Source organism: Brevibacillus sp. (assembly GCF_003521185.1).
GTDB classification, from domain to species: Bacteria; Bacillota; Bacilli; order Brevibacillales; family Brevibacillaceae; genus Brevibacillus; species Brevibacillus parabrevis.
In genome coordinates, this window is sequence record NZ_DOTK01000034.1 from 55,679 (window position 1) to 112,761 (window position 57,083).

Genomic DNA, 57,083 nt, shown 5'->3' on the forward strand with positions numbered 1-57,083 from the left:
GTCTGGGGCCGCATTTATGCCGAGTGGTTTCTCTCTTCCGGCTACGAGCTGGCGGAAGGTCCCGAACTGCTGTGGAATGCCGACAAGGATACGACTTCGCCGACATTTCGCAGCGAGATTTGGATTCCTGTTGTCAAAAAATAACATCCTCGTATCAGATTCGCACACGCTTGCCGAAACACCTGCTGGCGTGTGCGTTTCTTTTGCAGAAATAATTACCAATGTTTTTTTCGGCGGGTCAGGTATAAAAACGAACATACGTTTGCTATAATAAGAACATAAGTTCTTGTTTAGGGGATGATGGTGATGCCCAATGCGAACAAACCGTGCGTCTTCTTGATCGACATGGAGAGCTTTTACGCCAGTATTGAAAAAGGGGCCAATCCGGCCTTGCGCAATCAGCCGATTGTGGTCGCAGGAGATCCGCAGCGGCGAAGCGGAGTAGTGCTGGCAGCCTGTCCGATTGCGAAGTCGTACGGCGTGATTACGGCAGAAGCACTGTGGCAGGCGCAGCAAAAATGCCGCAAGCTCGTAGTCGTGCGTCCGCGCATGGAGATGTACCTCCGGATTTCCATGCACATTACCGCGATATTCGAATCGTTTACCGACAAGGTGGAGCCGTATTCGGTTGATGAGCAGTTTCTCGATGTGACCGGGAGCCTTCACTTGTTCGGCGACCCGTTGCAGCTGGCAGCGCAGATTCAAAAACGGGTCTGGGCGGATACGGGCATCCGCTGCCGGGTAGGAATCGGGGAGAACAAGGTACTCGCGAAAATGGCCTGTGACAACTTCGCCAAAAAGCGGAAGGACGGCATCTTTTGGCTGAAACGCGAGGAGCTGGAAGAGACGCTCTGGAAGCTTCCGGTAGAGAAAATGTTCGGCGTAGGCTCGCGGATGAAGCGGCATTTTCATCGGATGGGCATTTACCAGATCGGTCAGCTCGCGAAGCTCTCGCCAGATGTGCTTACCCGCCACTGGGGAGTGAACGGCGAAGTGCTGTGGCGTACGGCGCATGGCCTCGACGACTCGCCTGTCTCCCTCGATGTGTACGGCACGCAAAAAGGGATCGGCCATCATATGACGCTGCCGCGCGATTATCATACGGCCAAAGACATCAAGGTCGTGCTGCTGGAGCTGTGCGAAGAAGTATGCAGGCGGGCCCGCAAAAAGGAGTTGATGGGTTCCGTCGTGTCGGTTGGCTGTCGCGGGGCGAACTTGTCGGCAGGAGAAGGCTTTGTCCGACAGATGAAGCTGGCAGAAGCGACGAATGATGCCATGGAGCTGTACGAGGCAGCCTGCCGGTTGTTTGATCGCCATTGGCAGCAGACGCCTGTGCGCAGTATCGGGATCAACCTGGAGCAGCTGATTTCCGATCATGCCGTGCAGCTAAATTTGTTCACAGACAACCACAAACGCCGTTCGCTCGCCCGGACGATCGACGAGATTCGGACACGGTTTGGCCCAGATGCGATTTTGCGGGCAGCCTCTGTCACGGAGGCTGGTCAGGCGAAAGAACGCGCGCGCAAGATCGGGGGGCACTACAAGTGACGACTCCGCTGGCAACAGAAGAAGAGTACGAGCTTGTCCGGCAGTACATTTTGTTCGGCATTTTGTTTCAGGCTGTCATGGTCGATTGGAGCCGACTTCAGCTTGTGCCGTTAAAGCTCTCTTACCAGGCCATGATCGATGGGGCTTTTCAGGAGCTGTCGCGCTGGGCTGAGCGGCAGCAGCAGCAAATGCGCCGCCTTTTGCAGCAGCGCGACTGCACAGTAGTCCGCGCCAGGCGCGAGGGGCACGTGTACATGGTGCACTACCAGCAGCGCGGATATGTACGGGAAGCCCGGTACACCATTGAAATTTTGCAGGCAGAGTGTCAGGAGCTGATCGATTGGTGGATGCGAAATCAGCAGCGAGGAGAGAAGAGAGCATGAGAGAAAAGCGCGTATCCAAAAAAGAGAATGTGTTTGTAGCCAGCCGATTTGTCCTCCCGGAACATCGGGAAATGTATTTGCGCGCCAAGGAAGAGGAGCAGAAGTACGTGCCGCCCGAGCTTGACCAGGAGCAGCTGGGAGCGATGAGCGAGCTGATCTGGCAAGGATTTCAGGCGAACAACCTCTTGAAGCTGACATACTTTGACGGACGCGAGCCGCGGCACTTGTCTGCCCACGTCATACATATCGATCAGGCGGCCCGGCGATTGAAGCTCAAGACAGGCGACGGGTTTCACTGGTTGTCTTTTGCGTGTTTGCTGCAAGTAGAACTGGCTTCGGGTTTTTGAGCGGGAAATGCAGGAAGAACAGGGGCACGAGGATTCAGAAAATGGACAAAAATAGGCCCCTTTTTGCAAAGCAAGTGGCAAAAAACAGCGTGCCGCGCTGAAACGATGTGTGTAAAGAAGCAGTGAGATTCCTGAAACGAAAAGCGGTCAAAAACAACCGTTTTTCGTCTTTTTTTGGCTTAAACGCTTTTTGCCAGAACAGGATGTTTCCCTGTATTGTTAGGATATCATTTGAAGCAGATAACTGCTGGATAGAACAAAGGAGATTTTACATGCTAGCACAAGAAATGGGTGTCATGTTCACCAAGCACGCCGATCAAATTACTTCCAAGCGTTGGGGGGAATTTATTCAGCAATTGGAGGAAAAAGGCTTGTATGTGCTCATCGAGACGGACACGATCGGACGAGTAATGAGCCCTTTGGGCGGATTGATGCCCATGCCCTGCAAGAGCGAGACGCTCCACATTGTGACAGCAGAAGAGCTGGAGCAACGCGGTCTGCCGCTCGGTCACCACATCGTGACGAAACCAAAAGAAAAAGCAACCACTGCCTAAGCGCAATCGAACGGACAAAACCTTTTCAGCCTTGGAAACAAGAGGCAGAAAAGGTTTTTTTGTGTGATTATCAATTGATAATGAAAATCAAAATCAATATAATAAAGAAAAATGTGGCAGGCAATGCGTACCAATCGTTTGACATAGAAGAGGGGCAAAAAGGGATGAGGAACATGCATATTCAAGCGGAGTTTTCCGAGTTTACCGAGTACAATCAAGTGATCACGGACCAGCTGGAATGGGCCCGCTCAGAGGAAATCGACGGGATGGAGCGGTTGCACGATCTGCCGCCGCACTATGGGGAAGGGTACCATCGGCATGTGGCGGTGCGCGAGGGACTGAGGCTCGATTACAGCAACATGTATTTGCACCAAACTTTTTCGATGGAGACGAAAATGAAGTACCCTCATCTGGAGCTGGCTTTCAATATCGAGAGCGGAGCGAACTGGACCGTGAATGGCGGGCAGCAGGAGTTTTGCTCACAGACAGGAAGCGCTCAGCTGATTTACATGAACGATCTGACGTGCCATGCCCAGATGCCGAAGCATGAGCGAATTTCCCATCTGGAGCTGAGCTTTGACTACAGGCTGTGGAGCCAACTGCTGGAAGCGATGAACGCGTGCCCCGAGCAGTCGTTTGCGAGGCTGGAAACGACGATCACCCCTGGGATGACGCACATTATCGAGCAGGTGATCAGCAATCCGTATCGGGGAACGATCAAGAAGCTGTTTATAGAAGGCAAGGCCATGGAGCTGTTGGCGCTGTTTCTGCAGGAGGCGGAGCTGGAAAAGGAACAGCGGATTTCGCTGAAGGCAGATGACGTCAAAAGCATCCACGAAGCGAAAAACATCCTGCTAAAGACGCTGGATCATCCGCCAAGCCTGATACATCTGGCGAGAAAAGTCGGGATCAACGACTACAAGCTGAAAATCGGGTTCAAGGAAGTGTTCGGAACGACGGTGTTCGGCTTCGTGCGGCAGCAGCGGCTGGAAAAAGCCAAGCTTTTGCTGGAGAGAGAGCGGGTTAGCGTCAGCGAGGCGGCATTGCTCGTAGGCTACAGCAACTTCAGCCACTTTGCCTCGCTGTTCCGCAAAACGTACGGGGTGAATCCTAGCTTGTACGGCAAGCGGCTGGAAAAACCGTAAAAGCAACAAAACAGTCACAACCGTTTTGTTGACCGCAAGCGGCCACATCCCATTTCATGAAAAACGGCGAGACATTTTTCATCGCAAAAAAGACGTTCAATCGCGAGCGTCTTTTTTTGTTGCGGGCATTTTCTCCCTCTAGGGGCAGTCTCTCTCCGCGAAATGGCGGTAAAGAGGCTGCCCCTCGCTCTATGATAAAGAAGGAACAGCAAAAGAGAGAAGCAGACACAGGAGAGGTGAAAAAATGAAAGCAGGCTTGGAGAACGCTGGCCGAGTACAACGGGCTTGGAGAACGAAAGACTTGCTGATGGCCGGGCTTTTGGGAGTGGTTTTTGCCATCGTCATTATCGGGGTCAATTACGTGTATATGCTGGCCACTTCGCTTACGGGTCCGATTTATTCCCGTGTCCTTATCGGTTTTTACATGATGCCGGGCTTTATGGCGCTCTATCTTATCCGCAAACCGGGAGCAGGCGTGCTGGCTGAACTGGTAACGGGTCTGGTAATGATTCCGTTCACCTCCTACGGCTGGATGATGCTGATCGGGCAAGCGATCAACGGATTGTATTGCGAGCTGCCTTATGCCGTTGCACGCTATCGGACGTACAGCGGACGGTTTATGTTGACAGCCGCCGCCGTAACAGGCGCGCTGGCAGTCCTGAGCGAGTACCCGCTGACAGGCTATGCGAACCTGTCATTTGGATCACAGGTCGGCTTGTTCGCGGTGACGGCTGTCAGTTGCGCCTTGGTTGCATGGCTCTCCCGCGCTTTGTGCCATTCGCTGATGCAGGCAGGCTTGCTGACGGACTATCGTGCGAGCCTCGCGAACAAAGCAGGGCGATAGCTGATGGATAACGGTGTTTTGGATGTGCGGAATGTCTGTTTCGGCTACGATGCCGCCGAACAGCCTGTCCTGACTAACGTGACATTCCGTGTACAAACAGGCGAGCTGCTGCTCATCATGGGGGCATCAGGGGCGGGCAAAAGCACGCTCGCCCTCACCTTGAACGGATTAATCCCGCACGCCGTCCAGGGGAGCTATGAGGGCGATGTGCGGATAGCAGGGCGAAGCACGAGCGAGGCAACCGTAGGGGAACTGGCGATGCATGTCGGGATGGTGTTTCAAGACCCGGAAGCGCAACTGGTTGCTTTTACGGTGGAGGATGAGGTCGCTTTCGGTCTGGAAAATCTTTGTCTGGACCGCGAAGAGATGGAGCGGCGCATCACGCAATCGCTGGCAGAAGTAGGACTTTCTGATCAGCGCAAAAAGGCAGTGGAGCACCTGTCCGGCGGGCAAAAGCAGCGGCTCGCGATTGCCTCTGTGCTGGCGATGCAGCCGCAAGTGATCGTGCTGGATGAACCGACAGCGCTGCTCGATCCGGCAGGCCGCGCAGAAGTGTTCGCCGTCATTGAGCGATTGAAGCAAGGCGGGCGACAGGCGCTCGTTCTCGTGGAGCACCATCTGGACGAATGCATCGGATTGGCCGATCGTGTGCTTGTGCTCGGCAAGACAGGAGAGGTAAGCGCCGAAGGGGAAGCGCGACGCGTCTTTTCCGAAAGCTATGAGCGGCTCTGCGAAGAGGGCGTCTTTTTGCCGGAGACGGTGCGGCTCAGCAAAGAGTTGGGGCTGTCGCCCGTCGCGCTCTGTGCGGATGAAGTGGCGGAACAGATCGGAAAAAGGCTGGGCAACGGCTTTGCTTTTGGCAGCCTGATCCAAGAGAAAAGCTGGTCGGAGGGCGCTCGGCCCGCTGTGTGCGCTGAGCAAACGGCAGACGCTGGACGCTCCGCATCGCCCGAAGACGAAGCAGGCGTCCCGCTGCTTGCGATCAGGGAAGGAATGCTGTCCCTCGCCGCTTCGGGCGTGCTGCAAAAATCAGTGGGAGCGCTGACCATCTCCAGTGGCGAGCTGTTGGCCATCGCGGGAGCAAACGGCGCCGGGAAGACGACGTTGGCTTTGCACTTGATGGGGCTGTTGCCCGCCCACAAAGGAGCGCTCTTTTTGTCCGGCAAAGACATGACAGGGCTATCGATGGCCGAACTGGTGCGAAACATCGGGTTTGTTTTTCAAAACCCCGAGCATCAGTTTGTGGCGGAGACAGCAGAAAGGGAGCTTGTCGTCGGCATGCCGGAACGGGATGAAGAGCAAGCCCGTGTGCAGGCCCAGTCTCTGTTGCAGCGGTTTGGTCTTGCCTCTGCTGCCGGGCGCAGTCCGTACCAGTTGAGCCAGGGAGAGAAGCGGCGGCTCAGTGTTGCGACGATGCTGACAGAGGAGCGCAAAGTGCTGATCCTCGATGAGCCGACTTTTGGCCAGGATCAAAAAAATGCCAGAGAGATCATGCAGATGCTGCAAAGCCTGCAACGCGAAGGAGTGGCGATTGTCTTGATCACGCACGCGCTCTGGCTGCTTGCGGAGTATGCCGATCGGGTAGCTGTGCTGGCAAAAGGGAAGCTCGTCTTCCACGGCACGGCAGACCGTTTGTTTTCGCAGCCGGAGCTTTTGAAACAGGCGAGCTTGCGTCTGCCACCAGCAGCAGAAATGGCGCAAAAGCTGTCCGTGTACGATCCGAGCTTGGCCGGGATTGCGACTTACGAAAATGTGCGAGCAGGCTGCCTGCGATTGCTGGGCGAGCGGACGGGGGTGGAGGCGTAAAAGATGAGCGAGAATCAGTGTGTCCCGGGAGCTTCCGCTTCGTATTTGCATCGTCTCAATCCACTGTCCAAGCTGGTAGCGACGCTGCCTGTGACTGTTTTTTTAACGCTGGTGACAAATGTGTGGACGCCCGTCGCCTTTATCGTGGCAAGCGCCTTGCTGACGGTTTGGCTCGGGCGCGTCCAGCTGTTTTCCTACATGAAAAAAATCGTCGTGCTGCTCCCGTTTCTGATCGGTTTTCTCCTCACGTATCCATTCATGATCGACAGCGCAGCCGGGGGCAACCAGCCAGGCTCGCAGGCAGGCTTGTTGCTCGGATTGACTACGGGACTTCGGCTGCTTTCGCTGTATGCAGTCATGCTATTGTTTGCACTGACGACCGAGACGCCTGATTTCGTGCGGGCGCTGGTGCAAAATTGGCGAGTGAATGACCGGATCGGATACGCCGTGCTGGCGATTTTGCGGTTTGTGCCGGATATGCAGCGGCAGCATCGGACGATTCGCTGGGCGCGTCAAGTGAGAGGCTTGAATGAAAAAGCGAGAAAAAGTCGGTTGTCTTACGGGGAGAGAGTGAGAGGGACGACGCTTCCGCTGTTGGTCACGGCGATCCGGCAGGCAGAGCGGATGGCTTTGTCTATGGATGCGCGCGGGTTTGCAGTCCATCCGCGGCGCACTTACTATCGGGCAAGCGTGTTCCAGCGGGAAGACTGGCAGTTTGTCCTGCTGTTCTGGCTTTTGTCGGGGCTGTTGGTTGCAGGCTTGGCTTTTGCTGGTTTGCTTGGGGAAATCTCGTTTCTCAAAATGTTTGCCTAACGCTTGGTGGTCTAGAAAGCATGGAAAGGGAGGGAAGAGGAATGAGCGAGAAAAAAGGCGTGCTCCGACTGCTGGAGATTGCGGATGAGAAGCGGAGCTTGCTGATCGTTTCGGCCATTTTGTCGTCGTTGAGCGCCATCTGCATGCTTGTGCCTTACGCATCTGTCTATTTTATTTTGCAGGAGCTGCTGCTGCATGCCTCGTCTGTGGCCGATGCAGACGGGGCGTACATGATTCGCTGGGGCGTGATTGCCCTGTTCGGACTGGTGGGAAGCCTCATTCTGATGTACGCGGGAGGGATGGTATCGCACATTGCCGCTTTTCGGATTTTGTACGGCTTGCGTGTGAAGCTGGCTTCCCATATCGGCCGTTTGCCGCTTGGCTGGCTGAGTGGCACGTCGACGGGGGCAGTCAAGAAAACGCTGGAGCAAAACGTGGAAAAAGTCGAGACGTTCATCGCCCACCAATTGCCCGATTTGGTTCAGGTGGTCGTGACGATTGTCGTCATGGTCGGCGTCATGTTTTACTTGAACGTGTGGCTGGCGCTCGCCTGCGTAGTGCCGATCGTGCTGGCTCTTTTGGTGCAGGTGCTGTCGTTTCAAGGGACGCGGACGAAAGAGAACATCAAAAAATATTACGACTCGCTGGAGCGGATGAACGGTTCCGCCGTGCAGTACGTACGCGGCATGCCCGCGATCAAAGTATTTGGGCAAACCGTCCACTCTTTTCGCCAGTTTTACGCGGACATGATTTCGTACCGCGATTATTGTGTCAAGCATACGCGTGATTTTCAAAATGGATATTTGACGTTCAAGGTCATTTTAGGCTCGTTCGTCGCTTTCATCCTCCCTGTGGGGGTTTTTCTGTTGAGCAGCGATCCGCACAATGTGGCGTTCGCGTCTGTCCTGCTGTTTTTCCTCGTGATGGCGCCGGGGGTGTCCGCCCCGATGTTCAAAATTATGTTTTTGACTTCGACGCTGCGCGACATTGGAGAAGGGGTAGAGCGGATGGATCGGATTTTTGCCGAACAGCCTGTTGCCGAGCCGCTCGCTTCCAAACAGCCGCAGCATTTTGACGTCGCGTTTGACGACGTTTCGTTCGCCTATGCAAGCGCAACCGCAACAGAAGGCACAGAGGGCGCACAGGCACAGCAAGGAAAAGAAGCCCTTTCGCATGTGTCTTTTCTGGCGCGGCACGGGCAGGTGACCGCACTCGTCGGCCCGTCGGGAGCAGGCAAGTCGACGGTAGCCAATCTCATTCCCCGCTTCTGGGATGTGCAGGAAGGCGCCATTCGCATTGGCGACATGGACATTCGCGATCTGTCCAGCACCGATTTGATGAACACAGTGGCCTTTGTGTTCCAGGAGACGTTTTTGTTCTATGACACGGTGTACAACAACATCGCGGTAGGATTGCCCGATGCTGCGCCCGAAGCGGTCTATGCGGCAGCGAAGGCCGCGCAGTGCCACCAGTTTATTCTAAACCTTCCGCAAGGCTACGATACGCTGATCGGCGAAGGCGGGGTCTATTTGTCAGGGGGAGAGGAGCAGCGCGTGGCCGTGGCGCGGGCGATTTTGAAAAATGCTCCGATTCTCGTCCTCGATGAAGCGACAGCTTTTGCCGATCCCGAGAACGAATACGAAATGCAGCTGGCCTTGGCCGAACTGGTGAAAGGCAAGACCGTGATCGTCATTGCCCATCGCCTGTCCACGATCCGGGAAGCCGACCAGATTCTCGTCATGCAAGGCGGCAAATTGGTCGAGCAGGGAAAACACGAGGCGCTGCTACAGCAAAACGGCTTGTACGCCCGGATGTGGTCGGCGTACACCGATGCGCAAAACTGGCAGATCGGAAAAGAGAGAGGGAGGTTGGCTGCCGATGAGCACGTTAAGCAATATAACAGCCGGTAAACCCCGCGCATTGCTAAAGCCTGTCTTTTACACGACGATTGCGAACCTTGCCAGCATTGTGCCGTTTGTCTTGCTGGTAGAGGCGGCGCGCTTGATTTTTGAACCGTTTGTGCACCCGGACGCACCGCTGAACACAGGGCGTTTATGGTGGATATGCGCATGGCTGATCGCGTCTCTGGTGCTGCTGTTTCTGACGGAAATGCCCGCCTACCGGGCGCAGTTCGGCGGCGCATACAGCGTGGCAGCAGAAGGGCGGGCCAGACTTGCGGAGCATTTGCGCAAGCTGTCGCTCGGTTATTTGAACAAGCGGGACCCCGGCGACTTGGCGAATATGATGATGGGCGATTTTGCGATGGTCGAGCACGGGATATCCCACCTCGTCCCGCAAATGATCGGGGCGCTGATCATGCCGGTCATTGCCATCGTCGGGCTGTCTTTCATCGATTGGCGGATGGCGCTCGCCTTGTTTGCCGCATTTCCTGTCGCGATCATGCTCGTTTTGCTCACGTCTGGCATTCAGCGCAAGCTCGGCGCCCAGCATATGCGGGCCAAAATTGATGCCGCGAACCGCTTGCAGGAATATTTGAACGGCATTCGCGTCATCAAAGCGTACAATTTGACAGGCGAGCGTTTCGTGCGGCTGGAGAAGTCTTTTCGCGAGTTTATGAGGCAGAGCATCCGCATCGAAGGCTTGCTCGGGCCGATCGTGCTGGCGGCCATCGCCTGCATTCGGGCGGGTCTGACGCTCATGGTAATCGCTGGCACGTATTTGCTGGCTGGGGGCAACCTCGATTTGATCACGTTTGTCATGTTTCTTTTGGTAGGAACAAGAATTTTCGATCCGCTGACCACGGCGCTCGTCAATTACGCAGAATTTCGTTATCACGAGCAGGCCGGCGAGCGGATCGTCGATTTGCTGGCTGAACCGACGATGCCGGGCGAGCTGCATCCGCCGGACGAAAACGATGTGACGCTCGATCACGTATCATTCGGATACAACGAAAAGCTGGCGCTCGACAACGTCAGCATGCACATGCCGACAGGATCGTTTACCGCTTTGGTCGGGCCGTCCGGCAGCGGAAAAAGCACCGTGCTCCGCCTGATTGCCAGATTTTACGACCCGACCAGCGGGCAAGTGCTGCTCGGACAACAGCCGCTTGCAAAAATGGACCCGGAAGCGTTGTTGTCCCGCATCTCGATGGTCTTTCAAGATGTGTATCTGTTTCAGGACACGATCGCCAACAACATTCGCTTCGGCAAAAGGGACGCGACACAAAAAGAAATCGAAGCGGCAGCCAGGCAGGCGTGCTGCCACGAGTTTATCATGCAGCTGCCAAACGGCTACGAGACGATGGTGGGAGAGGGAGGAAGCACGTTGTCCGGCGGGGAGAAGCAGCGCATATCCATCGCCCGGGCCATGCTGAAAAATGCGCCGATCGTCCTTTTGGATGAGGCGACCGCTTCCCTCGATCCGGAAAACGAAGCGCACATTCAGCAAGCGATCGACAGGCTGATTCAAGGCCGGACGGTCATCGCAATTGCCCATCGCTTGAAAACGATCCGCCACGCTGACCAAATTTATGTGCTGGATCAAGGCCGTGTCGTGGAAGCAGGCAAGCACGACGAGCTGATTGCCCGCCACGGACTGTATGCGAAGCTGTGGGGATTGCAGCAGCAAACAAGCGGCTGGCACATTTCCTCGTAACGCGTTGTGACGAAAAACCCCGTCTGGCCGATGCGCCAAGCGGGGTTTTTTCTAGCGGGCAGGCTGATCGCCGATGACGATTTGCACGCGCGTGCCATCCGGGTACTTTTCGAGCTGGTTGGCAATCCACGAACCTGCCCCGCGGTTGTCGGAAGGGGAAATATAAGCGATATCTGCTCCCTTGCCGCCTTCCTTGCACATTGCCATCGGCCATTCGTCGCGATCGTAGCCGCGTTTGGTCGGGATGCCGCGCAAGGAATCTTCGCGGTGCTTGTCCGCCGATTTGCGGTCGATGGTACAGACAGCAGACTGGCCTTTTTCGATGGCGGAGCGAATGTGCTCTGCCGTCTCGGGATAGCGCTCGCGGGGAAAGGTCAGAACGACATCGGCTTGCACAGACGTGTTTGTGGTCTGGCTGTTCTGTTGCTCGGTTAACAGACTGAACAATCCGATCCCGATCAAAAAAGCGAGGGTGAACAAAATTCGTTTGATTCGCACGTTGCTCTCCTTGGTCCGTTTTTGCGACAATCGCTGGTTCGCCGCATGGGAAAAGGGCAGTTCATCCACGGGCGATAACCGCGGAGATCAACTGCCCTTTGGTTCATTATACCAATCTAGGACAAGCGTGCTAAGAAAAAACTTTTGCGAAACATGCCGCTGCGTACTTCTCTGTTGTCCGGCTGGCCCCGACCTGGCCTGCTAAGTTCGGCTTTGTTTGGCATCGTCTGTGCCCGGTCCGGGAAACAGGCTTTTCATGCACAGCCAGGCGAGCACAGGCCCGGTTCCAATCGCGAACACCAGCCAGTTTAACGTCGAGGCCGAGACGCTGATCGCGGTGACGAGCAGGAACAGCGAAATGCCGACCAGCCGACCGACATCCAGGGCAAATTCGCGCAGGACGACGTACTCCACCCGGTTTTTCGCGCTCTGTTCATTCGTGCCGATCAAATCAAAAACAGTCGAGATCATCGGCATCGAAAAAAGCGGATAGGCGAGCGAGACGACGATCCCGAAAGCGAGCAGTGTCGTATAGCTGACCTGCCAGAAAAACAGGAGCAAGATGCCGGACATCATGACCGCGCCTGTGAGCATGCCCCATTTGCGGTAGCGCGGGGCGTACCATTTGGCCGCCACATAGTAGCTGAGCAGCCCGACGGCCGAGGTAATCAGCCAGAAATTCCCCAGCGTCATTTCGCTTTTCGTGGCGATGTAGACAAACAGCCCGATGATGAAGCCAAACACGCCTTCGCGCATGCCTTGTGCGGCGAGAGCGGCGGCAGCGAGACGCCACTTAGGTTCCTCGCGCAGACAGCGGAAGGAAAAGCCCCAGGAGTACGTTCCTTCCGACTGGCGCTTTTTCAGAAAAAAGCTGATGATGCCGCCGACGACGAACAAAGCGAGCGAGAGGGCGAAGATCAGTCTGTAGCCATTGTTTCCGGGGAGACGGGAGATCAGCCAGCCTGACAGCCAGGGAGCGAGCATGCCGCCTACGGAAGCCAACAGTCCTGCCCAGCCATTGAAGCGGTCGCGGTTGTCTGGCCCGGTAATTTCAAAGTAAACGACGTTGAACGCAAGCCAAAAAAAGCCGACCGCCATCCCCTGAACCAGCCCGAGCCAGACGGCGTACGACACAGCCTGCGGGCCAGCGAGGAGCACAAGCAAGTAAAAAAGCGCCGACCCGGCCATCCCCGCGCGCAGGATGTTCATTTTGTTGAACTGCTTGACGTACGCGCCAGCGAGCCAAAAGGTCAGGGCGCCAGCCAAATGGGTAGCAAATGTAAACCAGGCGATGGGCGCAAACTGACTTTTCACCTTCCACAAATAAACGTTCACGAACGTACCGGAGAGAGCGCCGGCAGCGATGAACAATCCATTCACCAACAACAAAAGCCGAGCCTGGTTGTCCAGTTCGCCGGGCTTGGGAGATTTCGGAGCAGCGGAGCCAGGCGCTTTTGAAGAGATGCTGTTCATCGCCGGAAAAAAGGCAGGAAGGCGGTTCTTCGTTTTTTGCTGCATACGATCACCCCGCTTCAAAAATAAGAGTTGAACATAACGTACCCTTCCTGGCGGGCTTTCAACAGGAATCGGCGAAAGTACCGTTTTTTTCCTTGCGTTTCCGTCATCGGCGAAGTTTTTTTCAGAATAGGAAGGAAAAAGGTGAGCGGCAAACAAATAAGGAGAGGGGAAGGCGAGCAAGAATACGGATCGTACATCCACGAGGAGGAGCATACATGGCGACGACCATTTTCAAAAACGGACGCATCTATACAGGGGATTCGCGGCATTTGTTTGTGGAGGCTCTCGTTGTTCGTGACGGGATCGTCCACGATTTGGGCAGCGATGCGGATATGCTGCTGCAATACGGACGCAGCGATGCGCAAGTGATCGATTTGCAAGGCTGCACGGCAACACCGGGGCTGATCGACAGTCATCTGCACTTGGGCTGGCTGGGGCTGACCTTTTTGCAGCTCGACTTGCGCGAGGCGAAATCGAAGGATGAAATGCTGTACCTCATCCGACAAAAGGCGAATGAGACAAAAGCGAATGAATGGATACAAGGCTTTGGCTGGGACGAGAATCTGTTTGTCGACGGCGGAGGAATCCCGAGCATCGAGGAGCTTGATGCCGCTGCGCCGCATTGCCCGATCTTTTTGCCGCGCATTTGCGGACATGCGAATCTGGTCAATACAAAAGCGCTGGAGCTTGCCGGATATCATCCTGACATCGAGGTGCCAGCTGGCGGAGTGATCGTGCGCGATTCGCTCACCGGAAAGCCGACAGGGATGCTCCTCGAAACGGCTTCCAATCTGATCACCAAGCATATTCCGCGCCCTGATTACGATACATTGAAAAAAAGCTTGCGCAGCTCCATCCGCTACGCGATGCAGCACGGCTTGACCGGAGCGCATACAGAAGACTTGCGCGAACTGAACGGACTGGCGCAGACGTATCGCCTTTACGACGAGCTGATCAACGGGGAAGAGCTTGCGCTGCGCTCCCATCTGCTCGTTTACTACCCGCACATGCATGAGCTGCGCGACCTGAACATGACCGCCGGCTATGGAAACAGCCACGTACAGATTGGCGCGGTGAAAATTTTCGCAGACGGGGCTTTGGGGCGCAGAACCGCTTACTTGTCCGCACCGTACGCAGACGATCCATCGACGAGCGGGTACCCGGTACACGAACAGGAAGAGCTGACCGAGCTTGTCCGGCAGGCGCGTCAGCTCGGCATGCCGATTGCGGTGCATACGATTGGCGACAAGGCCCTGGAAATGGTGCTCGACAGTCTGGATCAGTTTCCGACCGTCGCGTATCGGGACAGATTGATCCATACGCAAATTTTGCGCCCGGATTTGCTGGAGAGACTGAATCAGCCAAGCCGGATTGCCGACATTCAGCCGCGCTTCCTCGCAGGCGACTTCCCGTGGGTGATCGACCGTGTGGGAGAAGAGCGCATCCAGGACTCGTACATTTGGAGGACGATGATGAACAAGGGAATTATTTGCGCGGCAGGATCAGATACGCCAGTGGAACCGATCGATCCGTTGCTGGGCATTCACGCGGCCGTGACGCGCAAGGCTCCGGGCGAAACACACGGCGGCTACCTCCCGGAGGAAAAATTGACGATGGAAGAAGCGCTCCATTTGTTTACACTGGGAGGCGCTCAGGTGACAAACGAGGAGCAAGTAAAAGGAACGCTGTCTCGCGGAAAATATGCGGATATGACGGTTTATTCCAAGGACTTGTTCACGATCGATCCGGATGAATTGCTCACGACGAAAGCCGTCATGACGGTCATTGGCGGAAAAGTTTGCTATAGCAGCTAACGAAAGCTCAGATGCCCAGGAAGCATCAACGAAAAACCGGCTCTTCGAAAATGCGCTGCACCTCCAGGTTGTACGTATCAACACTTGGGGGCAGGGCGCACAAGGAGCCGGTTTTTGTATGGGCAAATTCGCGAACAACGAACAACCTCGTCAGGCTGACAAACGGGTCTGCCGCTTGCTGCGCAGCCATTTGCCCAGATCGATTTCCGCAATCAGCACGCTGGCAAGTACAAGTGCTGCGCCAATATACCCGCGCGTGGTCAAAATCTCGCCAGCGAACAAAGAGGCAAACAGGGCAGCGAATACAGGCTCCAGTGAAAAAATCAGTCCGGTATGAGTCGCGGTCGTATATTTTTGAGCCACCGTCTGGACGACAAAGCCGATGGCACTGCACAAAATACTGAGAGCGAGCACAGCGACCCAGCCTTCTGTCGAATGCGGCAACACAGGCGATTCGAACAAACAGGAAAAAACGAAACCGAGCAAGGCGGTGAAGCCAAGCTGATAAATGCCGAGTTGAATCGTGTCCGAAAAGGAGGCAAATCTGCCTGTCACGGTAATGTGCATGGCGTAACAGAGCGCTCCGGCGATACACAGCAGATCGCCTTGGCTGATCCGCAGTTCGGTGTTGAGCGTCATTAGACCGATGCCGACCATGGCGAGTCCCGCCCCGACAAACACGCGCTTTTCCGGGCGGTGGCGAAACAAAATCGACAGCAGCGGGACGAAAATGACCGTCAGGCTGACCAAAAACCCGGCTTGGGAAGCCGTCGTCGATTTGACCCCGTTTGTAATCGTGGCAAACACGCCAAACAGGAGCGTGCCGAGAATCGAGGCGTGCAGCAATGTTTTACGGCTGGTGCTGCGCAACCGCTTGTGAAAAATCGCTGCCGCCAAAACAAAAGCAATGCCAAAGCGGATGGCGATCAGGTTAAACGTCTCCAAATCTTGCAAGCCCATTTGCATAAACAAATAAGACGATCCCCAAAACAGGGTAACCAGCAGCATTGCCAGATCGGCTTTTACTTGCGGTTTCATTTGTGCCTCCTTGCCCGGTTGACCAGGCGCGACCATGAAGTATTCGTATTGCGCAATACTCAGTATACGAGTAATGTTTGAATAAGAAAAATGAATGTTTATCATGCTTTTCATGAAAAGTTTTAATGCAAAAGGTGGGAGAGCAAGATGAGCCTGAGCAAGTACGAAGTGTTTGTCACCGTGATCGAATCGGGGAGCTTGACCAGGGCGGGCGAAATTCTCGGCTTGACGCAATCCGCGATCAGTCACGCCCTGGCAAGTCTGGAGCGGGAATTTGGGTTTTCCATTTTGACGCGAGGTCGTTCCGGCATCAGTCTGACGAGCAACGGCGAGCGGCTGCTCCCTTATATGCGCGAGATGCTGCACGCCCAAGAGCGGATGAAGCAAGAAGTTCATGCGATCAACGGCATGGAAGTGGGGACAGTCAGAATCGGGACGTTCACCAGCGTGTCCACCCAATGGCTGCCGGGCATTTTGAAACGGTTTCAGGACCAGTATCCCGCCATCGAAGTCAAGCTGCTGGAAGGCTATTACGACGGGATCGAAAGCTGGATTCAGGCGGGGGAGGTCGACATGGGCTTCGTCTCGTTGCCGACGACTGAGGAATTGGAATCCATCCCGTTGAAAAAGGACCAGCTGTACTTGCTCGTAACGAAGGAGCACCCGCTCTACGAGGAAGAGCGGGTGCACGTCAGCCGTCTGGCGGAAGAAACGTTTATCATGCCAAAAGCAGGCTGCGACAACGATATTCAGAGGCTGCTCGCCATGTATAAGCTACAGCCGCGCGTGAAGTACGAAGTGGGCGACGACCACGCCATTATCGCCATGGTGCAAAACGGCCTGGGAATCAGCATTCTCCCGGAGATGATCCTGTTTCGCCTCCCGCCCAACATCCGCATGATTCCGCTGGAAGGGGAGCATTATCGTTCTCTCGGCGTGGCAGCGACATCGTTTGAGAAGCAGTCGCCCGCAGCGAAGCGCTTTTTGCAGGTCGTAACCGAGTGGGTGCGCGAACAAGGATAAGTTGGCATTACGACGGCAAATCGCGCGTGGCGGGCACCGCCGCTTGTTTTTTTCGCAGAAACGGCAAGTACATGAGCGAAAAAATCGCGAAGGCAACTCCTTCAAGCGAGAGAATGTACCACGGATACGGGCCGAGGAAGTCGATCAGGCTGGGATTTTCAGGTTTGTGCGAGACAAACAAATAATTGCCTCCTGTCCAGCTGTTCACGGCGAGTGCCGCGACCAACAGCCCGTTCAGCAAGCCCATCGTCTTCCAGACGGAGCGGTAAGTCGGGCGATAGCCTTCGACCCACGTCATGTACAGGCAGGCGAGAACGATCCCTGCGTGAGCGAGAAAAAAATGCCAAAAGCGGAAGTGCGGGAACGGGTAAAACAGTTCTGGCGTAATCAATGCCTGCGCTGCACCGCCAATGCCCGCAAAAAACGTGACTTCAAACAAGCTGTAGCTTCTCGAAAGCAGCATGACGATCGCAAGCAACAAAGTGACGCTGCACAACTGCAACGGCAAAGTGTAGGCAGCCGACCAGCTTCCCGTATAGACATGCCAGAGCTGAAAGCCCACTTCCGTCAGCAGCAGCAGCCCAGCCAGTGAAAAGCGGATCGTCCGCTTGGCAGCAGGTGCTTGCAGGCGGTGACGAAGCAAGTAAAGCAGGAGCGCTGTGCCAAAAGTGGCAAGCAAGGCGATGAGGTGCGACAGCGAAAAGAGTTGAAAAGGCGCACCGGAGATGAAGAGCGAAAAGTAAGGCGAGTTCATGAAAGCCTCCCAGGCGGTGTCTGTTTATCTGTTTATGTAAAAGGAAAAGCTGGGCAAGCCAGTTGCAAGGCGAGTGCAAGCTTTTCCCTTTGTAATTGAAAGAATTCACGAAATTTTAACACAAAGCTGCTTATTCCATATCAATCTTCGGTTATAATCTAAATAGACTAACGTACATCATTGAGAGGAGATATAGTCTTGAACTTGGTGCTCACAGAAAAACAATGCAAATCCTGCCAGGCTCGCTTGACAGAGTACGAAATCGAGAACAATGGTGCCCTCTGCATGGAGTGCTACAAAGAAGAACAAAGCGAGCAAAAGTAGCAGCACGACGCAAGTCAGCATGTTGCGACACGAATAAATAGATGTCTGACAGTCAAGGCCCTCTCCAAGCGGGAGGGTTTTTGAATTTCGGGGGAAACTTCCTAAAAAAGGATACCACACATTCGAGCGAATTGGAAAATATGGAAAAAACCATTGGCGCATGGCGTCCAATGGTTTTTGGCGTGGGCGTGCAAGCAAACTAGGCTTCCCAAAGCGAGGCTGATTGTTTGACTGTGATGGCATGTTTAGGGCTGCCAAAGCCACTCAATGTATTGTTGTGGTGGGCGATGATGTCTGGTGCCTTGAGGACGGAAGTGTCAGTGGTAGAGTGGCAATCTCCGACGAGAATCACGTCATAGTCGTGAGAGATGGCACTTCTGCTCGTTGTATCAATACAATAGTTCGTCTGGAACCCGGCAATGATCAACTTTTCAATGGCGAGTGACTGCAACTTTTCATGCAAGCCTGTTTCATAAAACGAGTCGGGCGCCATTTTATGAAACACCGGATCGGTTTCTTCCGGCTTGATGGAAGCGGGAATTTCCCACCCTGGCGATCCGAGAGCCAGTTCATCCGTTTCTCCGGTATTATGCTGCACGTAGAGAACAGGAAGCTCGCGAGTTCGCGCCTCGGCGATCAAATGTTTGATCCGTTCAACGATTTCCTCGCCTTGGTGACAGTATTCCACGAGCAGGTTTTGCACATCGACAACGAGCAAGGCAGTCTTTTTCATCCGACAGTCATCCTCCCCACATATCATGAATCTCTCCCATTATAATCCAGATGGCAGGACAAGGGGAGAACGAAATCACGCCGAGCGAACTACTTTTCCGGCAGAGGAATGATCAGTTCACTCCGGCGGCTGCCGTCCTTGGCGCTCGCTTCGAACAGGATGAGCATGAGCGTGCTGTTCGGCTCGGCTTTTTTCACCTTGACCGTCTGGGTGAAGTCGCCCCATTCGGGAGCGCCGGAGGAGGTTTGGAAAAAGCCTTGGGTCAATTCGTTGTGCCCATCCTCCACGACGTAATTGACGACTGCTTCAAACACTTGCGCTTGCCCTTTGACTTCAAACGTGTCTTCCCCCGTTTTTTTCACGGTGACATTGCGAAAAATATCATTGGCATATACCGTTTCTTTTGTTTCAGGCTGCTCGGCAGGCGGTTTTTCAGCCGGAGTTTGCGGGTTAGAGGGAGCAGGCGTCTCAGGCTGTGCCGGAGTCTCGGGCTGCGTGGTTGCAGGCGGAGTTTCCGGGGCAGGGGGAGAGCTGGTGCAGCCTTGCAACAGGCCGACGGTCAACAAGACAAAAAGAAGTTTTTTCATAAACGTACCCCTCGATTCTGTAGAGATATGGCGAGTCTTGCTCTTAGTATGACGTAAAAAAGCCAAATTGTGTTTCAAACTACTGGTCATACCACTCCGATTCTGTGCTAGAATGGGGAGGTAGCATTAACCACTATTCCTAGAAAGCTGGTCTGATAAGAATGGTACAACAAACATTTCGCACGGAAAAAGACTTTCTTGGTGAAAAAGAAATTCCTGTAGATGCCTATTATGGTGTCCAAACCATGCGGGCAACAGAGAACTTCCCGATTACCGGATACCGTCTTCATTCTTCCCTGATCATCGCAATGGCTATGGTAAAAAAAGCAGCAGCCCTTGCGAATATGGAGGTTTCCCGTCTGAATCCGCGACTGGGCAATGCGATTGTGACTGCCGCGCAGGAGATCATTGAAGGGAAATGGCACGATCAATTTATCGTGGACCCGATCCAGGGTGGTGCGGGAACATCTATTAACATGAACGCCAATGAAGTGATCGCCAACCGCGGTCTTGAGCTTATCGGAGAGAAAAAAGGAGATTATTTCCATCTCAGTCCAAATACACATGTCAACATGTCGCAGTCGACCAACGACGCATTCCCGACTGCGATTCATATCGCGACGCTCGACTTGCTGGAAAAACTGCTCGTAACGATGGAGTCCATGCACGATGCATTTGGCCAGAAAGCAAAAGAGTTTGACGACGTCATCAAAATGGGGCGCACGCACTTGCAAGACGCGGTTCCGATCCGTCTCGGCCAGGAATTTGAAGCGTATCGCCGCGTGCTGGAACGCGACATCAAGCGGATCAAGCAATCTCGCCAGCATTTGTACGAAGTGAACATGGGCGCGACCGCTGTAGGGACAGGCTTGAATGCCGATCCGCGCTACATTACAACCGTTGTCGAGCATTTGGCAACCATCAGCGGCTTCCCGCTCGTAGGGGCGGAGCACCTGGTAGATGCGACGCAAAACACAGACGCGTACACAGAAGTGTCTGCTGCATTGAAAGTTTGCATGATGAACATGTCAAAAATCGCCAACGACCTGCGTCTGATGGCATCCGGACCGCGTGCCGGACTGGGCGAAATCTCGCTGCCAGCACGTCAGCCAGGATCTTCTATCATGCCAGGTAAAGTCAATCCGGTTATGGCCGAGGTGCTCAATCAAGTAGCCTTCCAAGTAATCGGAAACGACCACACGATCTGCTTGGCTTCCGAAGCGGGCCAACTGGAACTGAACGTGATGGAGCCAGTGCTTGTCTTCAACCTGCTGCAATCGATCAGCATCATGGACAACGCGTTCCGCGCGTTCACCCGCTACTGCCTGGAAGGCATCGAAGCAAACCGCGAGCGCATGAAAGAATATGTAGAAAAAAGCGTAGGTGTGATCACGGCTGTCAACCCGCATCTGGGCTATGAAACGGCTGCCCGCATCGCGCGCGAAGCGATCCTCACCGGAAAATCGGTGCGCGAGCTGTGCTTGCAGTACAACGTCCTGACAGAAGAAGAACTCGATCTCATTTTGGACCCGTTCGAGATGACCCACCCGGGCATCGCCGGCGCTTCCCTGTTGGATCGCCAGTAGAAGCAGCAAACGCAAGAAAACTCCCGCCCTTGTGCAAAACGAGGCAGCGGGAGTTTTTTTGTTGCTGACAGAAGCAACAGGCTATCGCGCATGCGGGCGGTGCAGCCTGTTGATCTCGTCCAAAGCTTTTTATGGGGAGCTTTGCTGATGTTGCGGCAGTTGGTCAAGACTCTTGAACTCGTAGCCGCGCTTGCGAGCTTCGTCAATGATCGAGCCGAGCGCGTCGGCATTGTCCTTGGAGACGGAGTGCAAAAGAATCACCGCTCCCGGATGCAGCTGTCCCATTACGCTGTCGAAGGCGAAGCGGGAACCGCGCTGTACTTTTGTATCCCAGTCCTTGTAGGCAACTGACCAAAAGACGTTGGTGTAGCCGAGTTCCTTGCTGACCGCGAGAGTCCGGTCGCTAAAAATTCCCCGCGGGGGGCGGAGATAGCGCATGGTCGCCTGTCCGGTCACTTGGCTGACGGCTTCTTTCACCCGATTCAGCTCTTCCTTGATCTTTTCGTTCGGTACGGTGGTCATGTCAGGGTGACTCCAGGAGTGATTGCCAATCAGGTGCCCTTCCTTTGTCATCCGTTTCAACAGCTCAGGCTGCTCCTTCACGTAATGTCCGGTCACGAAAAAGATAGCAGGGACCTTTTTCGCCTGAAGCGTGTCAAGAATGGCCGGGGTAAAGCCGTTTTCATATCCGTTGTCAAACGTCAAGTACAGCTCTTTTTTGCTGGTGTCGCCCAAAAAAACCGCGCCGTGCCGATCCACGATTCCTTTAAAGCCTTCCTCGTTAATAGAAGGAAGCTGTCCATTTTTGCTCTTTTTGAAGCCGAAATGGTACGGGTGATCCTGATAGGCGACCGCCGCGGAAAGCGGCAAGGTGAACGCCAACGCAAGCATGAGAATGACACCCGTTCTGAGGAGCCTTGTGCAGTGTGCTTTCATGATGCGATACTCCCTTCTTTGTCCATATCGTCATGACGGTCTCGCAGACGTTTCCATCCAAAGTTTGTCCAGTCCATCTGCAAATATGTAACAGCTGCGAAGCGCATGGCGACATCGATCAGCCAGAGCGAGGTGGCAAGATGTGTAAAAATCTACGCGCACAAAAGGGACAATCAACCATACATGCAAGCGGCAGCCGTCATATAGTATCAATGTCGACGGGAAAGCCGCTGACGAGGCTGTATGAAATCATCCGGTACCAGGAGGTGTAGTCATGGATTGGTTGCGGTATTTGCGTGACGCCGTTGGTGAGGACGAGGACATTGAAGAAATCGAAGTAAAAGTGGAATACGAAGATGGCACGAAGAAAAAATGGATCTTCTCGCGGAATCAAGATCCGGTCTTGGAAGACAACGACGACGAAGATGACGAGGACGAAGATTAATCATTCGATATAGCGAAAAAAGATACGCTCGCCAAGGCGTATCTTTTTTCTTTCGAAATCTGCTATCATGAAACATATTTTAGGAAGCAGGTACAGGCCATGAGCTTTTCAATCAGCCATCAAAAAATCAAAGAATGGTGCGGTCGCCTCTCCTACGAGCGGGGCAAAGCCTTTTATCGCTCGCAAAAGGTGAGCGTCGATACGTTTCAGCCTGAGCCGATGATCGTTCGGGCAACCGTTCAGGCAGGCAAACACGACTACCAGGTACATATGGAAGGGGATGAGGCAGGGATCGTGGCGACGTGCAGCTGTCCTGCGCTGCGTTCCTATGAACAGTATTGCCAGCATATTGCGGCTGTGCTGTTGACTGTGCGTGATCTGCCGCAGGATGAGTTTTCGCCAAAAGGGAGCCGCGTGAACACGCCAGCTTCCAGGGAAAGCGCGACGGCAGACCGGGACGATCAATTGACACAGGGCATCCTCGACTTGTTTGGCGGAGCAAGACGGCAGGGGACAAGCATGAGGAAGGTACTGCTTGACGAGCGGGCGGTACTGGAAGCGGAAATCATTTGCAAAATCGTGCCGTACGGCTATCGCAAAGCGGTGATCGGAATCGAGCTGAAGCTGGGACCAAAACGGCTGTACGTCGTCAAAAACATTCGGGACTTCCTGGCGAAAATGGAAAAAGGGGAGCCGTACGCCTTTTCCGCCCATTTTACTTACGAGCCGAAGTGTTATCGCTTTTTGCAGGCGCATGAACCGATCATGGAAGAGCTTGTTCACGTCTATCATCATGAAAAGCTGTACCGCGAGACAGCAGGATACAGCTATCAGGAGGCAAAAGCGGCAGGCTCGGAGCGAACGCTGATTGTCCCGCCTTTTGCCTGGGACAGCTTGTTCGCTCACCTGCTCAAAGCTCCTGGCGTGCGCGTCGTACAGGGCGAGCAGACGTATGAAACGTTTCAGGCGCAAACCGGGAAGGTGCCGTTGCAGTTTGCATTCGATGCGGGTGACAGCGAAGCCGAATACCGTTTGACCGTCGAGGGCTTGTCCGGTTTGACCGTGCTTCGTGAATACGGATGTATTTTGCATGACGGCGTGTGGATGAAGCAGTCAACAGATGCCTGCAACAACCTGCAGCAGTTGAAACAAATGCTGGAAGCGCATCAAAGACAGGACATCGTCGTTCCGAAAGAGCAAATGGAGCCATTCATGACCAAGGTCGTTCCGGGCTTGATGAAGCTTGGCAGCGTCCGCATTGCCCAGCCTGTTGCCGACCGGATCGTGCAGACCCAGTTGAAGGCGAGGCTCTATCTCGACCGGATACGCGATCGGCTGCTGGCCGGACTGGAATTTCAGTACGGCGATATCGTCATCAATCCGCTTGTCACAGACACGAATGGACAGAACAGAGACAACGATCTGATCTTGATGCGCGACGGAGAGAAGGAGCAGCGGATTTTGGAGCTGATGGAACAAAGCGCCTTCGTCCAGACGGAAGCGGGCTATTTTCTCGATGACGAGGAAGCCGAATACGAATTTTTGCACACGGTCGTGCCCGAGCTGGAAAAATGGTGCAAAGTGTACGCGACCACGGCGGTCAAGCTGAGGCTGGCTTCCATGCACGTTCCGCCAAAGGTCAAGGTAGAGATCAATGAGCGGACGAATTGGCTGGAAGTCCGCTTTGACGTGGAAGGCTTCCCGCCTACTGAAATCAAGCAATTGCTGCTCGCTTTGGAAGAAAAGCGCAAATATTACCGCCTGCCTACAGGGGCGCTCTTGCCTTTGGAGACGAAAGAATTTGAGCGGATCAACCAGCTTGTCGACGAAATCGGAGTGCGCCACGCCAACTGGATCGCCAGCGGCTTTTCGCTGCCGATGCTGCACGGCTTGCGCTTGCTGGACACGCCGCAGGACAAGACGGTGCAGTTCGGGAAAACGTTGCGCAGCTTTCTGGAAAATATGCGCAACCCGGACAACCTCGACTTCCGCGTACCGGACAGGATGGAACCAGTTTTGCGCGACTACCAGAAGTTCGGCTTCCAATGGCTCATGACGCTCGCCCATTACGGTTTTGGCGGCATTTTGGCGGACGATATGGGGCTTGGCAAAACGGTGCAAAGCATCGCGTACATGGTAGCCAAGCTCCCCGACATTCGCAGCCGCAAACAACCGATCCTGATCGTTTCGCCTGCCTCGCTTCTGTACAACTGGCGCAACGAGTTGAACAAGTTCGCTCCGGAGCTTGTAGTCCGCATCGTGGACGGGAGTCGGCAGGAACGGAATACGGCGCGCGAGGAAGCGGAAGCGGTGGATGTGCTGATCACGTCTTACCCGCTTTTGCGCAGGGATTACGCCGAATATGCCGAGCGCACGTTTCACACGCTGTTTTTGGATGAGGCGCAGGCGTTTAAAAACCATACTACCCAGACGGCGCAGGCTGTGAAGAGCATTCAGGCCGGGCAGCGCTTTGCCTTGACCGGAACGCCGATCGAAAACAGGCTGGAGGAACTGTGGTCGATCTACGACGTTGTGTTTCCCGAGCTGTTTCCCCAGCGCAAAGCTTTTCAGGACTTGCCAAGAGAAGTCATCGCCAAGCGGGCCAGACCGTTTTTGCTGCGCAGGCTGAAATCAGAGGTCTTGCAGGAGCTGCCGGAAAAAATCGAAACCTTGCAAGCGACGGCGCTTCTGCCGGAGCAGCAAAAGCTGTACATCGCCTATTTGGCCAAGCTGCAACAAGACGCTGTGAAGCATTTGAACGAACAAACTTTTGACAAAAACCGGATCAAGATTTTGGCGGGCTTGACCAGACTTCGCCAGCTGTGCTGTCATCCAGCCCTGTTTGTTGAAGGCTACGAAGGCAGCTCCGCCAAATTCGAGCAATTGCTTGAGGTGTTGGAAGAATGTCTCGGCGCAGGCAAGCGCGTCCTGCTCTTTTCGCAGTTCACGGAGATGCTCGCCATCATTGGTCGGGAGCTTGGCGATCACGGCATTCCGTTTTTTTACCTGGATGGCAACACGCCAGCCGCCGAACGGATTGAACTGTGCAACCGATTCAACGACGGAGAATGCGACTTGTTCCTCATGTCGTTGAAGGCAGGGGGGACGGGTCTGAATTTGACGGGAGCGGACACGGTCATTTTGTACGATTTGTGGTGGAATCCGGCTGTTGAGGAGCAGGCAGCAGACCGGGCGCACCGGATCGGCCAGAAAAGGGTCGTCCAGGTCATCAGACTGGTGGCTCAAGGGACGGTCGAAGAAAAGATGTACGAGTTGCAGCAAAAGAAAAAGCATTTGATCGAGGAAGTCATCGCCCCCGGAGAAGCAGCGATTTCGACGATGAGCGAAGAAGACCTGCGGGAAATTTTGATGATATGACCAAAAAGCGGCCAGTCTGCCAAGTTGCGCAGAACGGGTCGCTTTTTCGTTGGAGGAATTGGCAAACTGCCAAGGATATTTGTCCGTTTCGTCAACCTGTATACACGAATATTTTATGAAGAAGGTGAGCGCTTGAATTAGGAACACGGGGGGAATGGAATGGAACAGTATGTGATCAAACCATGGGACACTAGAGATGGAAGCGAGCCCACTCCTGTCGATTGGGATATGCAAGTACCTCCGGAAGTAGATGCAGTCGCTGAGCTTGTCATAAAGGAATACGACATGACCGTTCACAACAGGACATTGATTACCTCGAAGCCTGACAAAGGCGGTGCCATCTGGCGAATCGAGACGAACAAAGGCCCGCGCAGTCTGAAAGTGCTCCACCGGACACCAGAGAGAAGCCTCTACAGCGTAGGTTTGCAGGAATACGTAGTCAGGCAGGGAGCAAGGGTGCCAGCGCTGATTCCGGCCAGGGACGGGAAGCTGTTTGTGGAGAAGGGCGGAAAGCTGTGGATTGTCACCGACTGGATTTCCCTTGAACCAGCGGCCAAAGTCGACCTGACAGGGGCGCAGGAGCTGTGCTACGGCTTGGGCGAATTTCATCGGCACACCAAAGGGTACGTGCCGCCAGCAGGGGCCAAAAACTCTTCCCGTCTGTATCGCTGGCCCAACTACTATCAAAAGATCGCCAAAAAAATCGGCTGGATGCGTGAAATGGCCAAAGCGTATCGGGAAACGGCGGCAAGCGGTCCGATCTTGGCGGTCGTCGACAAATACGAACAGCAAGCAATCGCAGCACTGGAGCGGCTGAAAGCATCTTCCTATCCGAAAATGGTGCAAATGGGCGAGCCGCACTGGGGATTGGTTCACCAGGACTACGGCTGGTCCAATGGACAGAACGGACCTGGCGGACTGTGGGTTATCGACCTGGACGGCGTGGCGTACGACTTGCCGTTTCGCGACCTGCGGAAGCTGATTACCAGCACGATGGACGACATGGGTGTCTGGGACGTGACATGGATGAGAGGGATGATCGAAGCGTATCACCGGGCGAACCCGCTCGATCGTGAGTCCTTCGAAATCTTGCTGCTCGATATGTCCGTGCCAAACGAATTTTACAAGCATTTAAAAGAAATGTTTTACGATCCGGTCACCTTCCTGAACACCGAGGCAGAGGGTATTTTGCAGCGGGTTGTGGCAACCGATCAGACAAAAGACCAGGCACTTGCGGAGTTGGCCAAAGACAGCAGTCAATACCAGCCAGGCGATTACACGCAAGTGGTTGTACCGCGTTCACCGGAACGGCAATCGCTTGCGAGTACAGAGAATCAGGCCAACTGGCAGCTTGCTGACCAAATGCAGCTTCCTGCTCAAAGTCAAGTTCCAGAGCAAAGTCAAGTGCTTGTGCCTGTCGCGGAAGAAAAAGCGGTACTGGCAGCAGACGCCCGCCGACCCAAAGCGAAGGTCGAGAACAAGCCAGACGAAGTCAAGGCGAAAAAGGCGCTGCGCATTCCTGAGCCTGAGCCGATCCGCGCCGCTACAGTGAAGAAGCCGCAGGAGCCGAAGGAGCGAGAAAAGGCGCGGCCGGAAACGCGCAAAGAGCCGATCAAGCAAGAAAAAGAACGCACTCCGGTTGCTGTCCAAACAACTACTCCTCCGTCAGGCTGGTTCATCAAGGCCCCGGTTGTTACACCCGTTGAAAAAGCGGAGCCTGCCAAGCAACAAGGCCCGCGCCTGAAAGCAAAAGTAGCACCCGCAAAACGTGCAAAGACGGGAGATAAGCCAGTCAAGAAGAAAGCGTCCAGTCAGGGAAGCAAACAAAGCGCAACGAACAAAAAAGCGGTTGCCAAAAAAGCAATTACAAAGCTGCAAGCAAAAAAACCGCTCAACAAGTCTCCCAAAACGAGCGAAAAAGCAAAAGCAGGGAACCAAGTGGTAGCAAAGTCCGGTTCTCCCCGGAAAACTCAGCATGCAGCCGTCACGCATCCATACAAAAAAACGGCAGCTCCAAGCCGGAAATCAGCCAGCAGCCAAGCAAAAAAGCCGCGTTCGGCAAAAGCGCAAAAAACAGGCAGAAACATGCTGTGAGTCGCAATAGGAAAGGAGAATTCGGATGAAGGTAGTCATGATCTGTACGGAAAAACTGCCCGTTCCTCCGGTGCGGGGCGGTGCGATCCAGACGTATATAGCGGGAATCGCGGACACGCTGGGACAGCACCATGATTTGACCATTCTCGGGACGTCTGACCCGACTCTCGCCATGGACGAAAGGGTGCGGAACGTCCGTTATGCGCGTGTGCACGGACTCGGCGTGTTCGAAATCTACGCGCAGGAAGTGCTCGCGTTTTTGCGGGCGAATGCGTACGATGTCATCCACGTGTTCAATCGGCCGCGGCTCGTGCCGATGATTCGGGAAGTGTGCCCGAATGCGCGAATCGTGTTGAGCATGCACAACGACATGTTTGATGCCGCCAAAATCTCTCCGGAGGACGCGGCGCAAGCCATTGCCAGCACATCAAAAATCATCACGATCAGCGATTATGTCGGCCGCGTCATCGCGTCGCTCTACCCGCAAGCCCAAGGCAAGCTGCGCACGATCTATTCAGGCGTCGATTTGCAGACGTTCGTACCGTGGGAAAGCTCGCAGACCGCGCGAAAAATTCGTCAGGAACTGCGGACTGCGCACAATTTGGGAAACAAGCAAGTCATTTTGTTCGTCGGCAGGCTCACCCCGAAAAAAGGGGCGGACATTCTGGTGCGGGCGATGAATGAGCTTGGTGCCCATCATGACAATCTGGCGCTGGTGCTCGTAGGCGGTTCGTGGTACAGCGTCGACAAGATCAGCGATTACGTAGCGTATGTACGCGCGCTCGCCGATCGTTTGCCGATTCCGGTCATTACGACTGGATATGTGGCAGCAGAAAACATTCACCACTGGTTTTGGGCGGGAGATATTTTCGTCTGTCCTTCGCAGTGGGAGGAGCCGCTTGCTCGCGTCCATTACGAAGCGATGGCCGCAGGGTTGCCGTTTGTGACGACGAAGCGCGGTGGAAACGCAGAAGTCATCATCAGAGGAAACGGGCTTTTGGTGGAAGAACCGGAGAATCCGCAGTCGTTTGCCACCCAGTTGAAACAGTTGCTCGCCAGTCGTGAGTTGCAGCGCAAAATGGGCAACAGCGGCAGGAAACTGGCAGAGCAACGCTTTACGTGGAATCGGGTGGCCGAGGAAGTGCTGGATGTATGGAGGAGCTTGTCGTTTGAAAACTGACGGGAGACAAATGCCCACTTTCACGAGACGGGATCGGAGAAGTGGGCTATGGCTCGTTTTTTTTCTCGCAGAAAAGACAAGCCTACGTTTTCTTATTCAAGCCTTCGAGAGCTTGTCCAAAACAACAAAAGCTGTCGCTGCAAAAAGCAGCTCCCACTCCTGGGGTGTTTTTGCATAAAGAGGACGTCGCATGAGGCAAAGGAGTGGGAGAACGGGGGAAGGCGCGTACCTTACAAAGCTTTTGCCGATCCTTCGATCACTTTCAATACGACGGGTTCAGCCTCGTCTTCTTCGTGCGTGGCAAATGCCTCGGCCGGAGGTGGAGCATCCGGGATGATCGCGGCAATGCGGTTCAGCGGAATGAGAATACAAGTTCCGTGGTTGGCGTCCAGCGCAAGCTCGATGATTCCATCGTCTACTCTCTTTAGTTGTCCGACCCGATAAGGGCGGCTGTCCGGCCCCCAGTCGGAAGTAAGGATCACTTCGATGGTCCGGTTTTGCCGCATGCATTTTTGCAGTTCCTTGCGCAGTCCAGCCACGCTTTCCTGCTCGGGAGTATCCTCTGCTTCTACGTCCACTTTGACAATCGGAGCGGGAATGACCAACGGCTTGGGCGCTTCGAACTGGACGATTGGCGCTTCTACCTGAACGGTCGGGGTGGCGCTGGTGACGGATACATGAGGAGCAGGCGTCGTCACTTTCACCTGAGGAGCGCGCACGTGGAGGCGGACGATTCGGTGCAGCCTGTCTAGCAAGCGGTTGGCAGTCCGGCTACCGGGCTGACGGCGTCTGCTGCTCGCGGCTGACTTCGCTCTGGCCTTCTTTTTGGCTGATTTCAAGAGAATACACCTCCTACTGTCTTGCTTTATCCTATTCAGCACAAAAACGGACCGAAATGGACAAATACCCGCAGAGAACGAAAATCAGGCAGGAAAACATCGGTAAATTTAGCGGAAATTTTTAAAATCAAATGGAAAATCGTGTATACTATTCAGGTAATCTCAAAAAGAGAGATGGAGGATTTACCATGAATCAAATGCCAATGACCCCAATGGGAGTGGGGAAATTATTGGACAAAAGCTTTAACGTTTACCGTCAGCACTTCGGAGCGTTCTTTCTCCTGGCTCTTATTTGGTTTGGTCCTTTTCTGCTGGTGCAGCAGTTGCTCCTGATCGATGTCAGCAGCATTCCGCTGCTCATGCAGGATACGGAAGGGCTGGAATTTTGGGAAGCAATGGGTGAAAAGTTTGGTGGTCAGGAAGATTTGCTCACCCAAAACGTAGCCATGATGCTTCTGTATGCGTTCGTCGTTGCGCCGTTGACGATGGTTGTTGCCTATCCGCAATTGATCGCGGGTGCCACGTTCATGACGAAGTCTGCGTTGGAGGAACAGCCTGTTGATTTGAAGGCGGGATTGAAGCAAGCATTGGGCAGATTTTGGCCGCTTGTGGGGAGCACGATTGTTTACGGCTTGCTGGCAGTCGCCTTGACGATCGGTTTTCTGCTCGTCTTTATGCTCATCGGCTTCTTGCTGGTGCTGGCTACCGGAAATTCGATCGAAACGTTCTTCGATTCCGACAGCACGTTGAGTCCGTTTATTTTTATCGTTGTCTTTTTGTTCGGCTACATCTTGTTTTTGGCCGGAATCGTTCTCGTCCCGGGTTATTTCCTGCTCAGATGGAGCTTTTACCTGCCGCTCGTCCTGTTTGAAAGAAACGGCATCGGGATCGACAAAAGCTGGAATTTGACAAAAGGAAATTTTTGGCGATTGTTTGCGATCTACCTCGTGCTCAGCATTCTGTATTCGATCTTTTCCGGCGGCATCCAGGTGGCTGTCATGGGCATTATGGGAACGTCTGTCATCTCCCAAATCATCATGGTCGTGCTCAGTTGCCTGCTGATGCCGTGGATGGCGATTGTTTATGCGCTCGCCTACTTCGATTTGCGCGTCCGCAAAGACGGCACGGACCTGGAAGCCCTCATGAGCAAACAACTGGATCAAGATATCGACCGCCTTTTGGCAAAAGATTCAGGAGCTACCCATGAGTAACGCAAACCCTTGGACAGCGGACAAGGAGCATTTGCAGGAAATTTTGCAAAGGGACGAATTTCACGCTCTTCAGGACAACGGGCCAAGCCTCTGGGAGAGAGTGATCGATTTTTTGATCGACTTGATTTCCAAACTTTTTTCGTGGTCAGAAGTTCCGGCGGGGGCTGCCACGACGGCATCCACCGTTGTCCTGATCGTCGGAGCATGCTTGCTGATCGCGGTCATTTTTTGGCTGTTCCGCAGAATGGTATGGGAACAAAAGCGGCAGTCGCCCCTGTTCGTTCACGGTGAAAAAATTCGCACGCACGCCGATTACTTGCGGGAAGCAAAAGAATGCGCTGCCCGCGGTGATTGGCGTGCAGGGGAGCGCTCGCTGTTTTTGGCGCTGCTTGTCTACATGCAAAAGCAGTCGTGGATTCGGATCGAGCAATGGAAGACGAACTGGGAATACGCAGCGGAAATCGAACTCAACCAGCCGCAGGCAGAAGGGCAGTTTCGCCGTTTTGCGCGCGCCTTCGAGCAGGCTTGGTACGGGCAAGTAGAAGTAGATCAATCCGGCTATGCAGAGCGGATTCGCGAGCTGGAGCAGATTTTTGGCAAGGAGGGACAGCATGAATAGCCTGAGAACGTATCGGATCGGCATCATCGTGGCGATCGTGCTGCTCATCGTCGTCGGCTGGTTTGTGGTCAAGCCGGCAGCGACCCACTTGCCGCCTTACCTGGCGTCTTCCGCTCAGCCGGACGGAATCAAGGCTGTACTGCTTTTGCTGGAAGAGAAAGGCGGACGGGTCAAGGAATGGCGGCAGCCCACTCACATGCTGCCGACAGCGTCTGGACAGGCGTTCCTGGTCGTGGAGCCGCAAAGCTTGACAGACAAGGAACAGGAGTCCCTGCTTGAGTGGGTCGAGAGCGGAAACGACCTGCTTCTGTTTTCCGAGCATCCAATCGATTGGGAAGATTTGCCCTTTGAGCCGAAATTCAGCGAAGGTGCAAGCAAAGAACGCAATATTCAAGGCCAGGGACTGCCAGAAGGACAGAGCGGAAAAGCCAGGACGCTTGTCAGATGGCAGGAAGCAGATGGGCTGGAGCCGCTGTTTTATGACGAGCAAGGGATTCTTGCAGGCAGAGTCGAGCTGGGGGCTGGAAGCGTCTCGTATTTTCTCGTCCCGGATTGGTTGACGAACCGCAAAATAAACGAATGGTCCCATTTTGAGGCGGTATGGCCGCATTTGCAAGAAAACTGGTCGGTGATCTGGGTGGACGAATATCACCACGGGTTGCAGGAGACGCCGGGTTTGCTGGCGATTTATCCCGGCTGGCTGGTGGCGACCATCATTCAGCTTTCGCTTGTGTTGCTGTTGTTCGTCTGGTGGAAAGGGAAACGGTTTGGCCCTGTCTACACTTTGCGCGAATGGACGGTGCGACGCGGGGACGAAACGCTTCTCGCCGTGGCGAGCTGGTATGAGCGGCGAAGCCTTGCGCGTGATGCGCTCGCGCACAGGGAGGCGTACTTGCGCCAGCTGCTGCACGACCGCTGGGGGATTCACCAAAAAGCGGACCGCGCACAAATTTTGCACAGTGCCAAGCAGCGGTGGAGCGAACCGCGCGTCCAGAAGCTCGCTGATGTGCTGGAGCGTCTGGAACGGGTGCGCAGCCAGGAGAAATACTCGGCGAAGCAGCTTTTGGCAGACAGTCTTTTGCTGGATGAAATGATTACGGAATTAATGAAGGAGTGACGTATACATCGTGGAGCCATTGTTGCAACAGATGGAAAAAGAATTGGTTGGACAACGCCAAAACATCCGGCTGCTCGTGACCGCCTTGCTCGCTGGCGGCCATGTTTTGCTGGAAGGAGTGCCGGGAATCGGAAAGACGAAAATGGTTCGTGCTTTGTCGGGACTGATCGGCGGGGAGAGCAGACGAATCCAGTTTACGCCGGACATGATGCCTTCTGACATCATCGGCCATGTCGTATTCAACATGCAGGACAATCGCTTCGAGACGATCAAAGGCCCTGTCTTTGCCAATTTGCTCCTGGCAGACGAGATTAACCGCACGCCACCGAAAACCCAGGCAGCTTTGCTGGAAGCGATGGAAGAAGGGCAAGTGACGATTCACGGCGTCACCTACCCTTTGCCTGATCCGTTTTTCGTCGTCGCGACACAAAACCCGGTGGAGTACGAAGGAACTTACGTGCTGCCAGAGGCGCAGCTCGACCGCTTTTTGTTCAAGCTGACGATGCAGTATCCGTCGCACGAAAGCGAGAAGCAAATCCTGATTCAACACGCGCCGTTTACGCGAAAGCAAGAAGAAAAACAAGCGCCAGTCTACAGTCTGGACGATATTTTGGCACAGCGCCGCAAGCTGCAAGACGTTGTGGTCGACGATTCGATTTTCGAGTACATTACCACCTTGATTCGCAAGACGCGAGAAACGAAGCGGCTGCTGCTCGGAGCCAGCTCGCGCGCGGGGATTGCCGTTTTGATGGCCAGCAAGGCTTGGGCGCTTCTGGACGGCAGAGAGTATGTGACGCCGGATGATGTGAAGATGGTTGCCCGGCCTGCCTTGAGGCACCGTCTCATCCTGTCACCCCAGGTAGAATTGGAGGGGGGTACCAGTGACCACATCATCGAAGAAACGTTGGCCGCTATCCCGGTTCCTCGCTGATTTGTTGGCAGACCGCTTCGTTTTGCCGACGAAGCGGCTGCTCGTGCTGTTGCTGCTCGGCGCGCCGATTGCTATCGTCGGCTTTGTGCTTCAGGCGGGCTTTACGGCATTTTGGCTGTACAACGCCTTGATCTTGCTGGCGAGCCTGTTTGATTGGCTGACGCTGCCCAAGCGCAAGGACCTGGAGCTTCGCCGCGTGCTTCCTGAGCAGAGTGATATGGGACAGTCGTTCATGGTCGAGGTGGAGCTGGCAAACAAAAGCGGTCAGTCCGTGTCCTTTGTTCTCCAGGATGACCTGCCGCTGTCTTTTGCGGAAACAGGGCCGATCCATGGCATCATGGAAAGCGGCGAATCGCGTATCAGCTACCAGACGCGTGGCACGGAGCGGGGGCGTTATGATTTTCGCTGGCTGTACTTGCGCTGGAGCGGAAAGATCGGGTTGTGGCATCGGCAAAGCCGTTTTGCTGCTCCCCAGGCGATCAAAATTTACCCGGACTTGTCACAAGTTCGCGGCTATTTGAACTCGTTGCAGGAAAGCTTGATTGTCGACGGCAAAAAAATTGTGCGGCGGGCGAGGGCGGGCTCTGAATTTCATGCGATCCGCGAATACGTGCCGGACGATGATCCGCGCACGATCAACTGGTCGGCGTCTGCGCGCTCCAGGCGTCTGATGACGAACCAGTATCGGCCGGAGCACGGGAAAGTCATTACGATTCTCGTCGACTGTGGCAGGCTGATGGGAGTGGAGCTGAACAACCAGAGCAGGCTTGACCAGTCGCTGGAAGCGGCAATCACGCTCGCCGCTGTCGCACTGCGTCAGGGAGATCAGGTAGCGTTTCTGGCTTACTCGCATGAGATCAAGAAGTACATACCGCCAGGGCGAGGCATGGGGCATTTGCACACGATTTTGGAAGCGAGCTACGACTTGTCCCACGATTTTGTCGAGGCAGACCCGGCCAAGGCGCTGGAGTTTATGCATCGCCAGCAAAAGCGGCGCAGCTTGATGGTGCTTTTTTCCGACATGGAAAATTACCTGGTGGAAGATTTGCTCGTCGGCTATTTGTGGAAAATGCGCCGATCGCACTTGTTTTTGCTGCTCTCGCAAGCCGATCCGGTGCTGCACGAGTGGAGTCGCGTCCCGGTGGAAAACAGCCGATTGGCGTACGTCAAGGCAGTCGCACAGCGTTTTCAGCTCGACCGCAAAGCTTTTCAACAAAAAATGACCGGCGCGGGCATCCAGGTACTCGATGTTCCGGCCGATCAGTTGACGCTCGCGGTGATCAATGCTTATTTGGATATAAAAGCGCGCGAGGCATTGTGAGCCTGGCGTCTTCGCCCGAAAAAGTACCAGAGGGCGAGCAACAGCATGGTGGCAGCCGCGACGAGGTATTTGACCTCCAGGGACAGCGAGGAAGGTGTGATATAGCCTTCAATGATCCCCGCCACAAACAGCAGCGGCAAAGTGGCGAGCAACAGCTGGGCTGATTCCTTGGCTGCCTCCAAAAACTGATGTTTGCGGTCGTAGCGGCCTGGCACAAGCAGACGATAACCCATGTGCAAGCCTGCTCCTCCGGCGATGAAGATCGCAGCCAGCTCGATGACGCCGTGCGGCAAGATGTACGCCCAGAAAGCGTAGCTGCTGTCGGCTTGAAAATAGACGGCAGCCAATGCTCCGACCAACAGTCCGTTGAACAGCAGCAAATAGATCGGAACGAGTCCGAACGTAATCCCGCTCACAAAAGCGAGAATGGCGACTTTCATGTTATTGGTCATGATCATCGTAGAAATAACGGGACTGTTGATGGCGTCGTGCCCCTCGCCGAGTCTGGACGGATCGATCTGCTCGGCCATTCCCTGCGGCAGCACGTAGTACAGGTTGAGCGGATCAGCCAGCACCGCGACGAATCCCGATACGCCGCCGATCACAAAAAGCAGGGCGGCCATCCCGATGAAGCTGATCCGATTGTGCATCAGCGCAATCAGATGGACGCCGAAAAAATGTCTGAGCTGCTGCCAGCTCCCGGACTGCTGCTTGTACGTCAAGTTGTGGGCGCGGGAGACGAGCTGATTGAGGTAAAGCGTGATTTCGTCTGCTGGATGATACGAGCGAACCAGCGCCAGATGAGCGGAAGCTTTTTTGTACAAATGGGTCAGACGATCTATGTCTGCGGCTGTGATGTGCCGTTGCTTGCGGGTGAATCGTTCGACCAGTTGTTCCAGTTCGGCCCAAGCTGCTTTATGCTTGTGCCAAAACGAGGTAATATCCATGGATATGGCCTCCTTATCTAGTAAAATGAGAGGGAGAAGCGAACCGGCATGAATGAAAATCCATCCATGAACCAGGCGAGCCGAGAAGCGTCTGTTGTCACACCTGAGCATGTCATGCTGCGATTCCAGACAGCGGGATTGGGCAGTCGTGCCGCCGCTCAGCTCATCGACACCGTCATTTTGTTCCTGGTTAATCTTACTGTATTTATTGTGATCGGTATAGTCATTTTTGGGAGGAAAGATAATTTTTTCCTGGATGCGGACAACTATGCATTCGCGATCGGGCTCTTCCTGATTTTTGTCCTCAACTTCGGCTATTTCTTGTTTCTGGAGGCGCTCTGGTCGGGACAAACCGTGGGGAAAAGATGGATGGGGATTCGCGTCATCCGCGACAACGGCCAGCCAGCGACGTTTTTGTCTTCGACGATTCGCAATCTGTTCCGCATCATTGACGGCCTCCCATCCGGCTATTTTCTCGGGGCACTGGTCTCGTTTTTTCATCCGCGAGACAAGCGCATCGGCGATCTGGTCGCAGGTACGATCGTCGTGGTAGAGGGTGGCGGACGCACTGGCCTTTTCCAAAAAAACAAGCGCAAAAAAGCGGAGAGCCTGGCGTCGTTCCAAGAGCCGCTACTTCTGACCGAAAGCCAAAAGCAGTCGTTCACACGGGAGGACTGGGTGCTCCTTTCTACCTTTATGACGAGACAAGCGACGCTGTCAGAAGACAAGAAGCTGGAGCTGGGAAGACAGCTCGCAAGCATGCTGCAAAAGAAGCTGGACTACAAGGAAGAGCATGCCGTTTCCGGGGAGCCGCTCCTGTTTTTGCAGCAGCTGTACCGTACGCTGGAAAGAGAGTGGACTCTGGGAAAATAGCCATAACCAGGCGGGCCCACCCACTTTGATGAATACGTGGAGAGACTTGCAACCGAAAAGAGCAGATATCGTCGCAACGAATCGCGATGGTATCTGCTTTTTTTGACCAAAAATTCCACTTTTTTCGCAAACGGTTTGTCGAAAAATAATCTATGTTATAATAAAACCTCATTCTATGTCACAGAAAGGAGGAGGGGGCCGATGAACGACAAATACATGGGAACTTCATCGACTTCGTCAACTACGTTGCCACTCCCGGCGAACGGGAAGCAGGCGGGAAGACGCAAACGAGGCAGCCTGCTGCAGGCATTGTTTCCCTCCAGAACAGAAGGCAAGCGACCACTGCTGCCAATCGCACTCGCTGTACTGGTTTGGGTAGGACTTGCTTATGCAGGTTACGCCTTTGCTGCCCATACGCTGGACAAGCAGCAGCAATTTGTGAACCTGCGGATCAATCAGATACAAGAAGAGAACCAGAAGCAGATGCAAACTTTGGGAGAGCAGCTGGTGACGGTGCAGGACGAGATGAAAGCGGTGCAGGCTGGTCTTGGCAATCTGGAGGAAGACCTGCAATTGACAGGCGAAACAATCGGCGGAACGAACAAAACAAAAGAAGCCTTGCAGGATCGGATTGACCAGCTGAACAAGCAACTGGTTGATTTGAAGGCGTCGCTGAAAAAACTGGAGGATGCCGCTCGTGCTTGGTAAAGTCAACCGCTTTTTCCTGTTCCTGCTGGCACCAGCTCTCGGCTTCCTCGTTGCCTTTTCCACGATCCAGCCTGCGGAAACGTTGCAGGCAGAAGGTTTGGCGCTCTCGGCACACGAATCGAAAAAGCTGGCGGATGACTTGGGGCAGCAATTGGATGACACGAAGACAAAGCTGCGCAACGTCGAGATTGTCGTGGAAGATATTCGCGATCGCGCCAAGGCGGAGCAAAAAGATTACGAAGAGCAAAACAAGCACATCAACAACTTGCTTGTGACGAGCAGATCGCAGACACAAAAGTCGGCGGATGTGCTGGACACGATTTTGTCGAACATGCTCGGCAATCCAATCGGGCAGTCTTTCGGGAAAAAGTCGACCGTCAAAGTATATTCGCTGCAAGAAGCGGGCTATCGCGGATATATGGCGAAAGTTCGCCTCCAGGACCCGAGCGCCTTGAAGATGGTCCTGGCGAACAACTCGGTCAAAAGCAAAGGCGAGACGACAAGCCATGCCGGCAAGCGCACGGGAGCTGTTCTGGCGATCAACGCCGGAGGCTTCATGAGCGACAGCAAAGGCTATCTCCAGCCGCTCGGCATTACCGTTGTTGACGGCAAGATTCGCACGTTTTCCAACAATTCGAATCTGAGCTTCGTCGGCTTCAACAACAAAGGCCACCTGGTGGGAGCGAACATCAAGACCCAGGCGCAAATTACCCAGCAGGGCATTTTGCAAGGGGCGAGCTTCTTGCCAAGGCTGCTCCAGGACGGGAAACGCTTGCCGATTCCCCGCGCCTGGGCGAATGCTCGCCAGCCGCGCACGCTCATCGGTCACTTCGATAACGGCGACTTGCTCGTCATCGTGATCGACGGCAGAAGAGAAGGCTGGAGCAATGGGGTTACGCTTGAAGAAGCACAGCGCAAATTGCAAGAATTTCACGTTGTCGATGCATACAATCTCGATGGCGGCGGCTCCAGCGCGTTTTATTACAACGGCAAACTGTTGAACAAGCCTTCTGGCGGGAAGGAACGGCCTGTTGTCAGCAATCTGGTGATCATGCCGTAAATCAAAAAACGATTGGAATGATGCACACTCTTCCGACGCGGCACAGCGCTCGCGTTCGGGAGAGTGTTTTTTTCTTGGCAAGAGAGCGGACGGGTTGACCGGAAAAAATGCTGAAAATTATAATAATAGCAAAAGGAAGCAATAACCAGGGGGGATCGTATGAAAAAAAGGACAGTGCTAGCCCTCTCGTTCGTTGTCGTTTGTTCGCTTGCGCAGTTTGCCATTGCCAAAGTTCCCGGCGTTCCGGAAGGCGTAGATGGCGCCACAAAAGGAATCGTAGCGGTCTCCCACCCTGCGGCCGCACAGGTTGGCCGCGACATTTTGGCCAAGGGCGGAAATGCCATCGATGCCGCTGCCGGAATCCAGCTGGCGCTCAACGTGGCAGAGCCGTACATGTCAGGAATCGGCGGCGGTGGTTTTATGCTGATTTACTTGAAGGATCAGAATAAAATTACGATCATCGACAGCCGCGAAGTCGCTCCGGCCAAGGTGACCGCTGACATGTTTCTGCAAGCGAACGGAAAGCCGATCCCGTTTGAACAGCGGCATACTAGCGGCAAGGCAGTCGGTGTGCCCGGGACTTTGCTTGGCGTGGCAGAAGCGCTGGACGATTACGGTACGTGGGATTTGCCGCAAGTGCTTGCACCTGCCATCGAGCTGGCGGAAAAAGGCGTGCGCGTCAACTGGGTGACGGCAGACTACATCGCCAAGTCGCGCGACAAGCTCGAAAAGTATGCGACTGCGGCGAAGGTGTTCCTTCCACAAGGACAACCGCTTGCGGAAGGGCAAATTCTCGTGCAGCCCGATCTGGCAAAAACGTTGAAACTGATTCGCGACAAAGGACCGGACGCCCTGTACGCAGGGGAAATTGGGCAAGCGCTTGTCCAGGAAGTGCAGCGCACAGGCGGCACGATGACGATGGATGACCTCAAGGCTTACCAGGTCAAGGAACGGGAGCCGATCCGCGGCATGTTTCGCGGCTATGAGGTGATCTCCATGGCTCCGCCCAGCTCGGGTGGCTTGACCATGATCCAGATTTTGAAGCTGATGGAAGGGTACAACAACCAGCAGGACGGCTTCGGGTCCGTGACCTATTTGCATCATCTGATAGAAGCGAACCACCTCGCATACGCTGACCGGGCGGCGTACATGGCAGACGAGGATGTGTATCCCGTGCCCAAGCAGGGACTGCTCCACGACGATTACATAAAAGAACGGCGCAAGCTGATTGGAGAAGAAAAAGCCAATTCGCAAGTAACGGCTGGCGATCCGTGGCGGTTCGATCCAGGTCGCAAGCCTGAGGTTGCCTTCAAGCTGATCGACAATTCGCCAGTCAAGCAGACGACTCATTTTTCCGTTATGGACAAATGGGGCAATCTCGTCTCGTACACGACAACGATTGAGGACGTCTTTGGCAGCGGTGTGATGGTGCCAGGCTACGGCTTTATGCTCAACAATGAGCTGACCGACTTTGACGCGGTGCCCGGAGGTGTCAATCAGGTGGAGCCTGGCAAGCGTCCGCGCTCCAGCATGACACCGACGATCGTGCTGAAAGACGGGAAGCCGTTCCTCGCTATCGGCTCGCCAGGCGGATCGACGATTATCGCTTCCGTGTCGCAGACAATTCTGAATGTGATTGACCACGGCATGAGTATTGAGGAGGCGATCCGTGCGCCACGCCTTTTTTCCAGCGAATATCCGCATGTCTCCTGGGAAGCGGGGATTGATCAGGACGCCATTTTGCAGTTGATGGCAAAAGGTCATGTTTTCGCCGAGGAGCCGACGGATATCGGCAATGTGCAGGCGATCGTCTACGATTTTGAGACAGGCAAAATGTACGGGGGAGCGGACAATACGCGAGAAGGGACTGTGCTGGGCGTCGACGCCATCGCCTATACAGCCGCTGAACCGCCGGAAGTTTCGTATGAAGCGGGAGAGCCGTTTGCCATCTCGGTAAATGGGCAGACGTACCCTTTTTTGGCCGAGCAAAAGCTGGTCGCAAAAGGCATCGCGTATGTGCAAGCGGACAAATTGCTGCTCGGTTTGGGCGCGGGCTCAGAAGACTTCCGTTCAGACGCCCTCACCGTAAACGGCACGGAGTATCTCCCGGTCAAAAAAGTCGCGGAAAAGCTCGGATATGCCGTTAGCTGGGATGAGCGCGCGCGAGTGATCGCCTTGAACAAATAAATTCGCATGAGCGAAAGGTGGAAGCGACATTGAAAAAAGTATTGGTACTCGGGGGAACCCGCTTTTTTGGCAAGCGTCTTGTGCATCTGCTGATTGAATCGGGAGCAGATGTGACTGTGGCGACGAGAGGCTTGACCGAGGTAGACTTGCCGCCGCAGGTGAAGCGGCTTGTAGTTGACCGCGACGATAAAGCTTCGCTGGCAATCGCGGGGGAAGAGCAGTGGGATATCGTGTACGACAACATTTGTTATTCCTATCAAAATGCGCTGGACGCATGTGAAGTTTTTCGCGGCAAGGTCGGCAAATACGTGTTGACCTCTACCTTGTCCGTCTATGATTATGCGGAGCAGGCGCTGAAAGAGGAGGAGTTTGATCCGTATACGTATCCGCTGCGCCCGGGAACTCGCGAGGGCGTCAGCTATCAGGAAGGCAAGCGCCAGGCCGAAGCGGTATTTTTCCAGACGGATGCCTTTCCTGTTGTCGCCGTGCGTTTTCCGATCGTGCTTGCGGAAGAGGACTACACGCGCCGACTGCATTTTCACGTTGAACATGTCCACGAGGAACAGCCGATCGGGCTGGAAAATCCGCAAGCGACCATGTGCTTTATTCACGCTGGCGAAGCCGCGAGATTTTTGCAATGGGCGGGAACGGGTTCTGTGACAGGGCCAGTCAATGCCAACTCGCACGGCACGGTGACGCTGCAAGCTTTGCTCGACAACATTGCGCAAGCCGTGGGGAAACCGGCGCGCATTCAGCCAGAAACCGCTCCTTCCGACCAGTCGCCTTTTGGATTTCCCCATTCCTTTTTCATGGACAACAGCAAGGCAGCTGCCGCAGGATTTGCCTTTTTGACCCTCGAATCTTGGCTGCCAGCGCTTATTCAGACGATTGCAAAAGAAACAATGCATGCAAAAGCGTGACAATCCGTCCTTTTTTTTCGTCTAACTCCATGGTAAGGTAAAGCAGAACATATGTGTCTGTATGGAACCAGGAGGACAGGTCATGAACAAGAATCGCACCAATGGTCTTGCCATCGTCGCCGCATTATCCGTAGCGCTGCTCAGTGGATGTGAGGCACCATCGCTGGATGGATTGCTCTCGACAAACAATCCGTCCCAGCCAGCAGGGAATACAGCGACAACGGCAGATGGTACACAAACAAACACAGCGGAGCCAACCGCGGGAGATTCCTCTCGCAGCAAATGGGCATCACTGGCGGAGACAATCCAGGACGTCAATGGAGTCCCGACGGTTACGAACCCGACTGATCTCGCCGTTGTCGTAAACAAGAAGCGGGCCTTGCCTGCTGACTATATTCCACCTGATCTGGTGGAGCCGAACGTCCCGTTTCCTTTTGATGAAAAAGTGGAAAAACGCATGATGCGCCAAGAAGCCGCCCAGGCGCTGGAGGAACTGTTTGCAGCTGCCAAGCAGGATGGCATCGAGCTGTACGCGGTTTCCGGCTATCGTTCGTACAAGACGCAAAAATCGTTGTACGAGACGTATGTACAGACACAAGGAGCGGAGCACGCCGCGGCGTACAGCGCTGTGCCAGGAAAAAGCGAGCATCAGACAGGGCTTGCGATGGACGTCTCTGGCGCCGATGTGAAAACGAGGCTGGAGGAATCGTTTGGAGAAATGCCGGAAGGGAAATGGCTGGCCGAGCATTGTGGTGAGTACGGCTTCGTCATCCGCTATTTGAAAGGCAAGGAAGACACGACAGGATACGCCTATGAGCCATGGCATTTGCGCTATGTAGGAAAAGACATGGCAAAAGACATCATGGCAGCGGGCCTGACGCTGGAAGATTACTTGTCTGCAAAGGCAACGGCTCAAAAGTAACCACCTCCCTTTCAGCGAAAATGTCTCGCCGTTTTCACAGAAAAAAGCCGCTCTACAAGGAGCGGCTTTTCCTATTCCTGCATATGCTTGTGAGACAGCAGGTCATTATTTCGGCAGGCGGATATCCGTCAGCGGCCAATAGACGGCCTCTGCACGACCTACTACGTGGTCGAGCTTGACGGGGCCGATGACGCGGCTGTCCATGCTGTTGTTGCGATTGTCTCCCATCACGAACACACTGCCTTCCGGGATCGTAATCGGAGCGAAGTCTTCCGTCAACACCACTCCGGCAGCTGATGCTTGCAGCTTGTTGTTGGTCAAATACTCTTCGCTGAGCGGTTGCCCGTTGATGTACACCTGATCGTTTTTGGCCTCGACGGTATCTCCGGCTACGGCAATGACACGTTTGATCCAGTTATCGCCGCTCGCATCCGGATGGATGATGACGATATCGCCTGGCTTAGGCTCCTTGAGATAATAGATCGCCTTGTTGACGATGACACGTTCACGGTCGTGCAGTGTGCTCTCCATCGAGCGTCCTTGAACGACGTAGGGAGCCATGACAAACACGTAGATGAAGGCAGTCAAACCACCAATCAAGGCAAACGATTTTAACCAGTCGAGCAATTCTGTTTTCCATTTCGCTGAGCTTTTGGCTTGTTCCATCGACTTGATCTCCTATGTACATGGTTTCTTGGCAACGGATTGCCGTGGACAAAAGGGCGTCCAGTAGACGAGACTGCTCCTTTATTATACATGCAATACGAATGGATACGAAATAAGATTCAAGGAAATAAATGCCTGCTTGCCAGGAGAAAAGTTGCTGTCACGATTTTGCCATCTTCGCCTATTGTCAGTTTTTCCTGTTTGAGGTAAGATGATGTTGCAGATAAGTTTTACAGTAAAAATATTAAATAGTAAACACTTTGTCTCGGCTCATACATATCTTTCGCGGAAAGAAATAATTTTGGAAGGTCTATTGATCTTCATGTACTTTGCCTATATAGTTTTATAGTAAAAGTACTTATATTATTTACTTTCTGAAAATAGGTGATGTTGTGAGCGACATGTCCCGCGCCAGTAAAATCGAGGAACTGGATCGAGCATTTGTCGAGATGGCCCGCTTCTTTATCAGCCATTGGCTGGAAGAGGAAGGGTTGATTAGTCCCAAGCAGTTTATCTTGCTACGCGTGCTTCATCAAAAAGGGCGAAGTACGGTTTCTGAACTGGCGACCATACTCAAGCAGTCCAACAGTGCAACCACGATTGCTCTCAATCGGCTGGTGAAAGTCGGTTACATCGATCGGGTTCGTGACGAGCTGGATCGAAGAGTCGTCTGGGTGACGCTGTCGCAAAAAGCGATTCCGATGCTGGAAGGACTTTTGTGCCAGAGAAGGGCACTGGTTGCGAAACTGCTAGAAAACCTGAGCGATGAAGAAGTCGAGCAATTCACGTACTTCTTGCGCAAAATGAAGCAATGCATGTAGCACTGTCAAGCGGGTAGCAGGTCAGGGGCATTTCGGGAGACAATGTGTGTACTAGGAGAATGGAGTGTACACATATGAGAAAAAGCAGCACACTGATGATGGGTACTTTGGTTTTGGGAGCAGCATTGTTTGCACAAGGAGCTTGTGCCGAGGAAGCTTCCGTGAATACAACAGAAGCTTCTACTACGACTGCGGCACCAGCAACTGAAACAACAGCGGCACCAACTACGACAGCACCAGTGGTTAACCAGACGCAAGCAGGAGCACCTGTTCAAGGCGCATGGGTTAAGCTTCCAGGTGAAGATGAGTATGTATTTGTGAGCGGAACGTTCGTTCCTTCGGCAAACTCCGCATCCGGCTGGGTACTCATGCCGAACGAAGATCAATTTGTTGCGACAAACAATTACCAAATCGTGCAAGCGCCTAACAGCGGCTGGGCTTTCATGCCAGTAGAAGACCAGTTCGTTACAAAAAACAGCTTCCAAGTCGTGCAAGCACCAAACTCCGGCTGGGCTGGGTTGCCGAATGAAGATCAATTCGTCATTCTCGGTGACAAAACACCAGTATTCTCTCCTTCAGCTGGCTGGGCTGCTGCTCCCAAAGAAGATGAGAGTGTTACAATCGGACGCAACGCAACACAAGATATCACAAACAGAACTGGCTGGAGCCCAATGGTTCCTGCATCTGACAGCGACAAGTAAATCACTCGATAAAAAGACGCTTCGCCTACTTGGGCAAGGCGTCTTTTCTCATCTTTTTCCCGCGATGGCTAAATCAGGCGGGGCTCGCGCACACTATACCGATGAAAAAAGCGGAAGGAGCAGATGAAAGATGAGAGAAGAACGCAAGCAAGCACCGAGCGGGCAAATCACGCAGGCAGGGAACATGGACGCAACGTTGTATCAGGTGGACGCAGAGGACGCAGAGGGATTGGCGACTACGCAAGAATTGCTGAGCGACATTTACAAAATGGGGACGATCGAGGACAGAGGCACAGCGCAATAATAAAGAAGAGTGATGACAGCAACAAGCCAGCATGCTCGGTAGACGAAGGCTGGCTTGTTGTTGTGTGCATTTGATAAAATAAATTTTATTGACTTGTCGAGATTTATCAGCAAAAATACAATTGGAATCAGAAAATTTAAAAAGGGTGTGTCACGCATGAGAGACTCTCGCTTGGAGCAATTGGCCTACAACTTGGTTAACTATTCCGTTCGTGTACAACCAGGAGAAAATGTCCTGATCAATGCCAAAGGAAAAACGCCTGAACTGGTAGCGGCCCTGGTTCGTGAGATTTACAAGGCAGGAGGCAGCCCGCACGTTCAACTGATCGATCCGGCTGTCAGCCGTGAGATCGCCATGAATTGCAACGAAGAGCAATTAAAAGCAATGGCAGCACACGAAGTAGCTCTGATGGAAAAAATGCAAGGCTACATCGGCATCCGCGCAGCCGACAACATCAACGAAATGGCAGATGTGCCGGGCGACAAGCTGGGCATGTACTCCCGTCTGTACGAGCTGCCGGTGATGAACGTTCGCGTACCAAAGACAAAATGGGTCGTGCTTCGCTATCCGAACCCGTCTATGGCCCAATTGGCGAACATGTCTACGGCTGCATTTGAAGACTTTTACTTCCAGGTGTGCAATCTGGACTACGCAAAAATGGACAAGGCGATGGACAGCCTCGTTGACTTGATGAACCGGACAGATGAAGTTCGTCTGGTAGGACCGGAAACAGACCTGACTTTCTCCATCAAAGACATCCCTGCGGTCAAATGTGCAGGACTGCGCAACATTCCTGACGGCGAAGTGTATACGGCTCCGGTGAAAAACTCGGTGAACGGAACCATTACCCACAATGCGCCTACACCGTACCACGGCTTCACTTTTGAAAATGTTCGCCTGACCTTCCGGGATGGCAAAATCGTGGAAGCAACCGCAAACGACAGCCAAAGACTGAACGAAATTCTCGATACAGACGAAGGCGCTCGTTATATCGGCGAGTTTGCCATCGGGGTCAATCCTTTCATTCGCAATCCGATGAAAGACATCTTGTTTGACGAAAAAATCGACGGAAGCTTCCACTTCACGCCAGGGCAATGTTACGACGAGGCGTACAACGGAAACAAGTCTTCTGTACACTGGGACATGGTTTCCATCCAACGCCCGGAATGGGGCGGGGGAGAAATCTGGTTTGATGGCGTCCTGATCCGCAAAGATGGCCGATTCGTCATCCCGGAACTGGAGTGCCTCAATCCGGAGAACTTGAAGTAAGCCTGGACGCTATCTTTTACTTGTCATATTGGCGCAATCTCTCTTGCGCCAACTGCATGTCCATCTCAAGCTGGAAGAGCATGTGCAGATTGCTGGTAGGCATGATCGTGCGCCGGGCCGAATGATAGAGAGTAGGCTTTAGCGATTTGATAATCGTCATGATCTCCACCATGGGCGGGATGACTTGCTTGATTCGGAGCAGGCTCTGCAAGTAACGGAGAAACTTTTGGATGCTGGCAGCGTCATCCTGATTGGGCAAAGTCTCAATCAAGGTACAGAAGTCGCGAACAATCATTCGTTTTGTGTCCAGAGGCTCCACTATATTAGTACGATTCACGATGGCTCCACCTCTCGGGTATGGGTAACGTTTTTCTTTTCTATTCCTCGATTTGCCCATAAGTAAACATGAAAATAGGAAAAAAGTCTGTAGAATTGAAAAATAGAAAGTTCATTATAACCAATAAAAATAAGTAATCACACACAAAATGTTTGACTGATTGATGGGGCCAAGTAAACTAACGGGCAGGTTTGAGAAAGAGTCTTGTTAAGCGAGTGGACGAAATAGCGGAACTGCGGCTCAACTCATTCCTTGCACAATATAACAGAAAGAGCAGAAGGGAAACCTCTCTGCTCTTTATTCATTTTACTTACCCACTGGACAACATTTTGTATGAATGTAACCATTTGTTTTTGGCGAGTATCACCTACAAAAGGCGAAAAAGTGATTTCAATGAAGGCAAGGAACAAAATCTAGTATTCGACATAAATAGACTTTATTTTCAGTATACATATGAAACTGTATATGGTAAATTATGGATTGAATCGAAAGGTGGAGGGATTGTGGTGGTCAAAAAGCTAAATAATCCCAAAGTTCGCATCGTTTTCATGTTTGCCCTTTCATTAATGCTGACGATTGGTTCTGTAATAGCTTCGGCGAAAGATAATAAGCTTACTATGCCTCCGACTGAATATTCTGTCATTGGAGATTTTGTGTTTATTTTTAAAGGTGATAGCGTTTACTATGAATGGAAAAATAGTGGGAGTACGCATGGTGTAGGTTTTGGAGTTTATTACTTTGATGGTCAATCTAGCACACTGATAGCAAATAAAACTGCTGGATCTGGTAACGGTGGTGCTTGGGATTCTTTCACAGCATCTTATACGGGTAATTACTTTTTAAAAGCAAACTGCGGTGGCGAAGGACAAACTGGATGTAAAGGGTCAGGATTTATTCGATATGAACTTTAAAAAAAGGCACTCGGGTTAAACATGACTCGAGCGCCTTTTTTGCTACTCAAGAGAATTGGCTACTTTTAATAAATCATCCATTTTTTCGCTCTTACCATTTTTTGCAATTCCTATTTCGTAAAATAAATTATTTTTCTTGAAACGAATAAAATCAGCCATGTAATTATCTGCATGAAGATACTCAGCTTTGGTACCATCCACCAAAGTGATCATTTCCGGTTGGATTTTTAGAGGATTATTGCTTTGTACATAAATGGATATAGAGAGTAGCTCATTTGTTTGATTGTTGTAGTAATCAACCGTTAATCGCTGAAGAAGTTCATTAAAACGACCACCTGTATGCGTGGGGGTAAAAGGAATGTACTGAGGGAGTAAGATGTCTTTGTGATAAGCTTTTTCAAATTGCGATACAGATACTTTAAGCGGAGCAACATTTCCTAATGGTTTATTGGGATCAACGTCTAATGGGTCTTTCGGAGCAATGGGCTGAAGAATGCTTAGACTTAAAATAAGGGTCAACACTTTACCGATGAACATAAGTTCAATGATCCTCCTTTAATCTTTGAAATATACATTCTTACGTCATGGTGTCTATTTAGCCCCAGTGCCAGCGTAGCTGGCATAATCGGCATACGAACAGAGTGTTGTGCGGCTTGATTTTGTTCGCATACTCACCATTTGCGGAATTTTACACATGGTAATTCCGCTTATCCCTCTTTTCGAATATTTGCATGGTTATTTTTCGCTTTCATAAACCACCTTTTCTTCCAGCGGTATTCTTACGCGCAACAGCAGCCAGGCGTTTAATATCGTGAAGACAATGGCTGTGGTCACGGCAGAAAATGTCAGCGGCAGGGTGATCAGCTCAACTGCGACTACGAGGTAGTTCGGATGGCGCATGACACGGTAAGGGCCTCGCCGGATCGGCTGTTCACCCGGTATGACGAGGATTCGCGTGTTCCAGCGTTTGCCCAGACTGCGTATGCACCAGTAGCGCAGCACCTGAGCGGCCAAGAACAAGCCGAAACTATACGCCCACCAAACGGGAAGGGCAGCGGCCGGATTCGTGGAGGCGACTTCGGCTATGAGACTTGCGAAAAACAGCACATGGAAAAGCACGATGTACTTGTAATGTCCGGCTCCAATCTCCACGCCGCCGATGGAGCGAACGTAGCGGGCGTTGCGCGCGGCGAGCAGCAGTTCGCCCATGCGTTGCAGACCGACAGCAGCGATCACCAACCAAAAGAACAGCATCTCATCTACCTCGCTTCCAGCAGGAGCAGTTCGGAGCTGAACCCAGGCCCAAGCGCGGCTACCAAGCCGCGATCGCCGCGGTTCCACGGCTGCTCCATGCTTTTTTCCAGAACAAACAGCACAGTCGGGGATGACATGTTGCCAAAATGGCTCAGCACCTCCTCGGAGTGGCGGGTTGCAGCAGCGTCGATGCCAAGGGAGGATTGATAGGCGTCGATCACTTTTGCACCGCCTGGGTGAAAAATAAAATGGTGCAAGTGCTCCACTGTCGTTTGATGCGGCGTCAGGAAACGGTCGACATTTTCGCGCATGTACGTCTGAATCAGCGTGGGAATGTCGCGGGAAAAGATCACCTTCAGTCCCGGCTCGGTCAATTCCCAGCCCATGACGTCAAGGGTGTCCGGCCACGTTGTCGTGCGAGCGTCGCAAAACTGTATGCTCGGTGCAGAAGCGCCTTTTGAGACAGGGACGCTGTCGCCGCTAACCACGACAGCGGCTGCTCCATCACCGAACAGGCAAGTGGCAACGAGGTTGCTTTTGGACAAATCTTGCCGGATAAAGGTCAGCCCGCACAGCTCCACGCTGATGAGCAGCACTCTGCGCCGAGGATAGGCGCCTGTGTATTCGCAGGAACGGGACAAGCCCATCGCTCCTCCGGCACAGCCCAACCCCCACAGCGGAATCCTGGTAATGTCGGAGCGCAGCCCCAGACTGTTGACCAAGCGCGAATCGATGCTGGGCGTAGAAATCCCTGTGCTCGATACGAATACGAGGCAATCGATATCGGTCGGTTCCAGCCCGGCCTTTTGCAAGCATTTTCGTGCTGCTTCAAGCGACAAAGCTTCTGCATGCTGGATGTACAGCTGATTTTTTTCCGCGAAAGGCCGATCGTCGGAAAACCAATCCATTGGCATGCAAAAATGCCGTTTCTGGATGTTGCTATGGGCAAATACGTGAAGCAGCCGATCGATATCAGGAAAAGCATCCTGGAAAAAATGCCGGGCCAGCTGCATGGAATCTTCCTGGGTAATCTCATGAGGGGGAACGGCTGTCGAAACCGCATCGATACGGGGCATACGTTTTTCTCACTCCCGTTTGTCAGTTTGTGGCAATACAAATAGGCTTCCCCTTCCAATTGATCCCAATTCATCGTTTTCGAAACGATGCAGCCGATAGCATTTGCCAGAAATGAAACGAGGAACGCTGGTTTGTTTTCGCAATCATAATTCACCTGAACACACAACTGGGCAAAGGAAAAAGCCAGCATGCTGACGAGTGGCACCCCGCCTTTCGCATCTGGCTTTTTGCGTAATCAGATTCGATGTTATTGGGATAGCGACTGCCCGCTTTCCGCATGCTCGGCAAGCGTCGCTTTTTTGACAAAACGGTATTGAAAAAGTCCGCCGATGAACAGGAGCAGCCCGAGAATCGAGAACCAGAACGCACCGCCGATTCCTCTGAAAGCGACGGCTCCGACAGAAGGGCCGATCGTTCCGGTAATCCCCCAGTTTGCCCCGAAGATGGCGAAGTAACGGCCGCGGTACTCCTCGGGGGCCATCACGGAAATCGCTTTCTGAATTTGCGGCCCGTACAGCATCTCGCCGATGGTGAACAAAATTTCCGCGAGCACGAGGATGAGGAAGCCAGGTGCCCAGCCATAGCCAAACCCGACACAGGCCAAAAACAGGTAAGCCACGAGAATGACCCGATGCGCAGGGAAGCGCTCCGCGAACTTGGCAATCGCGATTTGGCAACAGACGACCAGCACGCCATTGATCGTCATCAGGGTGGCAAAGACATTGAGAAAGTCCGTGTACTGTGTCCGCAAATGCTGAGGCAAAATGATTTCTACCTGAGAGTACAGAAGCGAGACAGGGATGGCGGCAAGCGTCATCCAGAAGAGCGTCGGATGCTCGGAAAGCTTGAGGCGAGGGCCTTGAGCGGTTTTGGCGGACTGTTTCGCCTGCGCTCTGATGTGATCTGGCAGTGTCTCAGGAATCTTCAAGAAGATGAGCAGACTGTAGACGAACAGCGTACAGGAACAGAGGCCAAAGGCGATGGCCGGATTGATTTTGTAAATGGCGACGCCGATGAGCGGGCCAGCCGCAGCGCCGAGATTGAGGGCTGTGTGCAAAAGGGCGAAAACTTCGCTGCGCTTTTCCTCAGGGACGACATCCGTAATTTGCGCGCTGGCAGCAGGCCAAAACAGCGAAGCGCCGACTCCGTTCAGGACGGTCAGGGCGGCAAACGTAAAAATCGACTCGGCCCAGATGTATCCAGCCATCGAGATCGCTTCGATCAGCAAAGCGGCGATCATCAGCGGCTTTCGGCCGTAGCGGTCGGAGAGACTCCCGGCGAAATAACCGGAGACGATGCTCGTCAACGGCTGCAGACTGGTGACCATAGCAGCCACGAGCAGATTCCCGTCCATCTTGTCATACAGATAGAAGGCGAGGAATGGGCGAAGCATAAAGCCTGCAAAAGTCGTAAGAATGGTCCCGATGACACGAATCCAGATGGTGGTGTCGTAGCGGGCAAGAATGTGATGAAACCAGGCCATGCAATTCATTCCCCCTGATCGATCAAGTTTATTTTGTAAGTATAGCGTACCCGTTAAGCGAAAAAAAAGAGGGTTGAGATAAACGGGAAAATTCCGACAAAACAAGCATAATTCACTTAATTCAGATAGATGAACATGAGATTTAGCAGATTGGTTCTTGAACAGTGACATAAACATAGGTAAAATATTCCTAACAATAAGGACAAAGGACCCATTTCTGATTGTTTAGGTGGGTCTTATGTAATGTATTGCTACATTGGATGGACCGGAGGTGGAGTGTGCCTTGGACTCACGCTGGATTGGCATGGGTGTGTCCTGTCTGATTATCATGATTTGGCTCTTTGTATGTGGGTTGCCTACCGAACTGTCGACGGTGTCATTCGTCGCCTTGGCCGCTATGATCCAGATCGCAGCTGGGTACAGGTTGGGAACATACGTAAATCGTCTGCGCCAAATGGCCTATCACGACTCGCTTACAGGCGTGTTGGTCAATCGCAGGTTTTTGGACAAGTTGATCCGCGAGATCAAGCTGGCGAAAATCCAGCAATATCCCGTTACGCTCTTATTCATCGATTTGGATAACTTTAAAAAATTCAATGATTGCCATGGTCATATGGAAGGGGATCGGTTGCTCTGCCAGTTCGCTGCGATTTTGCAAGCGAGTGTCCGCAGCCAGGACACGGTCGGGCGCTGGGGCGGCGAAGAGTTTGTCGTATTGCTGAAGCATGCGGATACACAGCAAGCGCTGGCAATCGGCGAGCGGATTCAAAACCAGGTCAGACAATCGCTGTCCGGCGTAACGGCAAGCATCGGCGTCGCTTCCTACCCGCATCATGCTGCAACAGCTGAGGAGTTGACACACAAGGCAGACACGTTGATGTACGAGGCCAAAAAACAGAAAGATTGCATGATCGTGGCCACTCATTAAAGATAAAAAAACAATAGATGGCAAGACTAACACCTGTATCCTTTTTGGGGAGACAGGTGTTTTTATGAGCAATTGTAAAGGAGGTTTACAAAAACTTAATATTATTTTAAAGAAAAATCTACACACTTGCCCTTGAATTTAAATTTACGTCAACAATAACTTTCGATATAATCGTTTAGGTGTGATTTATCCAAAGGAGTGAAGAAGGACCGTATGTTGAAATCTAACAAGTATATCTTCTTTGATCTGTTTGAACAGCAGATTGCCACGGTGCACAAAGGGACTCATCTTTTTTATGAAATGATAGGCAACTATCAGGATGTAGAAGCCAAGGTTAAGGCAATCAAAGCTGTTGAAAAAGAAGGGGATGAAATCGTTCGCCGAATCATGAACGAGTTGAATTCTACCTTTATCACTCCACTTGAGCGGGAAGACATTCACCAGCTCGCTCATACAATGGACTCGATGATCGATTACATTGACGGGGTTGCCGATCGCATGTACCTCTATCAGGTTCGCCAGCCGGAGCCTCGCGTTTTGGCGCAAGCAAACATCTTGGTGAAATGCTCCGCGAAGCTGATCGAACTCATCCGCACCTTGCGCAAGCTCGATCATCAAGTCGTCTCGAAAATTGCTAGAGAAATCAAAGACCTGGAGCACGAATCCGACTCGAATTACCGCAAAATGGTGTCCGATCTGCTGAACTCGCCAGATGCGAATCCGATCGAAGCAATCAAGCTCAAGGAAATTTACGACAAGCTGGAAGACTGTGCCGATTTTGCCGAGGACGTTTCGAACCTGGTGGAAGGGATCGTGTTAAAGAATGCTTGATCTTTCGCCAGAGGTGATCATTCTCGTTCTTGTCGTCATCATGGCGCTTAGCTTTGACTTCATCAACGGTTTTCACGACACGGCCAACGCTATTGCAACCTCTGTATCGACCCGAGCTTTGAGTCCGCGTACAGCGATTGTGATCGCCTCGCTATTCAACCTGCTCGGCGCCTTGACGTATACGGGTGTAGCGAAGACGATCGGGGGAAAAATTACGGACCCGTTCAAGCTGGAAAATGGACTGGTTGTCGTTTTGGCCGCTTTGACAGCAGCGATCTTGTGGAATCTGATCACTTGGTGGTTCGGTATCCCAAGCTCGTCCTCGCATGCCATCATCGGCGGCGTTGCTGGTGCTGCGGTTGGCGCATCCGGCTTTGGCTCCATCAACATGGAAGGCTTCATTGAGATCGTCAAAGCGTTGATCATTTCGCCAATCGTCGCTTTTGTTATCGGTTTTATTGTGATCAAAATCGTATCTGCTCTCGTGGCAAATACGGCCTATCATAAAACAAATCGCAGCTTCCGAATGCTGCAAGTCTTGTCCGCTTCCTGGCAGTCATTCAGCCACGGAGCCAACGATGCCCAGAAAACAATGGGTGTCATTACACTGGCATTGCTTTCTGGCGGCTTCCTCGTGCAGGAGCCGGGCGAGTTTACCATTCCGTTGTGGGTGAAGCTGTCTGCTGCGCTTGCCATGGCTTTGGGAACATCTTTTGGCGGCTGGCGGATCATCAAGACGATGGGTGGTAAGATTATGAAAATCAAGCCAATCAGTGGCTTTTCCGCCGACCTGTCTTCTGCCTTGATTATCACAATCTTTACTACTTTGAAACTGCCTGTCAGTACGACGCACGTAATCACTTCCTCCATTTTGGGGGTAGGGGCGTCACAAAAGCTGAACGCAGTGAAATGGGGCTTGGCTGGCCGAATCATCGTTACCTGGATCATTACGCTTCCGGTGACGGGTCTTCTCGCAGCTGCCTGTTACGTTGTCTTGGACGTTTTCCTGTAAAGGGAACGATACATGTCAAAAAAGACACCTTTCCTACGATGCCATTTCGTAGCGAGGTGTCTTTTTGCTTATCCAGACCCGGTCAACCGCTCCCACAAGCTGGCTTTCGGCTTGATTTGCACGAGCCGCACAGCCGAAAAAGGGATGTAGTCGAGCGAGCCGTCCCGTTCCTCGATCAAGATGCCGTTCACGCTGTAATCGTACAGCTTTCCGTCCACATACGAGGCAAGCCCGGGTCCAACCTTGTCAGGTGAAAAATGGATGCGGACGGGCCGATCCAAATACTCTTCCAATAGATTGTCATCCATCTGAAAACCCCTCCTGTTCTCTTAGTTATTTCCTGCATTGCGACAATTCAGACGAGGGAGACGAAAAAAACCACTCTGCCAGCGAGGCGAGAGTGGTTTTTGCAATTGGTTTGATTGCTATTCCATTGAATTTTGAGAAGGTCTGGACTGCTTGCTTTTGCGAGCGAAGACCAGCATCAGGATGGCGCCGAGAGCGATCAGGCTCAGACTGACCAGCTGGGCGACCCGGAGCGTGTCGGCAATCAGCAGGCTGTCTGTGCGCATTCCTTCAATGAAGAAGCGTCCGATTGAATAAAGGATCATGTAGCTGAACAGCACTTGACCATCGAATTTTTTCAAACGGTAGAGCAGCAGCATCAAAATGCCGAAGACGACCAGATTCCACAGCGATTCATACAAAAAGGTCGGGTGATAATACTGTCCGCCGATAAACATCTGATCGCGGATAAATGCCGGAAATTTCGCCATGAACTCAGCAGAGACCGTCTCTCCGTGTGCTTCCTGGTTGATGAAATTTCCCCAGCGGCCGATAGCTTGCCCCAGAATGACACTGGGCATGAAAATATCAGCCAGGCGAAGGAAGGGCAGATTGTGCTTGCGAATGTAATACGTCCCCGCCAGAACTCCCCCGATCAGCCCGCCATGGATGGCGAGTCCGCCTTTCCAGACGGCGAAAATATCCATCAGGTTGTCTTTGTACTGCGCCCACTCAAATACAACATAATACAGACGGGCGCACACAATCGCTGCCGGGATGATCAGAACGACCATGTTCAGGACGTGGTCAGGATCGATGCCGGAACGTTTGGAATTGTGCCTCGCGAGGTATGTCCCGAGAAAGAAAGCCAATCCCATAATAATGCCATACCAGTGAATTTTAAGGGGTCCGAGCGATATTGCGATCGGATCAATCATGAAAATGCCTCCTTGCCTGAAAACGTCTGTGCACAGTATAGCACATCTGGGCGGCATGATTCCAACTAGAAGACTAGCGAGCGTGCAAAAAGTCAAGGATGGGATCGAGAGATGCTGGCTTGTCCGGTTGGGAGACGGCGGAAAAGAGATCTCCCAGCTCGCGTAGCCGCTCCGGGACGGTGTGCACGGTGTAAGCGGAGGGATGAGCCTGCGGCAGCTCTTCCCAGCGCAGCGGAGCAGAGACGGTCGCAAGTTTTTTTGCCCGTGTGGAATAAGGCGCAGGAAGTGTCTTGCCCCGCCAATGCTGGAGGTAGTCGATGTACAGCTTGGTGCCGCGGTTTTTGACCATGCGCTCGATAGTCAAAAAAGCGGGATGCTTGCTGACGAGATAGGAAGCGATAAAGTGCCCGACCTGTCTCGTTTGTTCAAACGCATAGCGGCGTTCAATCGGAACGTACACTTGCAGGCCGCTTGCACCGGACGTCTTGACGTAAGCGGGCAGCTTCAGTTCATCAAGCAGCTCTTTCAATAGAAGCGCTGACTCAATCACAACCGAGAAATCTTCGGTGGACGGATCGAGATCAAACACCAGCTCTGTCGGTGTTTCGTCGGCAGCCAGGTGAAAGGAAACATGCCACTCCAAGGCGGCCTGATTCGCCATCCAGAGCAGCGTGGCTTCATCGTTGCACAACACATAGCGAACGTTTTCCCACGTATGAGTCTTGATCCAGTCAGGCGCATAGTCCGGGATGTTTTTTTGATAAAAATGCTTGGCGTGAATCCCGTGCGGGTAGCGGATCACGGTGAGCAGCCGATCATGGGCGTAGCGGAGCATGTAGGGAGCAACGGTCAGCAAGTAACGCAAGTAATCGAGCTTGGTCACGTTTGCTTCCGGCCAGAGCGGTTTTTCAGGGTTGCTGATGCTGATTGTACGTTCGGCGATGGTCAGCTCGTATTCTTTGGTTGCATAAGCCACGGCGGCACCTTCCTTTGGACGGCAGATGTGCTCCTACTTTCTCCTGATGGTCGATCGGCTATGCAAGCAGCAGGCGCACTGCATATCTTTCCAGCAAATCACCCATAATACGGTTAGCTTTCCAGTGGCTGGTGATGAGATGGAGTTCAAGAAAAAGAGCAAGACAAAAGAATTGTTGGAGACGATTGACACTTGCAGCTTGCTTGAGCTGGAAGGCATTCCGCTTTTTCCAAGCCTTGACGACAACATCGAAGTGCTGGAAAAGCTTTTTTCCGACTGCTCGGACTTTGTCATACGGGAGTTCCGGCAAAGGAACAGCGAGCGCGCGGCAGCGATCTTTGTTGACGGACTGATTGACACCAAAGAAGTGAACCAGGCGCTGCAATCTCTGATGGTGCTCGAAGACGGGGATGAGGATATTCGCGTTATCGAGGAACGGCTACTGCCTGTTTCACAAATTGACAGGGTCAGCGACTACAAAGAGCTTTTGCAGGCGGTACTGTCTGGAGATACAGGAATTTTGGTCGATGGAAATGTGGAAGCGCTCACGCTCGGCATCCGCGGGGCAGAAAAGCGATCGGTCAACGAGCCGGAGGGGGAAGCGGTCGTCCGTGGACCTCGCGAGGGCTTTATTGAAAACATCCGCACAAATACGTCGATGCTTCGCCGCAA

57 protein-coding genes (2 of these 57 running past the window's edge) are annotated in these 57,083 nt (G+C 53.2%); 39 read left to right on the forward strand and 18 right to left on the reverse strand.

All coding sequences use genetic code 11. From position 1 onward, the window contains the following. From DEP07_RS08400 to DEP07_RS08450, 11 genes are all read left to right on the forward strand, one after another. On the forward strand, positions 1-144 hold the final stretch of the coding sequence (locus tag DEP07_RS08400) for an AraC family transcriptional regulator (RefSeq protein ID WP_173599659.1). Its footprint begins 735 nt before the window's first position; 144 of the gene's 879 nt are visible here — the last part of the coding sequence; the start codon falls outside the window, past its left edge; its stop codon occupies positions 142-144. A 162-nt stretch (positions 145-306) separates the two neighbouring features. Further along, positions 307-1,548, forward strand: a complete 1,242-nt coding sequence (locus DEP07_RS08405) for a DNA polymerase IV (RefSeq protein ID WP_287102365.1) — start codon at positions 307-309, stop codon at positions 1,546-1,548. Then, positions 1,545-1,931 (forward strand): hypothetical protein, encoded by a 387-nt coding sequence (locus tag DEP07_RS08410; RefSeq protein ID WP_287102366.1) that lies wholly within the window; start codon positions 1,545-1,547, stop codon positions 1,929-1,931. The genes DEP07_RS08405 and DEP07_RS08410 overlap by 4 nt, the downstream gene beginning before the upstream one ends. Next, positions 1,928-2,278: a YolD-like family protein gene (locus DEP07_RS08415; protein ID WP_122965098.1), complete on the forward strand. Its 351-nt coding sequence runs from the start codon at positions 1,928-1,930 to the stop codon at positions 2,276-2,278. Before DEP07_RS08410 ends, DEP07_RS08415 begins: the two co-directional genes overlap by 4 nt. 272 nt (positions 2,279-2,550) lie before the next feature. Then, entirely contained in the window at positions 2,551-2,832 is a 282-nt protein-coding gene (locus tag DEP07_RS08420) for a hypothetical protein (protein ID WP_063229853.1), read from the forward strand. A gap of 173 nt (positions 2,833-3,005) precedes the next feature. Further along, positions 3,006-3,977: a helix-turn-helix transcriptional regulator gene (locus tag DEP07_RS08425; RefSeq protein ID WP_217021439.1), complete on the forward strand. Its 972-nt coding sequence runs from the start codon at positions 3,006-3,008 to the stop codon at positions 3,975-3,977. 244 nt (positions 3,978-4,221) lie between these two features. Next, a complete protein-coding gene (locus DEP07_RS08430; protein ID WP_274874055.1) occupies positions 4,222-4,821 on the forward strand; it encodes an ECF transporter S component in 600 nt (199 codons plus the stop codon). A 3-nt stretch (positions 4,822-4,824) separates the two neighbouring features. After that, positions 4,825-6,627, forward strand: coding sequence for an ABC transporter ATP-binding protein (locus DEP07_RS08435; protein ID WP_287102367.1), 1,803 nt, complete (start codon positions 4,825-4,827; stop codon positions 6,625-6,627). Between the two features lie 3 nt (positions 6,628-6,630). After that, on the forward strand, positions 6,631-7,440 hold the full coding sequence (locus DEP07_RS08440; RefSeq protein ID WP_287102368.1) for an energy-coupling factor transporter transmembrane component T family protein: 810 nt from the start codon (positions 6,631-6,633) through the stop codon (positions 7,438-7,440). A gap of 41 nt (positions 7,441-7,481) precedes the next feature. Then, positions 7,482-9,350, forward strand: coding sequence for an ABC transporter ATP-binding protein (locus DEP07_RS08445; protein WP_173598050.1), 1,869 nt, complete (start codon positions 7,482-7,484; stop codon positions 9,348-9,350). Beyond that, positions 9,319-11,055: an ABC transporter ATP-binding protein gene (locus DEP07_RS08450; RefSeq protein WP_217021431.1), complete on the forward strand. Its 1,737-nt coding sequence runs from the start codon at positions 9,319-9,321 to the stop codon at positions 11,053-11,055. Before DEP07_RS08445 ends, DEP07_RS08450 begins: the two co-directional genes overlap by 32 nt. Positions 11,056-11,106: 51 nt before the next feature. Here DEP07_RS08450 and DEP07_RS08455 read toward each other — a convergent pair whose 3' ends face one another. Both DEP07_RS08455 and DEP07_RS08460 read right to left on the reverse strand, forming a co-directional pair. Then, positions 11,107-11,553 carry a NucA/NucB deoxyribonuclease domain-containing protein gene (locus DEP07_RS08455; protein WP_217021429.1) on the reverse strand — a complete coding sequence of 149 codons (447 nt, stop codon included), beginning with the start codon at positions 11,551-11,553 and terminating at the stop codon, positions 11,107-11,109. Between the two features lie 201 nt (positions 11,554-11,754). Then, positions 11,755-13,026 (reverse strand): MFS transporter, encoded by a 1,272-nt coding sequence (locus DEP07_RS08460; RefSeq protein WP_429827488.1) that lies wholly within the window; start codon positions 13,024-13,026, stop codon positions 11,755-11,757. A gap of 260 nt (positions 13,027-13,286) precedes the next feature. On the opposite strand from DEP07_RS08460, the gene DEP07_RS08465 reads away from it, so the two are divergent. Further along, positions 13,287-14,885: an amidohydrolase gene (locus DEP07_RS08465; RefSeq protein WP_122965108.1), complete on the forward strand. Its 1,599-nt coding sequence runs from the start codon at positions 13,287-13,289 to the stop codon at positions 14,883-14,885. Between the two features lie 150 nt (positions 14,886-15,035). On the opposite strand, the gene DEP07_RS08470 is transcribed toward DEP07_RS08465, so the two are convergent. Then, positions 15,036-15,923 (reverse strand): DMT family transporter, encoded by an 888-nt coding sequence (locus tag DEP07_RS08470; RefSeq protein WP_287102370.1) that lies wholly within the window; start codon positions 15,921-15,923, stop codon positions 15,036-15,038. Positions 15,924-16,070: 147 nt separating this feature from the next. Here DEP07_RS08470 and DEP07_RS08475 point away from each other — a divergent pair, with 147 nt between their 5' ends. Further along, entirely contained in the window at positions 16,071-16,946 is an 876-nt protein-coding gene (locus tag DEP07_RS08475) for a LysR family transcriptional regulator (protein ID WP_217021424.1), read from the forward strand. Between the two features lie 7 nt (positions 16,947-16,953). On the opposite strand, the gene DEP07_RS08480 is transcribed toward DEP07_RS08475, so the two are convergent. After that, the gene (locus tag DEP07_RS08480) at positions 16,954-17,700 is read right to left on the reverse strand and encodes a YwaF family protein (RefSeq protein WP_173598054.1); all 747 of its coding nucleotides are present in this window, start codon (positions 17,698-17,700) and stop codon (positions 16,954-16,956) included. Positions 17,701-17,898: 198 nt separating this feature from the next. Here DEP07_RS08480 and DEP07_RS08485 point away from each other — a divergent pair, with 198 nt between their 5' ends. Beyond that, positions 17,899-18,024 carry a hypothetical protein gene (locus tag DEP07_RS08485; protein ID WP_255679085.1) on the forward strand — a complete coding sequence of 42 codons (126 nt, stop codon included), beginning with the start codon at positions 17,899-17,901 and terminating at the stop codon, positions 18,022-18,024. Between the two features lie 199 nt (positions 18,025-18,223). Here DEP07_RS08485 and DEP07_RS08490 read toward each other — a convergent pair whose 3' ends face one another. Together DEP07_RS08490 and DEP07_RS08495 are read right to left on the reverse strand one after the other, a co-directional pair. Next, positions 18,224-18,757 carry a cysteine hydrolase family protein gene (locus tag DEP07_RS08490; RefSeq protein WP_274874054.1) on the reverse strand — a complete coding sequence of 178 codons (534 nt, stop codon included), beginning with the start codon at positions 18,755-18,757 and terminating at the stop codon, positions 18,224-18,226. An 89-nt stretch (positions 18,758-18,846) separates the two neighbouring features. After that, complete coding sequence (locus DEP07_RS08495) at positions 18,847-19,344, reverse strand: Gmad2 immunoglobulin-like domain-containing protein (RefSeq protein WP_173599671.1); 498 nt, start codon at positions 19,342-19,344, stop codon at positions 18,847-18,849. 161 nt (positions 19,345-19,505) lie between these two features. On the opposite strand from DEP07_RS08495, the gene aspA reads away from it, so the two are divergent. Continuing rightward, positions 19,506-20,930, forward strand: coding sequence for an aspartate ammonia-lyase (gene aspA / locus DEP07_RS08500; protein ID WP_217365361.1), 1,425 nt, complete (start codon positions 19,506-19,508; stop codon positions 20,928-20,930). A 129-nt stretch (positions 20,931-21,059) separates the two neighbouring features. On the opposite strand, the gene pdaA is transcribed toward aspA, so the two are convergent. Continuing rightward, on the reverse strand, positions 21,060-21,866 hold the full coding sequence (gene pdaA, locus DEP07_RS08505) for a delta-lactam-biosynthetic de-N-acetylase (RefSeq protein ID WP_122965115.1): 807 nt from the start codon (positions 21,864-21,866) through the stop codon (positions 21,060-21,062). A 274-nt stretch (positions 21,867-22,140) separates the two neighbouring features. On the opposite strand from pdaA, the gene DEP07_RS08510 reads away from it, so the two are divergent. The 4 genes from DEP07_RS08510 to DEP07_RS08525 all read left to right on the forward strand — a co-directional run bounded on the left by DEP07_RS08510 (position 22,141) and on the right by DEP07_RS08525 (position 28,963). Beyond that, a complete protein-coding gene (locus DEP07_RS08510; protein ID WP_167470324.1) occupies positions 22,141-22,311 on the forward strand; it encodes a hypothetical protein in 171 nt (56 codons plus the stop codon). Between the two features lie 99 nt (positions 22,312-22,410). After that, entirely contained in the window at positions 22,411-25,689 is a 3,279-nt protein-coding gene (locus tag DEP07_RS08515; RefSeq protein ID WP_287102371.1) for an SNF2 helicase associated domain-containing protein, read from the forward strand. Positions 25,690-25,848: 159 nt separating this feature from the next. Further along, positions 25,849-27,783, forward strand: a complete 1,935-nt coding sequence (locus DEP07_RS08520) for a CotS family spore coat protein (protein WP_287102372.1) — start codon at positions 25,849-25,851, stop codon at positions 27,781-27,783. 25 nt (positions 27,784-27,808) lie between these two features. Continuing rightward, positions 27,809-28,963 carry a glycosyltransferase family 4 protein gene (locus DEP07_RS08525; protein ID WP_122965118.1) on the forward strand — a complete coding sequence of 385 codons (1,155 nt, stop codon included), beginning with the start codon at positions 27,809-27,811 and terminating at the stop codon, positions 28,961-28,963. Positions 28,964-29,193: 230 nt separating this feature from the next. On the opposite strand, the gene DEP07_RS08530 is transcribed toward DEP07_RS08525, so the two are convergent. Then, positions 29,194-29,802, reverse strand: a complete 609-nt coding sequence (locus DEP07_RS08530) for a hypothetical protein (protein WP_122965119.1) — start codon at positions 29,800-29,802, stop codon at positions 29,194-29,196. Between the two features lie 188 nt (positions 29,803-29,990). Between DEP07_RS08530 and DEP07_RS08535 the strand changes: the two genes are divergently transcribed. Genes DEP07_RS08535 through DEP07_RS08555 form a run of 5 tightly spaced genes read left to right on the forward strand, consistent with a single transcriptional unit; the run spans position 29,991 to position 35,001 of the window. After that, positions 29,991-31,013, forward strand: coding sequence for an ABC transporter ATP-binding protein (locus DEP07_RS08535; protein WP_122965120.1), 1,023 nt, complete (start codon positions 29,991-29,993; stop codon positions 31,011-31,013). After that, the gene (locus tag DEP07_RS08540) at positions 31,006-31,632 is read left to right on the forward strand and encodes a DUF4129 domain-containing protein (protein WP_122965121.1); all 627 of its coding nucleotides are present in this window, start codon (positions 31,006-31,008) and stop codon (positions 31,630-31,632) included. Before DEP07_RS08535 ends, DEP07_RS08540 begins: the two co-directional genes overlap by 8 nt. Further along, the gene (locus tag DEP07_RS08545) at positions 31,625-32,749 is read left to right on the forward strand and encodes a DUF4350 domain-containing protein (protein ID WP_274874051.1); all 1,125 of its coding nucleotides are present in this window, start codon (positions 31,625-31,627) and stop codon (positions 32,747-32,749) included. The genes DEP07_RS08540 and DEP07_RS08545 overlap by 8 nt, the downstream gene beginning before the upstream one ends. A gap of 10 nt (positions 32,750-32,759) precedes the next feature. Continuing rightward, on the forward strand, positions 32,760-33,680 hold the full coding sequence (locus DEP07_RS08550; RefSeq protein ID WP_122965123.1) for an AAA family ATPase: 921 nt from the start codon (positions 32,760-32,762) through the stop codon (positions 33,678-33,680). Beyond that, positions 33,631-35,001 (forward strand): DUF58 domain-containing protein, encoded by a 1,371-nt coding sequence (locus DEP07_RS08555; protein ID WP_122965124.1) that lies wholly within the window; start codon positions 33,631-33,633, stop codon positions 34,999-35,001. Before DEP07_RS08550 ends, DEP07_RS08555 begins: the two co-directional genes overlap by 50 nt. Here DEP07_RS08555 and DEP07_RS08560 read toward each other — a convergent pair. Continuing rightward, positions 34,968-35,948, reverse strand: coding sequence for a stage II sporulation protein M (locus DEP07_RS08560; RefSeq protein WP_287102373.1), 981 nt, complete (start codon positions 35,946-35,948; stop codon positions 34,968-34,970). The two genes, DEP07_RS08555 and DEP07_RS08560, sit on opposite strands and share 34 nt — an antisense overlap. A 48-nt stretch (positions 35,949-35,996) precedes the next feature. On the opposite strand from DEP07_RS08560, the gene DEP07_RS08565 reads away from it, so the two are divergent. The 6 genes from DEP07_RS08565 to DEP07_RS08590 all read left to right on the forward strand — a co-directional run bounded on the left by DEP07_RS08565 (position 35,997) and on the right by DEP07_RS08590 (position 42,618). Continuing rightward, positions 35,997-36,821 carry an RDD family protein gene (locus DEP07_RS08565; protein ID WP_122965126.1) on the forward strand — a complete coding sequence of 275 codons (825 nt, stop codon included), beginning with the start codon at positions 35,997-35,999 and terminating at the stop codon, positions 36,819-36,821. Positions 36,822-37,022: 201 nt separating this feature from the next. Continuing rightward, a complete protein-coding gene (locus DEP07_RS08570) occupies positions 37,023-37,529 on the forward strand; it encodes a hypothetical protein (RefSeq protein WP_287102374.1) in 507 nt (168 codons plus the stop codon). Continuing rightward, positions 37,519-38,589, forward strand: a complete 1,071-nt coding sequence (locus tag DEP07_RS08575) for a phosphodiester glycosidase family protein (RefSeq protein ID WP_122965128.1) — start codon at positions 37,519-37,521, stop codon at positions 38,587-38,589. The genes DEP07_RS08570 and DEP07_RS08575 overlap by 11 nt, the downstream gene beginning before the upstream one ends. A 159-nt stretch (positions 38,590-38,748) precedes the next feature. After that, a complete protein-coding gene (gene ggt, locus DEP07_RS08580; RefSeq protein WP_287102375.1) occupies positions 38,749-40,776 on the forward strand; it encodes a gamma-glutamyltransferase in 2,028 nt (675 codons plus the stop codon). Positions 40,777-40,805: 29 nt separating this feature from the next. Continuing rightward, complete coding sequence (locus DEP07_RS08585) at positions 40,806-41,696, forward strand: NAD-dependent epimerase/dehydratase family protein (protein ID WP_122965130.1); 891 nt, start codon at positions 40,806-40,808, stop codon at positions 41,694-41,696. An 82-nt stretch (positions 41,697-41,778) separates the two neighbouring features. Beyond that, positions 41,779-42,618, forward strand: a complete 840-nt coding sequence (locus tag DEP07_RS08590; RefSeq protein WP_122965131.1) for a M15 family metallopeptidase — start codon at positions 41,779-41,781, stop codon at positions 42,616-42,618. Positions 42,619-42,723: 105 nt separating this feature from the next. Here DEP07_RS08590 and lepB read toward each other — a convergent pair whose 3' ends face one another. Further along, a complete protein-coding gene (lepB, locus tag DEP07_RS08595; RefSeq protein WP_122965132.1) occupies positions 42,724-43,284 on the reverse strand; it encodes a signal peptidase I in 561 nt (186 codons plus the stop codon). A gap of 392 nt (positions 43,285-43,676) precedes the next feature. Between lepB and DEP07_RS08600 the strand changes: the two genes are divergently transcribed. The 4 genes from DEP07_RS08600 (at position 43,677) to DEP07_RS08615 (ending at position 46,379) form a co-directional block, all read left to right on the forward strand. Beyond that, positions 43,677-44,105, forward strand: a complete 429-nt coding sequence (locus DEP07_RS08600) for a MarR family winged helix-turn-helix transcriptional regulator (RefSeq protein ID WP_122965133.1) — start codon at positions 43,677-43,679, stop codon at positions 44,103-44,105. Positions 44,106-44,179: 74 nt separating this feature from the next. Next, entirely contained in the window at positions 44,180-44,806 is a 627-nt protein-coding gene (locus DEP07_RS08605; protein WP_274874048.1) for a hypothetical protein, read from the forward strand. A 130-nt stretch (positions 44,807-44,936) separates the two neighbouring features. Continuing rightward, complete coding sequence (locus tag DEP07_RS08610) at positions 44,937-45,110, forward strand: hypothetical protein (protein WP_281868692.1); 174 nt, start codon at positions 44,937-44,939, stop codon at positions 45,108-45,110. Between the two features lie 156 nt (positions 45,111-45,266). Then, entirely contained in the window at positions 45,267-46,379 is a 1,113-nt protein-coding gene (locus tag DEP07_RS08615; RefSeq protein WP_063229818.1) for an aminopeptidase, read from the forward strand. 16 nt (positions 46,380-46,395) lie between these two features. On the opposite strand, the gene DEP07_RS08620 is transcribed toward DEP07_RS08615, so the two are convergent. After that, entirely contained in the window at positions 46,396-46,716 is a 321-nt protein-coding gene (locus DEP07_RS08620) for a hypothetical protein (RefSeq protein WP_122965135.1), read from the reverse strand. A 215-nt stretch (positions 46,717-46,931) separates the two neighbouring features. Here DEP07_RS08620 and DEP07_RS08625 point away from each other — a divergent pair, with 215 nt between their 5' ends. Beyond that, positions 46,932-47,627 carry a hypothetical protein gene (locus DEP07_RS08625; protein ID WP_287102376.1) on the forward strand — a complete coding sequence of 232 codons (696 nt, stop codon included), beginning with the start codon at positions 46,932-46,934 and terminating at the stop codon, positions 47,625-47,627. A gap of 42 nt (positions 47,628-47,669) precedes the next feature. Here DEP07_RS08625 and DEP07_RS08630 read toward each other — a convergent pair whose 3' ends face one another. From DEP07_RS08630 to DEP07_RS08645, 4 genes are all read right to left on the reverse strand, one after another. Beyond that, positions 47,670-48,164, reverse strand: a complete 495-nt coding sequence (locus DEP07_RS08630; protein ID WP_287102377.1) for a hypothetical protein — start codon at positions 48,162-48,164, stop codon at positions 47,670-47,672. 198 nt (positions 48,165-48,362) lie between these two features. After that, entirely contained in the window at positions 48,363-48,881 is a 519-nt protein-coding gene (locus tag DEP07_RS08635) for an isoprenylcysteine carboxyl methyltransferase family protein (protein WP_287102378.1), read from the reverse strand. Between the two features lie 5 nt (positions 48,882-48,886). Continuing rightward, positions 48,887-49,957: a type III polyketide synthase gene (locus DEP07_RS08640; protein ID WP_287102379.1), complete on the reverse strand. Its 1,071-nt coding sequence runs from the start codon at positions 49,955-49,957 to the stop codon at positions 48,887-48,889. 248 nt (positions 49,958-50,205) lie between these two features. Beyond that, positions 50,206-51,441, reverse strand: a complete 1,236-nt coding sequence (locus DEP07_RS08645; RefSeq protein ID WP_173596467.1) for an MDR family MFS transporter — start codon at positions 51,439-51,441, stop codon at positions 50,206-50,208. 283 nt (positions 51,442-51,724) lie between these two features. Between DEP07_RS08645 and DEP07_RS08650 the strand changes: the two genes are divergently transcribed. The 3 genes from DEP07_RS08650 to DEP07_RS08660 all read left to right on the forward strand — a co-directional run bounded on the left by DEP07_RS08650 (position 51,725) and on the right by DEP07_RS08660 (position 54,212). Further along, positions 51,725-52,369 carry a GGDEF domain-containing protein gene (locus tag DEP07_RS08650; protein WP_122965139.1) on the forward strand — a complete coding sequence of 215 codons (645 nt, stop codon included), beginning with the start codon at positions 51,725-51,727 and terminating at the stop codon, positions 52,367-52,369. 213 nt (positions 52,370-52,582) lie between these two features. Then, positions 52,583-53,200, forward strand: coding sequence for a DUF47 domain-containing protein (locus tag DEP07_RS08655; RefSeq protein WP_005836349.1), 618 nt, complete (start codon positions 52,583-52,585; stop codon positions 53,198-53,200). Further along, a complete protein-coding gene (locus DEP07_RS08660) occupies positions 53,193-54,212 on the forward strand; it encodes an inorganic phosphate transporter (RefSeq protein WP_122965140.1) in 1,020 nt (339 codons plus the stop codon). Before DEP07_RS08655 ends, DEP07_RS08660 begins: the two co-directional genes overlap by 8 nt. A gap of 68 nt (positions 54,213-54,280) precedes the next feature. Here DEP07_RS08660 and DEP07_RS08665 read toward each other — a convergent pair whose 3' ends face one another. The 3 genes from DEP07_RS08665 to ligD form a co-directional block, all read right to left on the reverse strand. Then, on the reverse strand, positions 54,281-54,520 hold the full coding sequence (locus DEP07_RS08665; RefSeq protein ID WP_173596468.1) for a hypothetical protein: 240 nt from the start codon (positions 54,518-54,520) through the stop codon (positions 54,281-54,283). Positions 54,521-54,637: 117 nt separating this feature from the next. Further along, positions 54,638-55,435: a prolipoprotein diacylglyceryl transferase gene (gene lgt, locus DEP07_RS08670; protein ID WP_122965142.1), complete on the reverse strand. Its 798-nt coding sequence runs from the start codon at positions 55,433-55,435 to the stop codon at positions 54,638-54,640. Positions 55,436-55,508: 73 nt separating this feature from the next. Then, a complete protein-coding gene (ligD, locus tag DEP07_RS08675) occupies positions 55,509-56,411 on the reverse strand; it encodes a non-homologous end-joining DNA ligase (protein WP_287102380.1) in 903 nt (300 codons plus the stop codon). A gap of 139 nt (positions 56,412-56,550) precedes the next feature. Here ligD and DEP07_RS08680 point away from each other — a divergent pair, with 139 nt between their 5' ends. Continuing rightward, positions 56,551-57,083, forward strand: the 5' end (the start) of a protein-coding gene (locus tag DEP07_RS08680) for a spore germination protein (protein WP_122965144.1). The gene runs 1,072 nt beyond the window's last position; the window shows 533 of its 1,605 coding nt (coding positions 1-533); its start codon is at positions 56,551-56,553; its stop codon lies beyond the right edge, outside the window.

Bases quoted from the DNA above. Each gene is read 5' to 3' on its own strand.
- DEP07_RS08405 (WP_287102365.1), top strand. From the start codon at position 307: ATGCCCAATGCGAACAAACCGTGCGTCTTCTTGATCGACATGGAGAGC.
- DEP07_RS08415 (WP_122965098.1), top strand. From the start codon at position 1,928: ATGAGAGAAAAGCGCGTATCCAAAAAAGAGAATGTGTTTGTAGCCAGC.
- DEP07_RS08420 (WP_063229853.1), top strand. From the start codon at position 2,551: ATGCTAGCACAAGAAATGGGTGTCATGTTCACCAAGCACGCCGATCAA.
- DEP07_RS08425 (WP_217021439.1), top strand. From the start codon at position 3,006: ATGCATATTCAAGCGGAGTTTTCCGAGTTTACCGAGTACAATCAAGTG.
- DEP07_RS08430 (WP_274874055.1), top strand. From the start codon at position 4,222: ATGAAAGCAGGCTTGGAGAACGCTGGCCGAGTACAACGGGCTTGGAGA.
- DEP07_RS08435 (WP_287102367.1), top strand. From the start codon at position 4,825: ATGGATAACGGTGTTTTGGATGTGCGGAATGTCTGTTTCGGCTACGAT.
- DEP07_RS08440 (WP_287102368.1), top strand. From the start codon at position 6,631: ATGAGCGAGAATCAGTGTGTCCCGGGAGCTTCCGCTTCGTATTTGCAT.
- DEP07_RS08445 (WP_173598050.1), top strand. From the start codon at position 7,482: ATGAGCGAGAAAAAAGGCGTGCTCCGACTGCTGGAGATTGCGGATGAG.
- DEP07_RS08450 (WP_217021431.1), top strand. From the start codon at position 9,319: ATGAGCACGTTAAGCAATATAACAGCCGGTAAACCCCGCGCATTGCTA.
- DEP07_RS08460 (WP_429827488.1), bottom strand. From the start codon at position 13,026: ATGAACAGCATCTCTTCAAAAGCGCCTGGCTCCGCTGCTCCGAAATCT.
- DEP07_RS08465 (WP_122965108.1), top strand. From the start codon at position 13,287: ATGGCGACGACCATTTTCAAAAACGGACGCATCTATACAGGGGATTCG.
- DEP07_RS08470 (WP_287102370.1), bottom strand. From the start codon at position 15,923: ATGAAACCGCAAGTAAAAGCCGATCTGGCAATGCTGCTGGTTACCCTG.
- DEP07_RS08475 (WP_217021424.1), top strand. From the start codon at position 16,071: ATGAGCCTGAGCAAGTACGAAGTGTTTGTCACCGTGATCGAATCGGGG.
- DEP07_RS08480 (WP_173598054.1), bottom strand. From the start codon at position 17,700: ATGAACTCGCCTTACTTTTCGCTCTTCATCTCCGGTGCGCCTTTTCAA.
- DEP07_RS08490 (WP_274874054.1), bottom strand. From the start codon at position 18,757: ATGAAAAAGACTGCCTTGCTCGTTGTCGATGTGCAAAACCTGCTCGTG.
- DEP07_RS08495 (WP_173599671.1), bottom strand. From the start codon at position 19,344: ATGAAAAAACTTCTTTTTGTCTTGTTGACCGTCGGCCTGTTGCAAGGC.
- aspA (WP_217365361.1), top strand. From the start codon at position 19,506: ATGGTACAACAAACATTTCGCACGGAAAAAGACTTTCTTGGTGAAAAA.
- pdaA (WP_122965115.1), bottom strand. From the start codon at position 21,866: ATGAAAGCACACTGCACAAGGCTCCTCAGAACGGGTGTCATTCTCATG.
- DEP07_RS08510 (WP_167470324.1), top strand. From the start codon at position 22,141: ATGGATTGGTTGCGGTATTTGCGTGACGCCGTTGGTGAGGACGAGGAC.
- DEP07_RS08515 (WP_287102371.1), top strand. From the start codon at position 22,411: ATGAGCTTTTCAATCAGCCATCAAAAAATCAAAGAATGGTGCGGTCGC.
- DEP07_RS08520 (WP_287102372.1), top strand. From the start codon at position 25,849: ATGGAACAGTATGTGATCAAACCATGGGACACTAGAGATGGAAGCGAG.
- DEP07_RS08525 (WP_122965118.1), top strand. From the start codon at position 27,809: ATGAAGGTAGTCATGATCTGTACGGAAAAACTGCCCGTTCCTCCGGTG.
- DEP07_RS08535 (WP_122965120.1), top strand. From the start codon at position 29,991: ATGAATCAAATGCCAATGACCCCAATGGGAGTGGGGAAATTATTGGAC.
- DEP07_RS08540 (WP_122965121.1), top strand. From the start codon at position 31,006: ATGAGTAACGCAAACCCTTGGACAGCGGACAAGGAGCATTTGCAGGAA.
- DEP07_RS08545 (WP_274874051.1), top strand. From the start codon at position 31,625: ATGAATAGCCTGAGAACGTATCGGATCGGCATCATCGTGGCGATCGTG.
- DEP07_RS08560 (WP_287102373.1), bottom strand. From the start codon at position 35,948: ATGGATATTACCTCGTTTTGGCACAAGCATAAAGCAGCTTGGGCCGAA.
- DEP07_RS08565 (WP_122965126.1), top strand. From the start codon at position 35,997: ATGAATGAAAATCCATCCATGAACCAGGCGAGCCGAGAAGCGTCTGTT.
- DEP07_RS08570 (WP_287102374.1), top strand. From the start codon at position 37,023: ATGAACGACAAATACATGGGAACTTCATCGACTTCGTCAACTACGTTG.
- ggt (WP_287102375.1), top strand. From the start codon at position 38,749: ATGAAAAAAAGGACAGTGCTAGCCCTCTCGTTCGTTGTCGTTTGTTCG.
- DEP07_RS08590 (WP_122965131.1), top strand. From the start codon at position 41,779: ATGAACAAGAATCGCACCAATGGTCTTGCCATCGTCGCCGCATTATCC.
- lepB (WP_122965132.1), bottom strand. From the start codon at position 43,284: ATGGAACAAGCCAAAAGCTCAGCGAAATGGAAAACAGAATTGCTCGAC.
- DEP07_RS08605 (WP_274874048.1), top strand. From the start codon at position 44,180: ATGAGAAAAAGCAGCACACTGATGATGGGTACTTTGGTTTTGGGAGCA.
- DEP07_RS08610 (WP_281868692.1), top strand. From the start codon at position 44,937: ATGAGAGAAGAACGCAAGCAAGCACCGAGCGGGCAAATCACGCAGGCA.
- DEP07_RS08615 (WP_063229818.1), top strand. From the start codon at position 45,267: ATGAGAGACTCTCGCTTGGAGCAATTGGCCTACAACTTGGTTAACTAT.
- DEP07_RS08630 (WP_287102377.1), bottom strand. From the start codon at position 48,164: ATGTTCATCGGTAAAGTGTTGACCCTTATTTTAAGTCTAAGCATTCTT.
- DEP07_RS08635 (WP_287102378.1), bottom strand. From the start codon at position 48,881: ATGCTGTTCTTTTGGTTGGTGATCGCTGCTGTCGGTCTGCAACGCATG.
- DEP07_RS08640 (WP_287102379.1), bottom strand. From the start codon at position 49,957: ATGCCCCGTATCGATGCGGTTTCGACAGCCGTTCCCCCTCATGAGATT.
- DEP07_RS08645 (WP_173596467.1), bottom strand. From the start codon at position 51,441: ATGGCCTGGTTTCATCACATTCTTGCCCGCTACGACACCACCATCTGG.
- DEP07_RS08655 (WP_005836349.1), top strand. From the start codon at position 52,583: ATGTTGAAATCTAACAAGTATATCTTCTTTGATCTGTTTGAACAGCAG.
- DEP07_RS08660 (WP_122965140.1), top strand. From the start codon at position 53,193: ATGCTTGATCTTTCGCCAGAGGTGATCATTCTCGTTCTTGTCGTCATC.
- DEP07_RS08665 (WP_173596468.1), bottom strand. From the start codon at position 54,520: ATGGATGACAATCTATTGGAAGAGTATTTGGATCGGCCCGTCCGCATC.
- lgt (WP_122965142.1), bottom strand. From the start codon at position 55,435: ATGATTGATCCGATCGCAATATCGCTCGGACCCCTTAAAATTCACTGG.